53 protein-coding genes and 1 tRNA gene (1 of these 54 only partly in view) are annotated in these 55323 nt (G+C 65.3%); 29 read left to right on the top strand and 25 right to left on the bottom strand.

The features are described from left to right. From phbB to ABXS05_RS07630, 3 genes are all read left to right on the top strand, one after another. A protein-coding gene (phbB, locus tag ABXS05_RS07640; RefSeq protein WP_311933990.1) for an acetoacetyl-CoA reductase crosses the window boundary here: on the top strand, positions 1 to 334 show its final stretch. 392 nt of this gene lie to the left of the window's left edge; only the last 334 of its 726 coding nucleotides appear in the window; the start codon falls outside the window, past its left edge; the stop codon is at positions 332 to 334. Between the two features lie 156 nt (positions 335 to 490). After that, positions 491 to 1402: a polyprenyl synthetase family protein gene (locus ABXS05_RS07635; protein WP_311933989.1), complete on the top strand. Its 912-nt coding sequence runs from the start codon at positions 491 to 493 to the stop codon at positions 1400 to 1402. Positions 1403 to 1424: 22 nt separating this feature from the next. Next, positions 1425 to 2084, top strand: a complete 660-nt coding sequence (locus ABXS05_RS07630) for a DUF1345 domain-containing protein (protein ID WP_311933988.1) — start codon at positions 1425 to 1427, stop codon at positions 2082 to 2084. A 136-nt stretch (positions 2085 to 2220) separates the two neighbouring features. Here ABXS05_RS07630 and ABXS05_RS07625 read toward each other — a convergent pair whose 3' ends face one another. Next, entirely contained in the window at positions 2221 to 3219 is a 999-nt protein-coding gene (locus ABXS05_RS07625) for a GlxA family transcriptional regulator (protein WP_082979449.1), read from the bottom strand. 450 nt (positions 3220 to 3669) lie between these two features. On the opposite strand from ABXS05_RS07625, the gene ABXS05_RS07620 reads away from it, so the two are divergent. Genes ABXS05_RS07620 through ABXS05_RS07600 form a run of 5 tightly spaced genes read left to right on the top strand, consistent with a single transcriptional unit; the run spans position 3670 to position 9431 of the window. Further along, the gene (locus ABXS05_RS07620) at positions 3670 to 4920 is read left to right on the top strand and encodes a sarcosine oxidase subunit beta family protein (RefSeq protein WP_367623467.1); all 1251 of its coding nucleotides are present in this window, start codon (positions 3670 to 3672) and stop codon (positions 4918 to 4920) included. Between the two features lie 8 nt (positions 4921 to 4928). Continuing rightward, positions 4929 to 5264: a sarcosine oxidase subunit delta gene (locus ABXS05_RS07615; protein ID WP_311933986.1), complete on the top strand. Its 336-nt coding sequence runs from the start codon at positions 4929 to 4931 to the stop codon at positions 5262 to 5264. Next, positions 5261 to 8263, top strand: coding sequence for a sarcosine oxidase subunit alpha family protein (locus tag ABXS05_RS07610; protein ID WP_367623466.1), 3003 nt, complete (start codon positions 5261 to 5263; stop codon positions 8261 to 8263). The genes ABXS05_RS07615 and ABXS05_RS07610 overlap by 4 nt, the downstream gene beginning before the upstream one ends. After that, positions 8256 to 8819: a sarcosine oxidase subunit gamma gene (locus ABXS05_RS07605; RefSeq protein ID WP_367623465.1), complete on the top strand. Its 564-nt coding sequence runs from the start codon at positions 8256 to 8258 to the stop codon at positions 8817 to 8819. The genes ABXS05_RS07610 and ABXS05_RS07605 overlap by 8 nt, the downstream gene beginning before the upstream one ends. A 51-nt stretch (positions 8820 to 8870) precedes the next feature. Next, entirely contained in the window at positions 8871 to 9431 is a 561-nt protein-coding gene (locus tag ABXS05_RS07600) for a hypothetical protein (RefSeq protein WP_367623464.1), read from the top strand. Positions 9432 to 9543: 112 nt separating this feature from the next. Here the strand turns inward: ABXS05_RS07600 and argC are convergent, their stop codons facing one another. Further along, a complete protein-coding gene (gene argC / locus ABXS05_RS07595; protein ID WP_367623463.1) occupies positions 9544 to 10503 on the bottom strand; it encodes an N-acetyl-gamma-glutamyl-phosphate reductase in 960 nt (319 codons plus the stop codon). 378 nt (positions 10504 to 10881) lie between these two features. Here argC and ABXS05_RS07590 point away from each other — a divergent pair, with 378 nt between their 5' ends. From ABXS05_RS07590 to ABXS05_RS07575, 4 genes are all read left to right on the top strand, one after another. Beyond that, positions 10882 to 11163, top strand: coding sequence for a BufA1 family periplasmic bufferin-type metallophore (locus ABXS05_RS07590; protein ID WP_068283219.1), 282 nt, complete (start codon positions 10882 to 10884; stop codon positions 11161 to 11163). A 79-nt stretch (positions 11164 to 11242) separates the two neighbouring features. Next, positions 11243 to 12106: an MNIO family bufferin maturase gene (gene bufB / locus ABXS05_RS07585; protein WP_367623462.1), complete on the top strand. Its 864-nt coding sequence runs from the start codon at positions 11243 to 11245 to the stop codon at positions 12104 to 12106. Then, complete coding sequence (locus ABXS05_RS07580) at positions 12106 to 12861, top strand: HvfC/BufC family peptide modification chaperone (protein WP_367623461.1); 756 nt, start codon at positions 12106 to 12108, stop codon at positions 12859 to 12861. The genes bufB and ABXS05_RS07580 overlap by 1 nt, the downstream gene beginning before the upstream one ends. A 20-nt stretch (positions 12862 to 12881) precedes the next feature. Then, a complete protein-coding gene (locus ABXS05_RS07575; RefSeq protein WP_149252836.1) occupies positions 12882 to 13376 on the top strand; it encodes a DoxX family protein in 495 nt (164 codons plus the stop codon). Positions 13377 to 13664: 288 nt separating this feature from the next. Here ABXS05_RS07575 and ABXS05_RS07570 read toward each other — a convergent pair whose 3' ends face one another. After that, complete coding sequence (locus ABXS05_RS07570) at positions 13665 to 14273, bottom strand: CGNR zinc finger domain-containing protein (protein WP_367623460.1); 609 nt, start codon at positions 14271 to 14273, stop codon at positions 13665 to 13667. Positions 14274 to 14438: 165 nt separating this feature from the next. On the opposite strand from ABXS05_RS07570, the gene ABXS05_RS07565 reads away from it, so the two are divergent. The 3 genes from ABXS05_RS07565 (at position 14439) to ABXS05_RS07555 (ending at position 17239) form a co-directional block, all read left to right on the top strand. Then, positions 14439 to 15737 (top strand): MFS transporter, encoded by a 1299-nt coding sequence (locus ABXS05_RS07565; RefSeq protein WP_367623459.1) that lies wholly within the window; start codon positions 14439 to 14441, stop codon positions 15735 to 15737. A gap of 67 nt (positions 15738 to 15804) precedes the next feature. Beyond that, positions 15805 to 16866 carry a threonine aldolase family protein gene (locus ABXS05_RS07560; protein ID WP_367623458.1) on the top strand — a complete coding sequence of 354 codons (1062 nt, stop codon included), beginning with the start codon at positions 15805 to 15807 and terminating at the stop codon, positions 16864 to 16866. Positions 16867 to 16942: 76 nt separating this feature from the next. Beyond that, a complete protein-coding gene (locus tag ABXS05_RS07555) occupies positions 16943 to 17239 on the top strand; it encodes an endonuclease domain-containing protein (protein ID WP_367623890.1) in 297 nt (98 codons plus the stop codon). Between the two features lie 276 nt (positions 17240 to 17515). On the opposite strand, the gene ABXS05_RS07550 is transcribed toward ABXS05_RS07555, so the two are convergent. Further along, positions 17516 to 19087, bottom strand: a complete 1572-nt coding sequence (locus tag ABXS05_RS07550) for an acid phosphatase (RefSeq protein ID WP_367623889.1) — start codon at positions 19085 to 19087, stop codon at positions 17516 to 17518. A 185-nt stretch (positions 19088 to 19272) separates the two neighbouring features. On the opposite strand from ABXS05_RS07550, the gene ABXS05_RS07545 reads away from it, so the two are divergent. Next, the gene (locus tag ABXS05_RS07545; protein ID WP_367623888.1) at positions 19273 to 20457 is read left to right on the top strand and encodes a cytochrome-c peroxidase; all 1185 of its coding nucleotides are present in this window, start codon (positions 19273 to 19275) and stop codon (positions 20455 to 20457) included. A 42-nt stretch (positions 20458 to 20499) separates the two neighbouring features. Here ABXS05_RS07545 and ABXS05_RS07540 read toward each other — a convergent pair whose 3' ends face one another. Then, positions 20500 to 20712, bottom strand: coding sequence for a hypothetical protein (locus ABXS05_RS07540; RefSeq protein WP_311933973.1), 213 nt, complete (start codon positions 20710 to 20712; stop codon positions 20500 to 20502). A 245-nt stretch (positions 20713 to 20957) separates the two neighbouring features. Between ABXS05_RS07540 and ABXS05_RS07535 the strand changes: the two genes are divergently transcribed. After that, complete coding sequence (locus tag ABXS05_RS07535; protein WP_367623457.1) at positions 20958 to 21506, top strand: invasion associated locus B family protein; 549 nt, start codon at positions 20958 to 20960, stop codon at positions 21504 to 21506. A gap of 200 nt (positions 21507 to 21706) precedes the next feature. Here ABXS05_RS07535 and hemH read toward each other — a convergent pair whose 3' ends face one another. Further along, positions 21707 to 22750 (bottom strand): ferrochelatase, encoded by a 1044-nt coding sequence (gene hemH, locus ABXS05_RS07530; RefSeq protein WP_367623456.1) that lies wholly within the window; start codon positions 22748 to 22750, stop codon positions 21707 to 21709. A 245-nt stretch (positions 22751 to 22995) separates the two neighbouring features. Between hemH and ABXS05_RS07525 the strand changes: the two genes are divergently transcribed. From ABXS05_RS07525 to ppa, 5 genes are all read left to right on the top strand, one after another. Then, on the top strand, positions 22996 to 23505 hold the full coding sequence (locus tag ABXS05_RS07525; RefSeq protein WP_311934232.1) for a GNAT family N-acetyltransferase: 510 nt from the start codon (positions 22996 to 22998) through the stop codon (positions 23503 to 23505). 430 nt (positions 23506 to 23935) lie between these two features. After that, positions 23936 to 24961: an iron ABC transporter substrate-binding protein gene (locus ABXS05_RS07520; RefSeq protein ID WP_367623455.1), complete on the top strand. Its 1026-nt coding sequence runs from the start codon at positions 23936 to 23938 to the stop codon at positions 24959 to 24961. A gap of 205 nt (positions 24962 to 25166) precedes the next feature. Beyond that, positions 25167 to 26714, top strand: coding sequence for an ABC transporter permease (locus tag ABXS05_RS07515; RefSeq protein ID WP_376717629.1), 1548 nt, complete (start codon positions 25167 to 25169; stop codon positions 26712 to 26714). Then, positions 26711 to 27751: an ABC transporter ATP-binding protein gene (locus tag ABXS05_RS07510; RefSeq protein WP_367623454.1), complete on the top strand. Its 1041-nt coding sequence runs from the start codon at positions 26711 to 26713 to the stop codon at positions 27749 to 27751. Before ABXS05_RS07515 ends, ABXS05_RS07510 begins: the two co-directional genes overlap by 4 nt. 197 nt (positions 27752 to 27948) lie before the next feature. Continuing rightward, the gene (gene ppa, locus ABXS05_RS07505; protein ID WP_311933968.1) at positions 27949 to 28488 is read left to right on the top strand and encodes an inorganic diphosphatase; all 540 of its coding nucleotides are present in this window, start codon (positions 27949 to 27951) and stop codon (positions 28486 to 28488) included. 75 nt (positions 28489 to 28563) lie between these two features. Here ppa and ABXS05_RS07500 read toward each other — a convergent pair whose 3' ends face one another. Genes ABXS05_RS07500 through ABXS05_RS07490 form a run of 3 tightly spaced genes read right to left on the bottom strand, consistent with a single transcriptional unit; the run spans position 28564 to position 31710 of the window. Further along, complete coding sequence (locus tag ABXS05_RS07500; protein ID WP_367623453.1) at positions 28564 to 29394, bottom strand: carbohydrate ABC transporter permease; 831 nt, start codon at positions 29392 to 29394, stop codon at positions 28564 to 28566. Then, positions 29394 to 30308 carry a carbohydrate ABC transporter permease gene (locus ABXS05_RS07495; RefSeq protein ID WP_367623452.1) on the bottom strand — a complete coding sequence of 305 codons (915 nt, stop codon included), beginning with the start codon at positions 30306 to 30308 and terminating at the stop codon, positions 29394 to 29396. The genes ABXS05_RS07500 and ABXS05_RS07495 overlap by 1 nt, the downstream gene beginning before the upstream one ends. Before the next feature lie 40 nt (positions 30309 to 30348). After that, a complete protein-coding gene (locus tag ABXS05_RS07490) occupies positions 30349 to 31710 on the bottom strand; it encodes an ABC transporter substrate-binding protein (protein WP_367623451.1) in 1362 nt (453 codons plus the stop codon). A 152-nt stretch (positions 31711 to 31862) separates the two neighbouring features. On the opposite strand from ABXS05_RS07490, the gene ABXS05_RS07485 reads away from it, so the two are divergent. Next, positions 31863 to 32765, top strand: coding sequence for a LysR family transcriptional regulator (locus ABXS05_RS07485; RefSeq protein WP_311933964.1), 903 nt, complete (start codon positions 31863 to 31865; stop codon positions 32763 to 32765). A 257-nt stretch (positions 32766 to 33022) separates the two neighbouring features. Continuing rightward, on the top strand, positions 33023 to 34402 hold the full coding sequence (locus ABXS05_RS07480) for a sulfatase family protein (protein ID WP_367623450.1): 1380 nt from the start codon (positions 33023 to 33025) through the stop codon (positions 34400 to 34402). Here ABXS05_RS07480 and ABXS05_RS07475 read toward each other — a convergent pair. Further along, on the bottom strand, positions 34392 to 34907 hold the full coding sequence (locus tag ABXS05_RS07475) for a winged helix-turn-helix transcriptional regulator (RefSeq protein ID WP_311933962.1): 516 nt from the start codon (positions 34905 to 34907) through the stop codon (positions 34392 to 34394). The two genes, ABXS05_RS07480 and ABXS05_RS07475, sit on opposite strands and share 11 nt — an antisense overlap. Positions 34908 to 35211: 304 nt before the next feature. On the opposite strand from ABXS05_RS07475, the gene ABXS05_RS07470 reads away from it, so the two are divergent. Both ABXS05_RS07470 and ABXS05_RS07465 read left to right on the top strand, forming a co-directional pair. Then, positions 35212 to 35784 carry a dihydrofolate reductase family protein gene (locus tag ABXS05_RS07470; protein ID WP_367623449.1) on the top strand — a complete coding sequence of 191 codons (573 nt, stop codon included), beginning with the start codon at positions 35212 to 35214 and terminating at the stop codon, positions 35782 to 35784. A gap of 27 nt (positions 35785 to 35811) precedes the next feature. After that, positions 35812 to 36465 (top strand): glutathione S-transferase family protein, encoded by a 654-nt coding sequence (locus ABXS05_RS07465; protein ID WP_367623448.1) that lies wholly within the window; start codon positions 35812 to 35814, stop codon positions 36463 to 36465. Between the two features lie 5 nt (positions 36466 to 36470). Here ABXS05_RS07465 and ABXS05_RS07460 read toward each other — a convergent pair whose 3' ends face one another. Further along, positions 36471 to 37403 (bottom strand): threonine/serine dehydratase, encoded by a 933-nt coding sequence (locus ABXS05_RS07460; protein WP_311933959.1) that lies wholly within the window; start codon positions 37401 to 37403, stop codon positions 36471 to 36473. A gap of 181 nt (positions 37404 to 37584) precedes the next feature. Next, a complete protein-coding gene (locus tag ABXS05_RS07455) occupies positions 37585 to 38298 on the bottom strand; it encodes a DUF1223 domain-containing protein (RefSeq protein WP_311933958.1) in 714 nt (237 codons plus the stop codon). 321 nt (positions 38299 to 38619) lie between these two features. On the opposite strand from ABXS05_RS07455, the gene ABXS05_RS07450 reads away from it, so the two are divergent. Further along, positions 38620 to 39459, top strand: a complete 840-nt coding sequence (locus ABXS05_RS07450; protein ID WP_311933957.1) for a YihY/virulence factor BrkB family protein — start codon at positions 38620 to 38622, stop codon at positions 39457 to 39459. On the opposite strand, the gene ABXS05_RS07445 is transcribed toward ABXS05_RS07450, so the two are convergent. From ABXS05_RS07445 to ABXS05_RS07390, 12 genes are all read right to left on the bottom strand, one after another. After that, positions 39444 to 39803 carry a cupin domain-containing protein gene (locus ABXS05_RS07445; protein ID WP_311933955.1) on the bottom strand — a complete coding sequence of 120 codons (360 nt, stop codon included), beginning with the start codon at positions 39801 to 39803 and terminating at the stop codon, positions 39444 to 39446. The two genes, ABXS05_RS07450 and ABXS05_RS07445, sit on opposite strands and share 16 nt — an antisense overlap. 46 nt (positions 39804 to 39849) lie before the next feature. Continuing rightward, positions 39850 to 41235, bottom strand: a complete 1386-nt coding sequence (locus ABXS05_RS07440) for an NAD(P)/FAD-dependent oxidoreductase (RefSeq protein ID WP_367623447.1) — start codon at positions 41233 to 41235, stop codon at positions 39850 to 39852. 104 nt (positions 41236 to 41339) lie between these two features. Further along, positions 41340 to 42485 (bottom strand): ABC transporter ATP-binding protein, encoded by a 1146-nt coding sequence (locus ABXS05_RS07435; RefSeq protein ID WP_367623446.1) that lies wholly within the window; start codon positions 42483 to 42485, stop codon positions 41340 to 41342. Position 42486: 1 nt separating this feature from the next. Further along, the gene (locus ABXS05_RS07430) at positions 42487 to 43275 is read right to left on the bottom strand and encodes an ABC transporter permease (RefSeq protein ID WP_311934230.1); all 789 of its coding nucleotides are present in this window, start codon (positions 43273 to 43275) and stop codon (positions 42487 to 42489) included. After that, positions 43272 to 44126 carry an ABC transporter permease gene (locus ABXS05_RS07425; protein WP_367623887.1) on the bottom strand — a complete coding sequence of 285 codons (855 nt, stop codon included), beginning with the start codon at positions 44124 to 44126 and terminating at the stop codon, positions 43272 to 43274. Before ABXS05_RS07425 ends, ABXS05_RS07430 begins: the two co-directional genes overlap by 4 nt. 376 nt (positions 44127 to 44502) lie before the next feature. Then, positions 44503 to 45612 carry an extracellular solute-binding protein gene (locus tag ABXS05_RS07420; protein WP_367623445.1) on the bottom strand — a complete coding sequence of 370 codons (1110 nt, stop codon included), beginning with the start codon at positions 45610 to 45612 and terminating at the stop codon, positions 44503 to 44505. A 4-nt stretch (positions 45613 to 45616) separates the two neighbouring features. After that, positions 45617 to 46309 (bottom strand): helix-turn-helix domain-containing protein, encoded by a 693-nt coding sequence (locus ABXS05_RS07415; protein WP_367623444.1) that lies wholly within the window; start codon positions 46307 to 46309, stop codon positions 45617 to 45619. 314 nt (positions 46310 to 46623) lie between these two features. Further along, positions 46624 to 47808, bottom strand: coding sequence for an alpha/beta fold hydrolase (locus ABXS05_RS07410; RefSeq protein ID WP_367623443.1), 1185 nt, complete (start codon positions 47806 to 47808; stop codon positions 46624 to 46626). A 185-nt stretch (positions 47809 to 47993) separates the two neighbouring features. After that, positions 47994 to 48710, bottom strand: a complete 717-nt coding sequence (locus ABXS05_RS07405; RefSeq protein ID WP_367623442.1) for an SDR family NAD(P)-dependent oxidoreductase — start codon at positions 48708 to 48710, stop codon at positions 47994 to 47996. Between the two features lie 36 nt (positions 48711 to 48746). Continuing rightward, a complete protein-coding gene (locus ABXS05_RS07400) occupies positions 48747 to 49523 on the bottom strand; it encodes a DUF429 domain-containing protein (RefSeq protein WP_367623441.1) in 777 nt (258 codons plus the stop codon). Positions 49524 to 49663: 140 nt separating this feature from the next. Then, positions 49664 to 49748, bottom strand: a tRNA-Leu gene (locus tag ABXS05_RS07395). A gap of 164 nt (positions 49749 to 49912) precedes the next feature. Then, the gene (locus ABXS05_RS07390) at positions 49913 to 50290 is read right to left on the bottom strand and encodes a VOC family protein (RefSeq protein WP_367623440.1); all 378 of its coding nucleotides are present in this window, start codon (positions 50288 to 50290) and stop codon (positions 49913 to 49915) included. 478 nt (positions 50291 to 50768) lie between these two features. Between ABXS05_RS07390 and ABXS05_RS07385 the strand changes: the two genes are divergently transcribed. Both ABXS05_RS07385 and ABXS05_RS07380 read left to right on the top strand, forming a co-directional pair. Next, the gene (locus ABXS05_RS07385) at positions 50769 to 52649 is read left to right on the top strand and encodes an extracellular solute-binding protein (protein WP_437178644.1); all 1881 of its coding nucleotides are present in this window, start codon (positions 50769 to 50771) and stop codon (positions 52647 to 52649) included. A 161-nt stretch (positions 52650 to 52810) separates the two neighbouring features. Next, positions 52811 to 54643, top strand: a complete 1833-nt coding sequence (locus tag ABXS05_RS07380; protein ID WP_367623438.1) for an extracellular solute-binding protein — start codon at positions 52811 to 52813, stop codon at positions 54641 to 54643. 132 nt (positions 54644 to 54775) lie between these two features. Here the strand turns inward: ABXS05_RS07380 and rplS are convergent, their stop codons facing one another. Next, on the bottom strand, positions 54776 to 55144 hold the full coding sequence (gene rplS / locus ABXS05_RS07375) for a 50S ribosomal protein L19 (protein WP_068291206.1): 369 nt from the start codon (positions 55142 to 55144) through the stop codon (positions 54776 to 54778). Between the last annotated feature and the right edge of the window lie 179 nt (positions 55145 to 55323).

The raw sequence follows: 55323 nt of genomic DNA, 5'->3' as shown, positions 1-55323 counted from the left end.
GATCTCCTCGATCAACGGCCAGAAGGGACAGGCCGGACAGGTCAATTATTCCGCCGCCAAGGCAGGCGATATCGGCTTCGTCAAGGCTCTGGCCCTGGAAGGGGCGGCCAAGGGCATCACGGCCAATGTGATCGCTCCCGGCTATATCGGCACGGAGATGGTGCAGGCGATCGACCCCAAGGTGCTGGAAACCCGTATCCTGCCGCTGATCCCGACCGGCCGCCTGGGCCAGCCCGAGGAAATCGCTCGCGCCGTGGTGTTCCTGAGCTCCGACGATTCGGGCTATATCACCGGCTCGACGCTGAGCATCAATGGCGGGCAGTATCTGGCCTGAGCCGCGCTGCCCAGCCCGTCAGCGGGAGTTGAGACGATCGATGGAACACGGCGGCCCGTTCCGCGTTCCATCATCGCAGCCGGCATAGGCTGCTTCCCGACAATCTTGCGTCATCCTCTCCCGGCCCCGGGAGAGGAAAGTTTTTATGAGCAGTTCATGACCGTCGATTTCCATCACCGCCTCGCTTCCGTCGCCAGTGAGATCGAAGATGTGCTGGTGACGATCTTCGATGTCGCCACCACGCCCCCGGTGCCGGCGCGGCTGCTGGGCGCGATGCGCTATGCGGTGTTGGGCGGCGGCAAGCGGCTGCGCCCCTTCCTGGTGGTCGAGGCGGCGCGGCTCCTCAAGGGCGATCTGACCACGGCCCTGCGCGCCGGTGCGGCGATCGAACTGGTGCACGTCTACAGCCTCGCCCATGACGATCTGCCGGCGATGGATGACGACGAATTGCGGCGCGGCAAGCCGACGCTGCATCTGGCCTATGACGAGGCCACCGCCATCCTGGCGGGCGATGCCCTGCAGACCCTGGCCTTCGAGACCCTGGCGGATGCCGCCACCGGCACCGATGCAGCCATGCGGGCCGAATTGGTCCGCCTGCTGGCCAAGGCCGCCGGTGGCGCGGGCATGGCCGGCGGCCAGATGCTGGACTTGGAAGCGGAAGGGCGTTTCGAGGGAGCATCCGAGCTCTCGGCGCAGGCTATCGCCCAGCTCCAGGCGATGAAAACGGGCGCGATCCTGTCGTGCGCGGTGGAGATGGGTGCCGTAATCGGGCGCGCCGATGCGCCCACCTATCAAACCCTGCTGTCCTATGGACGCGCTCTGGGCGCCGCTTTCCAGATCGCCGACGACATTCTCGACATCGAGGCCTCCAGCGCTGAACTCGGCAAGGCCACCGGCAAGGATGCCGGCCGCGGCAAGGCGACCTTGGTCGGCCTATGGGGCGTGGAGAAGGCGCGGGCCGAGCTCGAGCGTCTTACCGGTGATGCCCTCGCCGCCCTTTCCGGTTTTGGTGCCGAGGCGGACGTTCTGCGCGCTGCCGCCCGCTTCACCGCGGACAGACGCAAATGAGACCTCAAGCAAGGCTTCCGGGGTGAGGCATTTCCTGCGTCCGCTGACCGCCAGGCCGGTCCTGCTCTGGAGCCTCGTCGCCGGCATGGCGCTCGGTCTCGTGATCCCGGGCCTGCCCTGGCTCGAACGCCTGCTGGCCGGGTGGTGCCTGACCATCGTATTCTTCGTCGTCATCGTCAGCTACAGCCTGTCGCGCCTGCCGCCGGGGCGCTTCGCCCATAAGGCCGATTCCCTCGACGAAGGGGCGGTGACCATCCTGGTCCTGTCGATGCTGGCCGCGGCCCTCAGCTTTGCCGGGGTAATCGTCGAGCTTCAGGCGACCAAGGACCAGGCCGGCGGCGACAGCCTGTCCCTGCCGTTGATGGTGGCGACCATCGTCTGTTCCTGGTTCTTCATCCACACCATCTTCGCCATCCACTATGCCCATATCTACTATAATGACGGCGGTCGCCCGGGTAAGCCGAGCCTGGATTTCGGTGGCGATCCCGAGCCGCCGGATTATTGGGATTTCGTCTATTTCTCAGTGGCGATCGGCGCTTCTTCGGCGACATCCGACACCAATCTGCGCTCGCGGCTGATGCGCCGCATCGTCGCCGCGCATGCGGTGTTCTCGTTCTTCTTCAACGCCACCATCCTGGCCCTGGCGATCAACATCGCCGCCGGGCTGCTGGGCGGGAATTGACGGGATCGGCAGGCAGCCGCATGCCAGGAACGGTCGGTCGCCGCCAATGCTGTGGGCAGCAGTCGACACAGCAACCGGCATCGCAGCGGTGGCCGCAAGGCCGGAGAGACCGACCGTCTGGCTGTGAAGCCGCGGCTCAGGCGATGGCTGTCGCCACGTTGCGCTCGACCCGCATGCCCTTGCGTTCCTCGGACGGCGTGCGGTCGAAATGCTCCGAATAGCATTTGGAGAAATGCGAGGCCGAGACGAAGCCGCAGGCCAGGCCCACCGACAGGATCGGCATCGAGGTCTGGCGCAGCAGCTGGCGGGCGCGGTTGAGGCGCATTTCGAGGTAGTAGCGGGTCGGCGTGGTGTCGAGATAGCGCTGGAACAGCCGCTCGAGCTGGCGCGGCGACAGGCGCACCGTGCGGGCGAGCTGGGCGCAGGAGACCGGACGTTCGAGGCGCTTGTCCATCTCGCCGATCACGGCGAGGAGCTTGGGATGGGAGACGCCGAGGCGCGCGCGCAGTTCCATGCGCTGGCGCTCATGGGAATCGCGCATGCGGTGGTGGATGAGTTCGTCGGTGACGAGAGCGGCGATCACCGCGCCCTTCTTGGCCGTGATCAGCGCCAGCATCATGTCGATCGAGGCGGTGCCGCCGGCGCAGGTGAAGCGGTTGCGGTCGATCTCGAACAGTTCCTGCGTGGCGTCGATCTCGGGGAATTCCTCGCGGAAGCTGTCGTAGTTTTCCCAGTGGATGGCGCAGCGATGGCCGTCGAGCAGGCCGGCCCGGGCCAGGATATAGGTGCCTGTGCACACCGCACCGATCGAGACGCCGTAGAAGGCGAGCTTGCGCAGCTTGGCGATCAGCGGGCCGTGATCGTATTTCTGCACGTCCATGCCGGAACACACGATGATCTCCGGCATCGGCCCGACATCGCCATAGGAACCGTCGACTGCCAATGCCACGCCGTTCGAGGCCTCGATCGGCTGGCCGTCCGGCGAATAGAGCCGCCAGGCGAAGGCCTTTGCGCCGGTGACGTAGTTCGTCAGGCGCAGAACCTCCACGGCCGCCGCGAAGGCGATCATCGAGAAATTCGGGGTGAGCAGAAAGCCGACGGTATGCGTGGCGCCGATATCCGGCCGGATATTCATACGCGATTCTCCCTAGAACCTCCGCCGGGGGGCCGGCGGTACGAAGCGTGACGGAGGCGGGAAAGCGCGCCGGATGGGGCGCTTGCCCTCGTGATGGCATCGGGCATCTGTGCGCCCATTATGGTCAAAAGCGACGGTTGCGGGGCGGTTTGTACCGCATTGTCCGAAACGACGAGGCAGGACGATATTGCGACATTTTTTGAAGAATTCTGATGTGGGCCCGACCATATGTCGCGTTTAATGTCGTAATTTGACAAATGTGAGATATTGGGATGCGACCCAATGGTCAAATACTATCCCAAATGCGTCCTATTGGGGACTTAGCGAACAGGGCCTTTTGTGCAATTTCTTCCAATGCGACAAAAGGCGCGTCGCTTCCGTGCTAGACTGGTCATCGGCGGGATGATGATAGTCGCGCCATTCAAGACTCCATCCAACGGGCGGCAACACGTGCGGTTTTCTGTCTTTTCCCTGGCGCGCAACGCGCTGCGTGGTCATCAGGACTGGCCCGAGCAATGGCGCTCGCCCGAACCGAAGGCCAGCTACGACGCCATCATCATCGGCGCCGGCGGGCATGGCCTCGCCACTGCCTATTACATGGCCGCCGAGCACGGCATGACCAACATCGCCGTGCTCGAAAAGGGCTGGCTGGGTGGTGGCAACACCGGCCGCAACACCACCATCATCCGCTCCAACTATCTGTGGGAGGAGAGCGGCAAGCTCTACGACCACGCGATGAAGCTGTGGCAGAACCTGTCCCAGGTGCTGAACTACAACGTGATGTATTCGGCCCGCGGCGTGATGATGCTGGCGCACAATGTGCACGACATCCAGGTCTTCAAGCGCCATATCCATGCCAACCGCCTGGCGGGCATCGACAATGAATGGCTGACGCCGGAAGAGGCGAAGGAATTCTGCCCGATCCTCAACATCTCCAAGGACATCCGCTACCCGATCATGGGCGCCGCCCTGCAGCGGCGCGGCGGTGTCGCCCGCCACGACGCGGTGGCCTGGGGCTATGCCCGCGCTGCCGACGCTCTGGGCGTCGACATCATCCAGAACTGCGAGGTCACCGGCATCTTGCGCGATCCCTCCGGCGCCATCGCCGGGGTGGAGACCTCCAGGGGTACGATCCGCACCAAGAAACTCGGCGTGGTCGCCGCCGGCCACACCTCGGTGGTGATGGACATGGCCGGCGTGCGCATGCCGCTGGAAAGCTATCCGCTGCAGGCGCTGGTGTCCGAACCGCTGAAGCCGATCATGCCCTGCGTGGTGATGTCCAACACCGTGCACGCCTATATGTCGCAATCGGACAAGGGCGACCTCGTCATCGGGGCCGGCACCGACCAGTATGTCTCCTATTCGCAGACGGGCGGCCTGCACATCGCGGCCCACACGCTCGATGCGATCTGCGAACTCTTCCCGGTGGTGCGCCGCACCCGCATGATGCGCAACTGGGGCGGCATCGTCGACGTCACGCCCGACCGCTCGCCCATCCTCTCCAAGACCCCGGTATCAGGCCTGTTCGTCAATTGCGGCTGGGGCACGGGCGGCTTCAAGGCGACGCCGGGCTCGGGCCACGTCTTCGCCCACACGGTGGCGACGGGCGAACCCCATCCGATCGCCGCTCCCTTCACCCTCGATCGCTTCCGCACCGGACGCCTGATCGACGAAGCGGCCGCTGCCGCCGTCGCGCACTGAGGACCGTCATGCTGCTCATCCGCTGCCCTTATTGCGAACAGGATCGCCCGGAACTGGAATTCCGCAACATGGGCGAGGCCCATATTGCCCGCCCGGCCTTCGCCGACAATCCGACGGACGAGGTCTGGGAAGGTTTCCTCTACACCCGCTCCAATCCCAAGGGGCTGATCGCCGAGCGCTGGCGCCATGTGCATGGCTGCGCGCGCTTCTTCAACGCCGTGCGCCATACCGTGACCGACAAGTTCGTGAAGACCTATAAGCAGGGCGAACCCAAGCCCGATCTGGCGGCCCTGGCCGCCGAACTTGCCGCCGCTACGCCCTCCAACACGGAGGCGCGCGCGTGACCGCCTCCCTCCGTACGGCGGCCGGCGGCCGCATCGATCGCGCCAAGCCGATCAACTTCACCTTCGACGGCATCGCCTATCAGGGCGTGCGCGGCGATACGCTGGCTTCCGCCCTGCTCGCCAACGGTGTGCACCTGATCGGGCGCTCGTTCAAATATCACCGGCCGCGCGGCATCATGTCCGCGGGCTCGGAAGAGGCGAACGCAATGGTGACGGTGGTCCGGGACGCCGGCCGCACCACGCCCAATCTGCGCGCCACGCAGGTCGAGCTCTATGAGGGCCTCGTCGCCACCAGCCAGAACCGCTGGCCTTCGCTGAAATTCGATGCCGGTGCCGTCAATGACGCGATGTCGCCCTTCCTGGCCTCGGGTTTCTACTACAAGACTTTCATGTGGCCGCAGAGCTTCTGGAAGAACGTCTACGAGCCCCGGATCCGTGCTGCCGCCGGCTTCGGCGAGGCACCCAAGGTGGCCGACCCCGATCGCTACCTCAACCGCTACGCCCATTGCGACGTGCTGGTGGTCGGCTCGGGGCCGGCAGGCCTGGCAGCCACCATCGCCGCGGCCGAGACCGGCGCCTCGGTGATCCTGGTCGACGAGCAGGCCGAGCTCGGCGGCTCGCTGCTGGCCGAGACCACGGCGACCGTCGAAGGCCGGGCCGCACGCGACTGGGCCACCGACATCATCATGTCGCTGGCCCTCAACGATCGCGTCCGGCTGATGCCGCGCACCACCGCCTTCGGCTGGTATTCCGACAATTTCGTCGCCTTGGCCGAAAGGCTGACCGACCATGTCGCCCAGCCCGAGGCCCGCACGCCCCGTGAGCGGCTCTGGCAGGTGCGCGCCAAGCAGGTCGTCATCGCCGCCGGCGCGATCGAGCGTCCGCTGGTGTTCCCGGAGAACGACCGGCCGGGCATCATGCTGGCCGACTCGGCCCGTACCTATGTCAACCGCTACGGCGTCAAGCCGGGCAACCGGGCGGTGGTGTTCACCGCCTGCGACAGCGCCTATCAGGCCGCGCTCGACCTCAAGGCCGCCGGCGTCGACATCGCCGTGATCGCCGACATCAGGCCCGATGGCGGCGCCCTGGTCGGCGCTGCCAGGGAGGCCGGCATTCGCGTCAGCCTCGGCGCGACGATGATGGGCACCAGCGGGCGGCTGCGCGTCAATGCCGTCAGGCTCGGCCGAGTCGGTACCGATGGCACCGTCAGGGACCGGGAGACGGTCTCCTGCGACCTCGTGCTGATGTCGGGCGGCTGGACGCCGACCGTGCATCTGTTCTCGCAATCGCGCGGCAAGCTGCGCTACGACGAGGCCAAGCAGATCTTCGTGCCGGGCTTTGCCCGCGACGAGGAGCGTTCCGCCGGCGCCTGCCGCGGCGTGTTCGATTTCGGCGCGGTGATCAATGACGGCTTTGCCGCCGGCCACGAGGCCGGGCGTGACGCCGGCTTCGACAAGGGCGCCCTCAAGACCTTCGACGTCGCTGGCGAGACCTCTCAGGACGGGTTCTACACCGGGGCGCTGCCGCATGACCGCAATGCCAGCCGGGTCAAGGCCTTCGTCGATTTCCAGCATGACGTCACCGCCAAGGACATCAAGCTGGCGACGCGCGAGGGCTTCCGCTCGATCGAGCACGTCAAGCGCTACACCACCACCGGCATGGCGACCGACCAGGGCAAGACCTCCAACATCAATGCGCTGGCCATCGCCGCCAAGGCTGTTGACAAGAAGGTGCCGCAGGTCGGCCTGACCACCTTCCGCCCGCCCTATACGCCGACCACCTTCGGCCTGTTCGCCGGCACGGCGCGCGGCGACCTGTTCGATCCCGTGCGCAAGACCGCGATGCACGAGGCCGAGGTCGAGATGGGCGCTGATTTCGAGGATGTCGGCCTGTGGAAGCGCGCCTGGTACTATCCGCGCGCCGGCGAGAGCATGCATGACGCGGTCAACCGCGAATGCAAGACGGTGCGCGACAAGGTCGGCATGTTCGACGCCTCCACCCTCGGCAAGATCGAGGTGGTCGGCCCGGATGCGGCCGAGTTCATGCACCGCATCTATGTCAACCCGTTCATGAAGCTGGAGCCGGGCCGCCTGCGCTACGGCATCATGACCCGCGACGACGGCTTCGTCTATGACGACGGCGTGGTCGGCCGCATGGCGCCAGACCGCTTCCACGTCACCACCACCACCGGCGGGGCGCCCCGCGTGCTCTCGCATATGGAGGACTACCTCCAGACCGAGTGGACCGACCTCAAGGTCTGGTTCACCTCCACCACCGAGCAATGGGCCGTCATCGCCGTGCAGGGCCCCCATGCCCGCGACGTGCTGGCGCCTCTGGTCGAGGGCATCGACATCTCCAAGGACGGCATGCCGCATATGTCGGTCAAGGAAGGCCGCATCTGCGGCGTTCCCACCCGCCTGTTCCGCATGAGCTTCACCGGCGAAGCCGGCTTCGAGGTGAACGTGCCGGCGGCCTATGGCCGGGCCGTCTGGCAAGCCATCCATGCCGAGGTCGTCAAATATGACGGCTGCGCCTATGGCACCGAGGCGATGCATGTGCTGCGCGCCGAGAAGGGCTACATCATCGTCGGCCAGGACACCGACGGTACGCTGACCCCGGACGAGGCGGGCGTCGGCTGGGCCGTGGGCAAGGCCAAGGCCGATTTCGTCGGCAAGCGTGGCCTGATGCGGCCGGACCTGCAGGATCCCAACCGCAAGCAGTTCGTCGGGCTCCTCACCGTCGATCCCGGCGTGGTGCTGGAAGAGGGCGCGCAGATCACCGAGGTGGCGCAGCCCGCCCTTGGCGAGCATGCTCTCGGCCACGTCACCTCGGCCTATTGGAGCGCCAATCTCGGCCGTTCCATCGCTTTGTGCAATCTGGAGCGTGGCCGCTCGCGCTATGGCGAGACGGTCTATGTGCCGATGCCCGGCGGCTCGATCGCCGTGAGGGTGGTCGATCCGATCTTCATCGACAAGGAAGGAACGCGGCTCAATGGCTGATATCGCAACCCGCCGCGATCCGCTCGACGGCATCGCGCCGATCACCGCCCGCAGCCGCCTCACCATCGAGGCGGCGCCGCGGGGCGCCCGCCTGGTGCTGCGCGGGCCTGACAGCGCTGCCGTCGCGGCCGGCCAGGCCTTCGGGCTGGCGCTGCCGACCGCTCTCAATACCGCCGCCACCGACGGCACCCGCACCGCCTTCAAGCTCGGCCCCGACGAGTGGCTGCTGCTCGCGCCGGAAAATACCGAGGCCGAGGCCTATGCCGCCATCGAGGCGGCCGTGCAGGAGCCGCATTCGCTGGTGGATGTCAGCCATCGCAATATCGGCATCCTGGTCTCGGGTTCGCTGGCTGCCGATGTGCTCAATGCCGGCGTCATGCTGGACCTCGACCCCAAGGCCTTTCCCGTCGGCACCGCCACCCGCACGCTCTACGCCAAGGCGGAAATCGTGCTGTGGCGCAAGGGCGCAAACGACTTCCACGTCGAGGTCTGGCGTTCCTTCACCGATTACCTGCATGGGCAGCTCGAGCAGGCCGCGCGGGAATATGTGAAATAGAGCGGCACAGGCATTGCCCCAACGCTCGCGGGCTGCATTGGGGAGAGAAGATTGACCCCCGGCAAGATCCATATCCACGAGGACGATTGGGGGATGCGCTCCCTTCATCCCTTGATGGCGCTTGCCCATTACCGGACCGACCTGGACAAGGCCGCCCAACACGCCGTCGATCATGCTGCGCCCGGCGGCACGGGCTGGACGGACGTGCATGTCATTGCCAATGCTCCCGAGGAGCAGGCGCAATTCGCCACCTTGACGCCGGAGGCTTTCGGCGCAGCTCTGGCTTTTCTTCCCCGGGTGATGCAGTTCAACGCCACCGCATCGGCCGGTTTCGAGAAACATGACGAATGGGGCTATTACAATTCGGAGGCCCTATGTTTCGGTCACGATGCGGATTTCTATCTGATATGTACCCATGATGCCGGCGTCATTCGGGAAATCTTCTTCGAACTGTCTTCGCCGGACGAGGTACGGCTCGGGTTTTTCCGCGAGGCTCTCTCACGGCTGAATGCCATTGAGCCGCTCTGTCTGGTCGACTATTGGACCGACACGGTGCTCGATGCCGCTGACGAGGAGGCGCTGGACGCCTATTGCCGGCTGCTCTCTGAGTAGCTGAGACCGGGTCAGGCGCTCGTTGCCGTCCCAGGGCACGAGATTGCCGTCTCCTGCCACGTCGCGATGCACGCCCACCGAGCGTAGAGAAGGAGCAGTCGCTACCGCCGGCTCAGACGCCCAGCATCAGCTGGATGTTCTGCACCGCGGCACCGGAGGCGCCCTTGCCGAGATTGTCCAGCCTTGCGACCAGCACGGCCTGGCGATGGGCTTCATGCGGGAACACGCGAAGCTCCAGCCGGTCGGTGTCGTTGAGCGCTTCCGCTTCGATCTTGGCGGCACCGTCCAGCGGCTCCACGCTGACCAGCCTGGCGCCGGCATAATAGTCGGCGAGGATGGCGTGGAGGTCATCAGCCTTCGGCTTGCCCGGCAGCGTGTCGAGATGCAACGGCACGGAGACCAGCATGCCCTGGCGGAAATTGCCGACGGACGGCACGAAGATCGGCCGGCGGGTCAGGCCGATATAAGCCTGCAGTTCCGGCACGTGCTTGTGCTCCAGCGTCAGGCCGTAAAGTTCGAAGGAGGGGGCGGTGCCGGCCTCGTAGGCCTCGATCATCGACTTGCCGCCGCCGGAATAGCCGCTGACCGCATTGACGGTGACGGGATAGTCCTGGGGGATCACGCCGGCATCGACCAGGGGACGCAGAAGGGCGATCGCGCCGGTGGGATAGCAGCCGGGATTGGCGACGTGGCTCGCCTTGGCAATGGCCTCGGCCTGGCCCGGCGCCAGTTCGGCAAAGCCGTAGACCCAGCCGGGCGCGACCCGATGGGCGGTCGAGGCGTCCAGAACCTTGGGCTTGCGGCCGTCGAGCTCGCCGATCAGCGCCACCGTTTCCTTGGCGGCGGCGTCGGGCAGGCAGAGCACCACGAGGTCGACCTCGGCCAGCAGCGCCTTCTTCGCCGCGACGTCCTTGCGCAGCTCGGGCGCGATGCTGCGCAGGGCAACGCCCGCCACCGACGCCAATCGCTCGCGGATGCCGAGGCCCGTGGTGCCGGCTTCGCCGTCGATGAAGACGGTACGCACGGCGCCGGCCTGGTGCGGCTTTTCGGCGAGATCGGAGAGGGCGGCCATGTCTGGTCCTCCTTGAGGAGAGGCGGGCTGTCGGGAACGCTGGCTATATCGGAGCAAGAGGTGTCACTGTCAATGCTGGAGCGCATTCCGGGTGCGCGGGGGTCTCGCCCGCTCTTGGAATCGCCGTGCTTCCCGGGAGGGAAGAACGGGCATCCCGAAATCGCGGCGCTGCCATCACTTTCAAATCCGGCGGGTAACAACCTACGCCGTGGTGACGAATATCGTTACAGCGGCTGGAATCACATGTTTTAGCGCAAAAAGTGTGGTTTTCGGCACGCTCACTTGATTTGGCTCCTATGCCGGAGCGGGTCATAGTCAAGGCCATGCGGAGCGGCAACCGGCCGTTTCCGCCATATCCTGCAACAGAAGGAAACTCCCATGTCCGTGTTCACCAAGGCCAGCACTGCTTTCGCTCTTGCCGGCGCCGTCGCCAGCGCCGCCGCTTTGCTGTCGGCTCCCGCCAAGGCCGACGACTCCAAGGAGAAATGCTACGGCGTCGCCCTCAAAGGCCAGAACGACTGTGCGGCCGGTGCCCATTCCTGTGCGGGTACCTCGACGATCGACTATGACGGCCAGTCCTTCAAGCTGGTGCCCAAGGGAAGCTGCGTCACCATGAAGACGCCGACGGGTATGGGCTCGCTGACGCCCGTCAAGAGCTGATAGCTCGCACGAGACATGCGAGGGCCGCCCGCTACGGCGCGGCGGCTCCCGCCTTACCTCTGCCCCTTCGGAGAACGCCATGACCGATCCCGCCAGCACGACCCTGCCATTGCGCGCCGGCGCCGGGCTCAAGCCGGAGCATGTCGAGACCATTCTCGCCACCCGGCCCGACATCGGCTTCTTCGAGGTCCACGCCGAGAATTATATGGGCGCCGGTGGCCCGCCGCATGCCCAGCTCCGGGCCATCTGCGAAAACTACGCGCTGTCGCTGCATGGCGTCGGCCTGTCGATCGGCGCGGCCCGGCCCCTCGACAAGGAGCATCTCGCCCGGCTGAAGGCGCTCGAACAGCGCTATCGCCCAGCTAGCTTTTCCGAGCATCTGGCCTGGTCGAGCCATGAGGAAGTCTTCCTCAACGATCTTCTGCCGGTGCCCTATACGCCCGAGACCCTGCGGCGCGTCTGCGACCATATCGACGAGGTGCAGGAGACGCTGGGCCGGCGCATGCTGCTGGAGAACCCCTCGACCTATCTCCTGTTCGAGGAGAGCACCATCGAGGAGACCGATTTCCTCGCCGAGATCGCCCGGCGTACCGGCTGCGGCCTGCTGCTCGACATCAACAATGTCTTCGTCTCCGCCACCAATCATGCGACTTCGCCCGAGACCTATCTCGACCGCTTCCCTCTCGGCCTCGTCGGCGAGATCCATCTCGCCGGCCATGCCGAGACAGTGGACGATGCCGGTGCGCCGCTGCTGATCGATGCCCATGACCGGCCGGTCGCCGATCCGGTCTGGGCCCTCTATGAACGCGTCATCGCCCAAGCCGGGCGGCTGCCGACCCTGATCGAATGGGACAATGACGTGCCGGACTGGCCGGTGCTGGCCCGCGAGGCGGCGCTTGCCGAGGCCGCGATGGCGCGGGTCATGCGAGCGAGGGCCGCCTGATGCTCGCGAACACGCAATCCGCGTTCCGGCAGGCGGTGCTCGACCCGGCCGCCGCGCTGCCGCAGGGGCTGGCCGCCCATAATGGCGTGACGCCCAACCGGCGCTTCGCCATCTATCGCGACAATGTCGCGCTCGGCCTCGCTGCGGCGCTGGAGAGCCGCTTTCCGGCTTCGATCGCCATCGTCGGTGCCGACTTCTTCCGGGCCCTCGCCATCCGCTTTGCGCGCGAGCATCCGCCGCGCTCGCCGCTGCTGCTCGATTATGGCGATCAACTGCCGGCCTTCACCGAAGCCTTCGAGCCGGCGCGGGAGGTCGCCTACCTGCCGGATGTGATGCGCCTGGAGATTGCCAGGGCGCAGGCCTATCACGCCGCCGATGCCGAGCCGGCCTCGCCGGCAGCGCTCAAGGGCCTCGATCCTGCTCGTCTGCACGAGGTGCGGGTCGAGATCCATCCGGCGGTGCGCCTCCTGCGCTCGGCCTTTCCGGTGGCGACGATCTGGCAGATGAATGCCGGCGGCGAGGCACGGGAGATCGTGGATTGGTCCGGCGAGGACGTGCTGGTGACCCGCCCCAGGCTCGATGTCGAGGTGCAGATCCTGCCGCCAGGCGGCCATGCCTTCCTGGCCACCCTGCTGACCGGGCACCCCTTGGAGGCGGCGGCAGAGGCCGCTTTCGCCGAAACCCCCGATTTCAATCTGGCCGCCGCCATTGCGGGGCTGGTTGCGGCCGGTATCGCCTGCCGCTTCGAGATCTGAACCTGCCGGAGAGTGTTGCCATGACCCGCACGACATTCGCATCTCCCGACCCGGCAGCGCCGGGATTGGCGGATCGGCTGATCCACCTCTTCACGCTGATCCCGCATTGGCTGATCGCCCTGATCGCCCGCATCGCCTTGTTCCGGGTGTTCTGGTGGTCGGCGCGCACCAAGGTGGCCGACGGCACGCTGTTTTCCCTGTCGGACAGCGCCGTCTATCTCTTCCAGGAGGAATACAAGCTGCCGCTGCTGCCGCCGGAGCTCGCCGCCCATCTGGCCCTGCTGGGCGAAAGCGTGTTCTCCATCCTGGTCATCCTCGGGTTGGCGACGCGGCTCGGCGGCCTCGGCCTGTTCGGCATGGCGCTGGTGATCCAGCTCTTCGTCTATCCCGACCACTACAACGAACACCTGCCCTGGATGGTCTGCGCCCTCTATCTCGCCAAATTCGGTGGCGGCTTCTTCTCCCTCGACGCCCTGATCGCCCGCTGGACCGGCCGCAAGGTTGCGTTCGCCTGAGGCGGGGGGTGCGATGGCTGTGGGGGGGCCGTGGTCTTGTTGGTGCCGCGCTGCCCCTCACCTCTATCCTCTCCCCGCAAGAGCAGGGCGAGGGGACGCAGGCGTTGCGATCGATGCTCAGACTATGCATCTCGCCCGACGGTTGGGCGAGACAGCACGTTTTCGGTGAGGCGTGACCGGCCGAGGTCTCCTCGCGCGTCCTTACGGGGAGAGGATAGAGGTGAGGGGCTGCGCAACCGTCGTGGGCGGGCATGAGCAATCACCGGTCAGCTGTCAGAGACACTCTGCTCAGCCTGCATCCTGCCTGACCTTGGCATAGTGCCGGCTGGCCTTGGCGCGATTGCCGCAGGTGGCCATGTCGCACCAGCGCCGGGTCCCGCTCTTGCTCTCGTCGAGAAAGAGGAAGCGGCATTCGGGATTGGCACAGCGCCGGATGCGGTATCGCGCGGCGGCGGGAATGAGATCGCCGGCCGACCACAGCACCGGGGCGAGCAGATGTGCCGGCGAAGCTGCGAAAGGCCCGACATGCCAGGCATAGCCGTCCGTCGTGCGCACCAGGCGGCTGCGGGTGGGAGCCTGGGCGATGGCCTGGGCGAGAGCGGCGAAGTCGCGCTCCTCGACGGCTTGTTTCTCGGCGATTGCGGCCAGTGCACGATAAAGGGCTTCGCGCAGCCGGATCGCCTCGTCGAAGAGGCGGTCGGCATCATCAGGATGTTCACCGGCCCAGCGGCCGGCCTGTTCGATGCGTTCGCCCGCCTCTCCACCGGTCCGCTTCGTCCAGGCGAGCAGATCCGCCACGCCGTGCAGCCGCTCGACCGGCGTCTCCCGTCCTCGCCAGGAACGGGTATTCGCGAAGGCGATGCACAGGTCATCGCGTACCGGTGAAATCAACGTCATGGCATCCCTGCGAGCCCAGGCCGGTTCCGGCTGGCCGGAACACGGGAACGGCAAGCCTGGAGGAATTCTAACCGCCTTGGGGGTTGACAGTCAACGCGGCTGGTTCGACAATACTAACCATCATGACGGTTATATAGACACCGAACCCACCGCGAGGAGGGCGCCATGGACCGCGACACCAGCGCCGCACTGACAGGAAACGGCCGCGCTTTGGGGGGGACGCCTCCCCGGCAGGCGCAGACCGCGAGTGCCGGGGCTGGCGTCCCGCTCTGGGCGATGCTGGCGGCCCTCTCGGCGGTGGCGGCCATGAGCCAGGCGTTCCGCACCGTCGCAACTCTGTTCGCCGGCGAACTCAAGCTGGAATTTGGGGCCTCCACCCAGGAGATTGGCCTGTTCGCCGGTGCCTTTCATTTGTCCTTCGCGCTGGCGCAGATCCCCATCGGCGTGGCCCTCGACCTGTTCGGACCGCGCCGTACCGTCTGTGCCGCCTTCCTGCTCGCCTGCCTCGGTGCGCTGGTCTCCGCCCTCGCGCCCAATCTGCCCGTACTGATTGCCAGCCAGGTTCTGATCGGCGTCGGTTGCGCGCCGGCCTTCCTCGGTGCCATCGTCTTCGTCACCAACCGCTATCCGGCCAGGCAATTTGCGCGGCTCTCCGGTCTGGTGCTGAGCTTCAGCGGCATCGGCATGTTGATGACCGGCACGCCGCTCGCCTTGGTGGTGGAAACCTGGTCGTGGCGGGCCGGCTTCCTGGCGCTGGCCGCGCTTTCGATCCTCGTTCTCGTCGCCAATGTCCTGCTCGTCCGCGACGAAGCGCCTGCGCCGGGACGTGGCCGCCCAAACCTGTCCGTCGCCTTCGCTGAGATCGGGCCGCTTCTCGCGCAGAGGCATACGCTTGGCATCCTGCTGCTCGGCGGTGTCTCCTATGCGGCCTTCCTCACCTTGCGCGGCCTGTGGGCCGTGCCGATGCTGATGGACCGGCACGGCTTCGGCCTCGTCGTCAGTGGCCACATCATGCTGGCGACCTCGCTCGCAGCCCTGCTCGGCCCGCCCGTTTTCGGCCTGCTCAAGCCCGGCAATCGCGGTCGGCGCTGTTGGATCGTCGCTAGCGCGGCCCTTTACATGGCCGCCTTTGCGGCCCTGGCGGGACAGTCGTCGAGCCTCGTCGATATCGCCGCGGTGGTCCTGCTCGGCTTCATGACCGGCTATTTCATCCTGCAATATGCCGATGTCCGCGCCGCCTATGCCGATGCGGTCGCCGGCCGGGCCTTCGCCGTGTTCAACACCGCCATTTTCCTCGGCGTCGCCGTGATGCAATGGCTGACGGGGCTGGTGGGATCCTTCGCTGCGGCCCGGGATGCCGATCCCTACCTGCCCGTGTTTGCGGTGATCATCGTGCTGTTGGCCGCCGGCATCGCCAGCTTCGTCCTGCTGCCCTGGCCGCGCGGCAAGGGCTGGGAGCGCTGACGCGTCGCACCGGAGCGCTTGCCTCTTCCCCCTTGCGCATCAGGGTCGGAGCGCTCTACTTCAAGGCATGAATTTTGCCAGCGACAATTGGGCTGGAGCCAGCCCCAGGATCATCGAGGCGCTTGCCCGCGGCGCCGATGGTATCGCCCCTGCCTATGGGCAGGATGATCTCACCCGTGAATTGAAGGCACGCCTGGCCGATCTGTTCGGTCGCGAGGTCGGCGTGCTCTTCGCCGCCACCGGCAGTGCCGCCAATTCCCTGGCCCTGAGCGCCCTCAGCCCGCCTTATGGCGCTGTCTATGCCTATGAGGAGGCGCATATCGTCGGCGACGAGGCCGGCGCGCCGGAGTTCTTCACCCAGGGTGCGCGCTTGGTGCCGATCGCCGGCGCCGGGGGCAAGCTGACGCCGGCCGGGCTGGAGGCTACGCTGGCGCGTGGCTCCGGTTCGGGCTCTGCCATTCCAAGGCCTGCCGTGCTGTCGATCACCCAGGCGACGGAAAGCGGCACCGTCTATCGCCGCGGCGAGATCACGGCCCTGACCGAGATCGCCCGGGCACGCGGCCTCAAGGTGCATATGGATGGCGCGCGCTTCGCCAATGCCTTCGCCTTCCTCGCAAAGGCCGATGGCATCAGCCCGGCCGACATCACCTGGAAGGCCGGCGTCGATGCCCTCGCCTTCGGCCTCACCAAGAACGGTGCCCTGATGGCCGAGGCCGTCCTGCTGTTCGAGCCGGAGAAGGCCGCCGAGCTCGAATGGCTGCGCAAGCGCAGCGGCCACGTCGTTTCCAAGGCCTGGCCGATCGCCGCCCAGTTCCTGGCCATGCTGGAGAACGACCACTGGCTCGATCTTGCCCGCCACGCCAATGCGATGGCGACGGCTTTGTCGCAGGGCCTCGTCGCGGCGGGCCACCGGCTCGGCTATGAGACGCAGGCCAACGAAGTCTTCGCCGTCCTGCCGAAAGCGATGATCGCCCAGTTGAGGCAGGCCGGCGCCCGCCTCTATGAATGGCCCGTTCACGGCCTGCCCGCCGACCGCCTGCCCGCCGACGATGCGGACCTGGTACGCCTGGTCACTTCCTTCGCGACGAAAGGGGAAGAGGTGGAGAGGTTCCTGGCGCTAGCGGGGTAGGGAAGCGGCGAGGTGGCATGTCGATCGCAACGGCGAGGCCGTTGCGCAAAAAGCTGACCTTGCAGGAAGTCAAGCTCTGGCAGCAGCTCCGTGCGTTGCGACCCCAGGGGTCCACATCCGCCGCCAGGTTCCGATCGGTCGCTATGTCGCGGATTTTGCCTGTCTGCGTAGACGCCTGGTCGTCGAAGTCGACGGCAACCAGCTTGCAATGCCTGAAGGGCTTGCCCGGGATGGTATCCGCGATGCCTTCCTGGCAGAACGCGGGTTCAAGGTACTGCGCTTTTCGAACCATGACGTCGATCATGCGCTTGCCTCTGTGATCGATACGATCTTCGAGGCATTGCGCGGCCGGTGGGAGGAAGAGGAAGGGTGATCCCGCCCGACCTGATAAGGAGGGTCACCGACACAGCCCTATCGGAGTAAAGCGCCACTATCCTTCCCAGGCTTCGGGGAAGGTGTCGCCGCGGAGCGGTGACGGAAGGGGGAGAGTGGTGCTTCGAAAGCCATGGAATCCCAAGGCCGCGCCACTCTCCCCCACCCGGCCCGGCTGTGCCGGTCCCAGCGCACACAAACTGTGTGCGCGACCTCCCCGAAGTCGGGGAGGGATAGTCGCGCTTTATTTTGTGTGGTCCGCGATAGGCCGCCGCCCTCATTTGTCCTTCAACACCAGCGCGCTGGTCAGGTCGCCGAGGGGCTTCTGCTTGCGGGCGGCCATCGCCGTGTCGCGCACGGTGATGCCGTGCAGGGTCGGCAGCTCGAAGCGGCGCGTGATGAAGCGCAGGATCGAGGTGGTGTCCATCGGCGCATGGTCGACGAAGCCGCGGCGGGCATAGGGCGAGACGATGATCGCCGGGATACGCGAGCCGGGGCCCCAGCGGTCGCCCTTGGGCGGGGCGACGTGGTCCCACAGGCCGCCATTCTCGTCATAGGTGACGACGACGAGCATATGCGGCCATTGCGGGCTCTTCTCGAGATGGGCGATCACATCGGCGATATGGGCATCGCCCGCCTGGATGTCGGCATAGCCCGAATGCTCGTTGAGGTCGCCCTGCGGTTTGTAGAAGGAGACCTGCGGCAGCTTGCCGGCGTCGATCGCCTTGATGAATTCGACGCCCGCCAGGCCGCCGTCGCGCAGATGCTCGGCCCGGGCCGGCGTACCCGGTGCGAAGCTGGCATAATAGTTCAGCGGCTGGTGGTGATATTGGAAGTTCGGGATCGGTGTCTTGTTGCCATGGTCGAGCACGTCCTGCCAGGCACCGCCATACCAGGCCCAGGTCACATGCTTGAGGCTGAGCAGGTCGCCGATGGTCGGCTCGGTCTGCGGCGGCAGCGTCGTCGGCTTGGAAGGATCGGCGAATGCCTTGTCGCCGTCCTTCGCCGGCTCGTTGCCGCTCGGCTGATAGGGCGGCTGCATGGTGTTCACGGCATAGAAATCAGGCGTTAGGTTGCCGTCGCCGGCAAATTTCGGGATGCCGTCCATCGCCGATTTCGGTGAATTGGCGGCCGGTTTGAGCGTCACCCCGTCGGGCTCGACCACGGCGATCGACGGCTTGGCCGGATTGGTGTCGGCATTGGGGTAGTAGGGGGCGCAGGCGCACACCAGCCACTGATGGTTGAAGAAGGAACCGCCGAAGCCGCCCATGAAGAAATTGTCGGCCAGGACATATTTCTGGGCCACCTTCCACATGGCGGTTTTCGAGCCGTCCCACAGGCTGACCGACAGCGCCCCTGAATCGGCATAGGCAACGAATTTGTCGTTGCGCCCGCCATTGATCTGCATCTGATTCTGGTAATAGCGATGCCAGAGGTCACGCGTGATGGTGCCGTAGCCGAGGTTGAAGCCCTTGGGATCGTCGGCGTGGAAGGGGTGGTTGGGCAAATGCTCGGTCTCGGCCTGGGTCACCGGCGGCGTCACGCCCTTGGCGGTCAGGCCCTCCCAGATCGGCGGCAATTCGCGGAAGGGCTTGCCGTCGCGGTCACGCTGGATGCGCGCGGTCGCCGGTGCCTTCGCCACACCATTGGCACCCGGGAAGCTGCCATAGAGATTGTCGAAGCTGCGGTTCTCGGCATAAATCACCACCACGGTGTCGATCAGCTTCAGGTCCTCGGACGCTCCGGGCGTAGGCTTGGCCTTCTGGCCCGAAGTGCTTTCGGCAGCCAGCGCCGATCCGAAGGCACCGATGGAAAGGCTCAACGCATACACGACCGCCGCCGATTTCATGCGCATCTGGGTCTCCTGCCTCGATTTGCTTGTTGCTATCGTCCCCCACAGCCCCTCATCTTAGCCGGGCCGGCTGAAGACGCCACCCCCGATCGCAATGAAGGAATGCAGCCATAAGCTTTCTTTGCAACAGACGTGTGAGGCAATGGGGCGTCGTCGTGGGGCTCGCTTTGCCGGTGCTGGCGATGACCTCGGTCCAGGCCGGCCAGGACGGGTCCCGCGCGATGTCGCGGGTACAGGTGCGCCAGCAGGCGCAGGCGCTCGGTGCTCTCGGCCGCACCCTCTTCTTCGACCCGTCCCTGTCGGGCTCGGGCAAGTTGGCCTGTTCCTCCTGCCACGATCCCGCCCATGCCTTCGGGCCGGTGAACGACCACGCGGTACAACTCGGCGGCGGCGACATGCATCAGCCGGGCATGCGCGCCGTACCTTCGCTGAAATATCTGCAGGTGGTGCCGCCCTTCACCGAGCATTTCTACGATTCCGAGGACGAGGCCGACGAAAGTATCGACAATGGTCCCACGGGCGGCTTGACCTGGGATGGGCGGGTCGATCGCGGTGCGGATCAGGCCAGGATTCCGCTGCTTTCGGATTTCGAGATGGGCAATCGGGATGGGGCGGAAGTGGCCCGCCGCGTGCTCGCCGCCGGTCATGGCAAGGCCGTCGCCGCCATTGCCGGGCCGAAGGCGGCCGGCGACCCGGACCTCGTCTACAAGACGGCCCTGAAGGCGCTCGAGGTGTTCCAGCAGGACTACCGGACCTTCTATCCCTATTCGAGCAAATATGACGCGGTTCTGGCCGGCAAGGCGGAGCTCTCTCCCCAGGAAGCGCGGGGGCTCGACCTGTTCAATGCGGCGGACAAGGGCAACTGCGCTTCCTGCCACATCAGCCAGCGCGGCAATGACGGCACGCCGCCGCAATTCACCGACTACGGCCAGATCGCGCTCGCGGTGCCGCGCAACCCCGACATTCCCGCCAACAAGGATCCCAGCTATCACGACCTGGGGCTGTGCGGCCCGCTGCGCACCGACTTCCTGAAGCGCGAGGATTATTGCGGCCTGTTCCGCACCCCGACCCTGCGCAACGTCGCTTTGCGCAAGACCTTCTTCCACAATGGCGCCATGCATTCCCTGCGCGACGCTGTGCGTTTCTACGTCGAGCGCGAGACCCATCCGGAGCGCTGGTACCCGCGCAAGGCCGATGGCAGTATCGACAAATATGACGATCTGCCCGAGGCAGCGAAGGCGAACATCAACACCGATCCGCCCTTCGACCGCAAGGCCGGCGACGAGCCGGCCCTGACGCCGGCCGAGATCGACGATGTCGTGGTCTTTCTCGGTACGCTGACCGACGGCTACGAGCCGGCAAAATGAAGGCTTGAGCCGAACTGGCAGCCCGGTTCCCGTTTGTTTGCGTCAGCTACCGGCCGACTTTGCCGGCAGCCCGAGCAGGCTCGCGACGGCCTCGGCGCCCTTGCCCGTGGCGGAAACCTCGCCATTGTCCCGGACCTCCAGTCCCGCGCCGTTGGAGAAGCTGAGGGACCAGCCGTCATCGCTGCCGTTGCGGCGTCGATCGGTGAGTTCGATACCGGCCGCGGAAACCAGTGCAATGGCCTTGTCGACGTCCATGGTCGTCACCTCGTGCAAGCTGCCCCGGATCTTTCCCCTAGCCAGTTGGATCGCGAAGGCGAGGCAAGTCAAGGAGAAAGGGCCGGCTCTGGGAGGCTGGGGCGTGCCATGCTACCGCGGCGGCATATCGAGTGTCGAAAGCGTCGGGATTTTCGGCAGGGGCCTATCGCCAGACGCCGATATTCGTGTCATGGCTGCGGCCGTTGCCCCTATCGGGCATGAGGCCTTTCTGCCGTGAGGAATCGATGCTGAAGACCAGCCTTAGTCTCGCTTTTGCCCTTCTGGTGAGCGCCGCCCAGGCCCAGACTCAGGCCCAGGACCCCGCGCCTGCCAAATCGCCGCTGCCCGGCGGGGCTTCCTCCATCCAGGAGAGCTATGAGGACTGGCGGGTGCTCTGCAATGTCGTCAACAATGCCAAGCAATGTGCGGTCCAGCAGGTGCAGAGCGACACCAAGACCGGCCAGCGCGTGCTGGCGGTCGAGCTGAACCCCACGGCCGATGGCGGAACCAGCGGCAATCTCGTGATGCCGTTCGGCCTGCAATTCGATGCTGGCGTGTCCCTCGCCTTGGATGCCGGGACCAGTGGCAAGCCGCTGAACTACAAGACCTGCATCCCGGCCGGCTGCCTGGTGCCGCTGGCGCTCGATGCCAACACCATCACGGCGCTCAAGGCCGGCAAGCAGCTCAAGCTCACGGCCAAGTCGGTCGACGACAGTGTGAAGCCGCTCGTTTTCATGGTCTCGCTCAAGGGCTTCGGCCCGGCCCTCGACCGGGCGGCCGCCATCCTGAAGTGAGATAATATCGACGGCCGCGATGTTTGACCCCCGCGTCATTGCGAGCTCTGCCAATCCGCAGGATTGGCATGGCGAAGCAATCCAGGAGGCATGACCGCCACGGTTTCCAGCTCTGGCTTGCTTCGCTACGCTCGCAATGACGGTACTTGGGCGGTCAAGCGTCAATACCGTTGGTATGACACCAAGTCGCGAGCCGCCCGTCAGACCCAGCCCTGCAATTCGCGCCCGACCACGTGCTCGAGCACGCGCTGGCCCTCGGGGCTGTCGTTCAGGCAGGGCAGATAGGCGAAACGCTCGCCGCCATTGTGCTGGAAGATCTCCTTGTTCTCCTCGCCGAGTTCTTCCAGCGTTTCCAGGCAGTCGGCCACGAAGCCGGGCGCCACGATGGCGAGGCGCTTCACGCCCGATTTGGCCAACCCTTCTACGGTTTCGTCCGTATAGGGCTTGAGCCATTCCTCCTTGCCGAAACGGGACTGGAAGGTGATCTTGAAGCGGTCCTCGCTGAAGCCGAGCGCCTCGCGCAGGAGCCGTCCCGTCTTCATGGCAAAACAGTAATAGGGGTCGCCCTGGATCAGGTAGTTCTTGGGCACGCCGTGGAAGGAGGCGAGCAGCACCTCCGGCTCGAAGTCGAGCTTGGCGAGGGATTGGCGCACGGAGCTGGCAAGGGCTTCGATATAGACGGGGTCGTCATGCCATTGCGGCGCGATGCGCACGGCCGGCTGCCAGCGCAGGGTCATCAGGTGCTCGAAGGCCTTGTCGCAGACCGTGGCGCTGGTCGCCGCCGCATATTGGGGATAGAGCGGCACGATCAGGATACGGTCGCAGCCCTTGGCGCGCAGGGCGTCGATGCGCGAGGCGATGGAGGGATTGCCGTAGCGCATGGCAAAATCCACCGTGAGGCGCGAATCGGCGGCGAAGGTCTCGGCCAGCTTTTCGGTCTGGAGCCGGGTGATGACGAGGAGAGGCGAGGCGTTCTCGGCCTTGTCCCAGATCGAGGCATATTTGGCGCCGCTCTTGCCGGGGCGCGTCGTCAGGATGATGCCGTTGAGCAGCGGCCACCACAACAGGCGCGAGACTTCGATGACCCGCCGGTCGGACAGGAATTCCTTGAGATAGCGCCGCATCGGCCAGTAGGTCGGCGCGTCCGGTGTGCCCAAATTGACCAGGAGAACGCCGATTCTTCCGCTGGCCGCCACGGGATGATCCGCCGGAACGGGAAGGGCGCTTGCGAGGTGAGAAGTCATGCCGGGTCCTTTCCAGGCCTTTCAACAGGCTGGGCGTCCGGCTTGCAACAGATTTGTGCGCCGCGGCGGGCCGGCGCGACGCCATGGCGCTTTTCGATCGGGGAATCGTCAAAATCGCAAAGGCGTGTCTAAACAAGGCCCTGAAGGAAAACAGTAGAGCCGCTGCGATGCGCACTGCTTCGGGAAGCGCATTCCTACGAGCAATTCACTTGCAGGAACCGGCCAGCCCCGCTTATCCTCCCACCATGAGCACCGACGCCATCGAAATCCGTTTGGCTCGCCCGGACGACGCCCACGCCATCGCCGATGTGCATGACGCCGCTTGGCGTTATGCCTATCGTGGCGTGATTCCCGGCCGGGAGCTCGAACGCCTGGTCGAGCGGCGCGGCGCCAAATGGTGGCGCTATGCCATCGACCGCAAGACCCGCATCGTGGTGATGTCCTTTGGCGGCGTGATCGCCGGCTATGCCACCTATGGCCGCAACCGGGCCGTCGGCCTGCCTTATCAAGGCGAGATCTTCGAGCTTTATCTGCGTCCGGAATATCAGGGCATCGGCCTGGGCAAGCGGCTGTTCAACGCGGTGCGCCGCGATCTCAACGGTCACGATGTCAAGGGCATGGTGGTGTGGGCGCTGGCCGACAATGTGCGGGCGTGTGATTTCTACCGGCGCCTCGGCGGCGAATCCGTGGACAGCATGGTGGAGCGCTTCGGCGAGGTGAAGCTGCAGAAGATCGCTTTCGCCTGGGGCGCCTGAACCAGGCCTGGACTTTTCCGCCTCGCTATCTCGTCCTGCCCGCGGTCCGTCGATTTCCGTCATGAGAGTCCGGCGGCCATCGATGAATGGCGCCTTGGTGGTCCTTCCGCTGGCAAGCAGGCCGGCGCGCCAAAGCCTGGCGCGAGCGGCGCATCGGGTCCCCCGCCGCCCGTTACGCATTTGTAATCCTGGTTCTGGCTGCGCTGGCCAATAGAAAATCCAATGTCTAATTCGATGCCTGCCGGGAAGACGAAAGTTCTCGTCTCGTCATTCCGGAGAGGCCAGAGGTCATTCTCGAAATAAACAGATTCGATTTATAGTTTTTAATAATTCTAATTCTAATCTAAAGAGTTTGACGGGAACTTCTCGGTGAGCCTAGAGATCGGGTGTTCAATCATCCCTTGGCTGAAGCCAACCGATAGAGGTTCTGATGAAAGTTTTCCTGCCGCATCGCCGTGCAGCGCTGGCCGGGGCCGTTGCCCTTGCCACCGCCCTGATCGCTGCTCCCCTGGCCGCCCAGGCCGAGGATGCGGGTATCACGGTCTATAATGCGCAGCATGAAAGCCTGACCAAGGCCTGGGCCGAGGCTTTCACCAAGGAGACCGGCATCAAGGTGACGCTGCGCAATGGCGGCGACACCGAGCTCGGCAACCAGCTGGTGCAGGAGGGTGACAAGTCGCCCGCCGACGTCTTCCTCACCGAGAATTCGCCGGCGATGGTGCTGGTCGACAATGCCAAGCTGTTCGCGCCGCTCTCGACCGAGACGCTGGCCGAGGTGCCCGAGGCCTTCAAGCCCTCGCATGGCCGCTGGATCGGCATCGCCGCCCGCACCACCGTGTTCGCCTACAACAAGACCAAGCTGACCGAGGACAAGCTGCCGAAGTCCCTGCTCGACCTGGCTGATCCGGCCTGGAAGGGGCACTGGGGCGCAGCGCCGGCCGGCGCCGATTTCCAGGCCATCGTCAGCGCCTTGCTGGCCCTGAAGGGCGAGGAAGCCACGGCGACCTGGCTCAAGGGCATGAAGGCCAACGTCAAGCCGTTCAAGAAGAATGGCATCGCCATGAAGGGCGTGAATGACGGCGAGGTCGAAGGTGCGATCATCTACCAGTATTACTGGTTCGGCGACCAGGCCAAGACCGGCGAGAATTCCAAGAACGTCGCGCTGCATTATTTCCGCAACCAGGATCCGGGCGCTTTCGTCAGCATCTCGGGCGGTGGCGTGCTCGCTTCCAGCAAGCACAAGAAGGAAGCCGAGGCCTTCGTGAAGTGGATCGCCGGCAAGGGCGGCCAGGAGATCCTCAAGACCGGCACGTCCTTCGAATACGCCGTCGGCAAGGATGCCGCTTCCAACCCCAAGCTGGTGCCCCTGGCCGACCTCAATGCGCCCAAGCTCGATCCGGCCCAGCTCAACTCCAAGAAGGTCTCCGACCTGATGACGGCGGCCGGCCTGCTTTGATAGACTCCGGGTGCGCGGGCGTCTCGCCCGCCTCCTCCTTTCTCGTGGGGCGCAGTGGTTTCAAGAACGGACGGGACGTCCGTGCACCCGGGGAACCCGCTATGGCGCCACCGTCGCAAACCTGACATCATCGCGCCTCCGGCTCTGCGCCGGAGGCCTTCGCATTTCAGGACACCTCGTGTCATCGTCGTCATCCCAGCCCGAAATCGGCAGTCTGCGCGTATCATCCCCCGGCTTCACCGGGCGTGACGCCGTTGCCTTGGCTGCGGTGCTGGTGTCCCTGGTCGCCCTGCTGCCGCTCGGTTTCGTGGTCTTCATCACCGCCCAGACGGGATGGCAGACCGTCTATGAACTGGTGGTGCGCCCGCGGGTCGGCGAATTGCTGGTCAATACCGTCCTGCTCGAGGCCGTCACCATTCCCATCGCCATCGTGCTGGCGGTGGCGCTGGCCTGGCTCACCGAGCGCAGCGACCTGCCGGGCGCACGCCTCTGGTCGTGGCTGGCGGTGGCGCCGCTCGGCGTACCGGCCTTCGTGCATTCCTATGCCTGGATCAGCCTCGTTCCGGGCATGCGCGGCCTGTGGAGCGGTGTGCTCGTCTCGATCATGGCCTATCTGCCCTTCCTCTATCTGCCCGTGGCGGCCCAGATGCGGCGGCTCGACCCGGCGCTCGAGGACGTGGCGGCAAGCCTGGGCCAGTCGCCCTCGCGCGTGTTCTTCCGGGTGATCCTGCCGCAATTGCGGCTGGCGATCTGCGGTGGCTCGCTGCTGGTCGGCCTGCACCTGCTCGCCGAATACGGCCTCTATGCCATGATCGAGTTCGACACTTTCTCGACGGCGATCGTCGACCAGTTCCAGTCGGCCTATAACGGCCCGGCCGCCAACATGTTGGCCGGCGTGCTGGTACTCGCCTGCCTCGTGCTGCTGGGGCTCGAGAACCGGCTGCGCGGCCAGGAGCGCTATGCCCGCGTCGGTTCCGGCGCCGCGCGTCCGGCGGCCCGCGCCCGGCTCGGCCGTGGCACCCTGGTCTGGCTGGCACTGCCGCTCGGCCTCGCGCTCCTGTCGCTCGGCGTGCCGCTGCTGACGCTGGCGCGCTGGCTCTATCTCGGTGGCGCGGCCGCCTGGTCCTCCGATGACATCGGCTCCGCGCTCGGCCAGACGCTCGGCTTGGCCTTGCTCGGCGGAGCCGCCACCACATTGGCCGCCCTGCCGATGGCCTGGCTGTCGGTGCGCGCGCCGGGCCGCCTGCAGAAGGTGCTGGAAGCCTGCCATTATTATGTCGGCTCGCTGCCGGGCGTGGTGGTGGCGCTGGCGCTGGTGACGATCACGGTGCGCGTCGCCCTGCCGCTCTACCAGACCATGACGACCTTGCTGCTCGCCTATGGCCTGATGTTCCTGCCGCGGGCGGTGGTCGGGCTGCGGGCCAGCCTGGCGCAGGCTCCCGTCGAGCTCGAACGGGCCGCGATGGCGCTGGGGCGCCCGCCGCTGAAGGCGATCTGGCAGGTGACCATGCGCCTGTCGGCCCCCGGCGTCGCGGCGAGCATGGCGCTGGTCGCCCTCGGCATTACCACGGAGCTGACCGCGACCCTGATGCTGGCGCCCAACGGCACGGTCACCTTGTCGACGCGGTTCTGGTCACTGACCAACGACATCGACTATGTGGCGGCGGCGCCCTTCGCACTCCTGATGGTGCTGCTGTCGCTGCCTCTCACCCTCCTGCTCCACTACCAGTCCAGGCGATCGATCGGCCAATGAGTTTCCTGAGCATAGACAAGGCCGGCAAGCGCTATGGCGCCATGGTGGCGCTCGATGATGTCAGCCTGGAGGTCGCCTCGGGCAGCCGCACCGCCATCGTCGGCCCCTCCGGATCCGGCAAGACCACGCTGCTCCGGCTGATCGCCGGTTTCGAGGGACCGGATGCTGGCCGCATCGCCCTGAACGGCACCGTCCTGGCGGATGGTCCCGCCATCGTGCCCGCCCATCGGCGCGGCATCGGCTTCGTCACACAGGACGGAGCGCTCTTTCCCCACCTCACCATCGCCGACAATATCGGCTTCGGCCTGGAGCGGGGTGCGACGGGCCGGGACGACCGCATTCGCGCACTGATGCGTACCGTCGATCTCGATCCGCGCTTGCTGGAGCGCCGGCCGCACCAACTTTCCGGTGGGCAGCAGCAACGCGTGGCGCTGGCGCGGGCGCTGGCACGCCAGCCCAAGCTCATGCTGCTGGACGAGCCTTTCTCGGCCCTCGATACCGGCCTGCGCGAGGCAACCCGCAAGGCGGTGGCGGCGCTGCTGCAGGAAGCCGGCGTCACCACCATCCTGGTCACCCACGATCAGACCGAAGCGCTGTCCTTTGCCGACCAGGTCGCCGTGTTGCGCGAGGGCCGGCTGGTACAGGCCGGCGCACCGCACGATCTCTACCGCCGGCCGCGGGACCGCGAGACGGCGCTCTTCCTGGGCGAGGCCATCCTGCTCAAGGGGCAGGCCGGGGTCGGCTGGGTCGATTGCGTGCTCGGGCGCCTCGCGGCCGGGACGCATGGCCAGCGGGGAGACATCGAACTGATGCTGCGCCCCGAGCAGGTCAAGTTCACCCCGAGTGCGGACGAGACCGCGCAGGGCTGCTTTGCCAGCGTGGTGGACGTCGAATTCGGTGGTGCCCTGCGGGCCGTGACGGTGCAGCTGGCCGATGGCAATCGGCTCCGCATCAGCGGAACCGGCCTCGATCTGCCGCCGACCGGCACGCGCGTACGTTTGAGCGTGGCCGGACCGGCCCATGTCTTCGAAGCATAGATCGGTGTTGCCGCGCCGGCTTCCGTTGTGACGCTGCCGTGACGGGATGAGCCGTTTACGGTGTTTCTCGTGAAACCAGCATCATATTCTTGTGATCTTCGGGTTGAAACCCATGCGTGTTCCGCCTAAGGCTGCAGTCTGATCGGGGTCTGGAGGCATCCTGCGCCAGAGCCGGCCCAACCAGGATGTGATCTACGATGCGTATCGAAGCGATCTCGACCGGACGCAATCCGCCGCACGAGGTGAATGTCATTGTCGAAGTTCCCGTCGGTGGCGAGCCCATCAAATATGAGATGGACAAGGATTCCGGCGCGCTCGTGGTCGATCGCTTCCTCTACACGCCGATGCGCTACCCCGGCAATTACGGCTTCGTACCCCACACGCTGTCGGATGACGGCGATCCCATCGACGTCTTGATCGCCAATCAGCGCGGCATCATTCCCGGTGCCGTGATCGCCGTGCGCCCGGTCGGTGTCCTGAAGATGCGTGATGAGTCCGGCGGCGACGAGAAGATCATCGCTGTGCCCGTGCCGCGCCTGACCCGCCGCTACGAGAAGGTGCACAACTACACCGACCTGCCCGAGATCACCCTCAAGCAGATCGAGCACTTCTTCGAGCATTACAAGGACCTCGAGAAGAACAAGTGGGTCAAGGTCGAGGGGTGGGGCGACGCCAAGGAAGCCGAGGCGATGATCCTCGAGGCGATCGAGCGCTACAAGGCCAACAACAAGGGCTGAGCCCAGCCTTTGCATGAAGCGGACGGCGATCGGGCCGTCTTCTCTCCAGCACCTGTCAGTCTTCGGCAGGTGCCGTCACTTCACCGCGCCCATGGTCAGCCCCTGTACCACGAAGCGCTGGCCGAAGAACATCAGCACCAAAGCGGGGATGGTGGAGAGCACCGAGGCGGCAGCCATCTGGCCATATTGCACCTCGAACTGCTGGGCAAAGCGGGCGACGGCCACCGGCACCGTTGCGGTCGCGCGGTCCGTCAATGTCAGCGCGACCGAGAATTCGTTCCACGAGAACACGAAGGCCAGCACGCCCGCTGCAATCAGGCCGGGCGTGGTCAAGGGCAGCAGGATCCTCCAGAAGGCATCGATCTGGCGGCAGCCATCCACGCGGGCCGCATCCTCGAGCTCCTGCGGCAGCTCGCGGAAATAGGCCATCATCATCCAGATCGTCATCGGCAGGTTGAGGGCGATATGGGTCAGCACCAGGGCCGTCAGCGAGCTTGCCAGGCCGATCTGGCGGAAGATCAGGTACCAGGGGCCGACCAGGGTCAGGGTCGGCAGCATGTTGAAGATCAGCGTCCAGCCCAGGAACAGCCGGGAGACCCAGGGCTTCACCTGCAACCGGCTCAGCGCATAGGCGGCAAGCGTGCCGATCACCAGCACCGAGATCGTGGAGCTTGAGGCGACGATGAGGCTGTTGAGGATATTGACAGGAAAGTCCGAGCGCCTGGAATAGAGCACGTCGGCATAGTTGAAGCCGTTCGGCGCGAACAGCCAGCTTCCGCGCAGGATATCGATCTCGTTCTTCAGCGATTGCAGGCCGATCCACAGGAAGGGGGCAATGGTGATGAAAACGCCGAGGGCGATCAGGCCGTAGCCGATGGCGCGGGAATGGCCGCGAAGCTCCAGCATCAGCGTGGCTCCATGGCTTTGCCGGCACGCCGGCTGATCCAGATGAAGCAGAGCAGCGCCAGGATGATCGCCAGCGACAGCATCGAGCCGTAGCCGAGCTGGTTCTCCTGGAAATAGACCTTGTAGAGATGAAGGCTGACGACCTCGGTGGCATTGCCGGGGCCGCCGGAGGTGAGCAGGAACACCTGGTCGAACACCTTGAAGGCCATGATGATGCGAAACAGCGCGGCCACCAGCAGCGGCGGCCAGATCAAGGGCACGATGATACGGGTGACGATGCCCCAATTGCCTGCGCCATCCAGCCTGGCGGCATCGACGATCTCCTTCGAGATGCCCTCGACCGAGGCGAACAGGATGAGGAAGACGAAGGGCGTCCAATGCCAGACGTCGACGATGATCACCGATATCAAGGCGAGGGAGCTCGAACCGAGCCAGTTGATCGGCTGCAGGCCAAGGGCGGTCACGGCCTGATTCAGCACGCCGAAATCGAGATTGTACATCAGCTTCCACATCGAGCCGATGGCCACGGGGGGCATCAGGACGGGCAGGATGAGGGTGGTCCGCACCAGTCCCTTCAGGCCGCTCAATGAAGAGACCAGAATGGCCAATGCCAGCCCGATCAGCATTTCCAGGCAGACGGCCGCCACGGCAAAGACGATGGTGTTGAGCAAGGCTCGCCGGAAGACCTCGTCTCCAGCGAGCTGGCGCAGATTATCCAGGGGCCGGAAGGTCCAGATTTCCCGCGCCTGTTCGAAGCGAATGTCGGCGAACGCCATCGCTATCAGGTTGAGCACGGGATAGATCGTCAAGGCGAGCAGGACCAGCATGGCCGGTCCCAGCATGAACCAGGCGAGGTGGCGGTCGACGAAATCGGGCACGCTTTCCCCTTTCCAGAATGGCGGCGCCTTTCTCATGGCAAGCCGCCTCCTCCCGTCCCCTGTGCGATTGCCGGCGTCATTCCGGCAAGGGTGGCAGCATGCCGGTCTTGCGGCCGTTCTTCTCGAAGAGGGCCTTCATGTCCCGGGCGATCTGGTTGAGGGCGGCGGCCGAACTCATCTCCCCGACCAGGGCCTGGTTGATGCGCAGGCCGACATTGTTGCTGATGGTGGTGCCTTCCGCATAGAAGAAGACTTGGCGGCCATGTTTCAGCGAGTCCTGATAGGCTGCCATCCAGCGAAACTCGGGCCGGTTCCTAAGGTCGGAGGAGAGCACGTCGCCGCGCACCGGAATGCCGCCGGCCTCGGCATAGGCATATTGCGCGCCATAGGTCAGGAACCATTTGGCGAAGGCCACCGCCCCTTTCTTGCCGGCTTCCGAGGCATTGGCGGGCACCGCCAGGATCAGGTTGCCGATGGCGATGCCGGGTTCCGCCTCGGCGCTCGCCTTGGGCAGGATGGCCGCATCGATCTGACCGACCACGGCGGATTTTCGGGGATCGTCGAAATTCGGGAAGGCCGCGACCACGGCATGCCCCTGCATGCCCTTGCCGGTCTGCATGAGCTGGATGACGTCGCCCTGGCCCAGGCTCGCGTAATTGGCGGGGCCGCAATTCCGGCTCACCTCGATGAACTTGTCGAGCGCCGCCTTGGCCTGCGGGCTGTTGATCGTCACGGTGTAGTCGCCATGGGCAGGATCGGCCTCGGCCTTGGCGCCATAGCTGAGCATATAGGCCATCCAGTCATAGAAGATGCCGTTGCCCTTCTCGCCGCGCTGCAGATAGCCATAGGTGGCCGGTGGATTGTGCAGCAGCTTGCAGTCGGCGAGCACCTCATCGAAGGTCGCCGGCGGCTTGAGGCCCTTCTCCTTGAAGATGTCGCTACGATAATAATAGAGCTGGACGTTGCCGTTGGGTGAAAAGCCCATCACCTTGCCCGTGCTGCAATCGGGATATCGCTTCCCTGCGTCCCAGCAATTGCTGTCGCCATAGGTATAGACTTCCTTCGGCCATTTGAAATCGGGGTCTATATCCGTGAATGGCGTCAGGAAGCCGCCTTCATAGAATTCTACCGCCGACAGGCCGTTCATGTTCACCAGGTCGAGCGGGCTGGTGCCGCCATTGCGCACGGCCGATCGGGCTTTTTCGAGCATGCCGTCAAAGGGCGTCACCTCGAGATTGACCACGTTGCCGGTCTGGTCCTCATAGAGCTCGACGACCTTTTCAAAGCCCTTGTACCAGGGCGAGGCATTGATCAGGACCGTGATCGGCGCCTGCTTGCCGACGTCCACGAAGGGGGCCTCGGCCTTTGCCGCGCTTGTGGCTGACATCGACAGGCACAGCACGGCGAGGATGGCGTGTTTGGCATGCCGATGGCTCATTGGAGTTCTCCCTTGTCAGCGCTCCGCCGGGAGCCTGCCGCAAGGCTCTGCCCGTGATCGGAACCGGCCCCGCTTCGGACTGCACGATAGGTACTGCCGTTGAGCTTGGAAAATGATATTGAGTGCACCTATCCATAACTTTCGGGAATGGCATGGACCGCAATCTCAAGGCTTTCCTGGCGGTGGCGCGGGAGGGCAATCTCACGGCGGCAGCCGAAAAGATCGGCCTGTCGCAGCCCGCGCTCACCAAGACCATTCGCCGGCTGGAACTCGAATTCGGCAGCCAGATCTTCCATCGCACCACGCGCGGCATGGAGCTCACGGTTGCCGGCCGGAAATTGCTCGAACGCGCGCGGGCGATCGAAACCCATCATCGGCACGCCCGCGAGGAGATCCGGGCGCTCGGCAAGGGCAGCGTCGAGATGTTCACCATCGCGGCGGGCATGTCCTACCAGATGGCGATCGCCCCGGACCTCGTAAAAAGGCTGAGTCTCGAATTCCCGCAGACGCGCTTCACCCTCGACTACAACTTGGCCGATACGACCTTTCCGCAACTGCTGGAGGGACGGGTGGACCTGCTGCTCGGCATCCTGCGCGGCGAACCGCCGGAGGGCATAGAGACCCGACAATTGTTCAATGTCGAGATGTGCGTCTATTGCTGCAGCGACGATCCGCTGGCGCAATCGGACAGCATCGCCGCCCGCGACCTCAGCGATCGCCGCTGGATCGTCTACAAGCGCGACGGCACCGTGGTCGAACGCCTGAAGACCTATTTCCGCGACAGGCGGCTGCGCTCGCCCGAGATCGTCATGGAAGTGGAGACGCTGGCGGCAAGCTTCCGGATCATCAGCGGGACCTCCTATTTCACCCTGGCGCCGGTGCAGGTCGAGGCTATGGCCAAGGCCGCCGGCCTGAAGAAGCTCCTGTTCGAAGACCCGTTCTGGCGTTTTCCCTCGGGTGCCTGCTTTCGCCGCTCGACCAGCGAGTTTCCGATCCTCGCCCGCTCGCTCGACCTGCTTTCGCAGTTGGTGGACGAGCAGGGAACGCCGGTATGAGTCAGACCAAAGCGCGCTTAAACGGAAACGCTGCTTTGCTCTGGCTCATGAGTTCGGCGCGTCTTTGCGATCCTTGGCGATTCCGCCAAACCGCAGACGCTCCCGGCTTTCGGGCCGTTGCGATATTCCATCAAGTTATGGTGGGGGTAAGTTAATATCATTTTTCGGGCCTGAACCGAGCCGCTAAACCATCCCTACGGCCTTCGCCTCCTGCCAGGACGGCGAGCCAAAAAGTGGGCGGATGGGAGCGAGACCTGATGAGAAAGCCGAATGTCGTGGTCTTCTTCACGGACCAGCAGCGCCACGACACCACGGGTGTGCATGGCAATCCGATGGGTCTGACCCCCCATTTCGACCGGCTCGCCCGGGCAGGGACGCATCTCTACAATTCCTTCACCAGCCAGCCTCTTTGCGGGCCGGCGCGCTCCTCGATGCAGACAGGGCGCTTTGCCACGCAGACCGGCGTATTCCGGAACGGAATTCCCTTGCCCGATGACGCCGTCACCATCGCCAGGGAATTCGCCCGCAACGGCTATGACACCGGCTATATCGGCAAATGGCATCTGGGCGATACCGATCCCGTGCCCAAGCATGAGCGCGGCGGCTATCAGAACTGGCTTGCGGCCAACCTGCTGGAATTCGTGTCCGACGCCTATGATGCGGTGCTGTTCGATACCGAAGACAAGCGCCGCAAACTGCCGGGATACCGGATCGACGCGCTGACCGATGCCGCCATCCGCTATTGCGACGAGCACCAGGACAAGCCCTTCTTCCTGTTCGTTTCCTTCCTGGAGCCGCATCACCAGAACCACGTCGACGACTATCCCCCGCCCGACGGCTACCGGGAGGCCATGGCCGCCAGCCAGTGGACGCCGCCGGATCTCGTCGGCCTGCAAGGGAGCAGTGCCTGGCACCTGAGCGGCTATTACGGCATGGTGAAACGTCTCGACGAGGCCTTCGGCCGGCTCGTCGATGCCCTGAAGAGCCTGGACCTGCTCGATGATACCATCGTGATGTTCACCTCCGACCATGCCTGCCATTTCAAGACGCGCAACAGCGAATATAAGCGCTCCTGCCATGAGAGCGCGATCCGCGTGCCGAGCATGATCACCGGGCCGGGTTTCATGTCGGGCGGCCAGGTACGGGCCCTGTTCAGCACCATCGACGTCGCCCCCACCCTGCTCGATGCCGCCGGCCTCGACATACCCGCCACGATGGAGGGGCGCTCGATCATGCCGGTCATCCGCGACGCCCGGCAGCCCTGGCGGCAGGACGTCCTCATCCAGATCAGCGAGACGGAGACCGGGCGGGCGCTGCGCACGCATCGCTGGAAATATGGCGTGACCTCCGAATACGACCAGGAAGCCCCCCGCTCGGATGTCTACCGCGAAAGCTATCTCTACGACCTCGAGAACGACCCCTACGAGATGGTGAACCTCGTCGGCATGACGGCTTTCCGCGCCATATCGGACGATTTGAAAGCCCGCCTGCTTGCCTGGATCGCCGAGGTCGAGGAGGGGCATGCGCCCGAAATCCTCGACGCGCCCGCCCGGTATTCCCGCCAGTACAGGCTGAAGCCGCAGGATCTGATCGGCTTTGCCGATCCCGAGCGGGACGTCGATCCGATCAAGCCTTGAGGGTGCCGGCTGCGCCTTCCTCCTGCGCCATCACGGCCAGATAGGCTGCCTGCAATTCGGCCAGGACCGAGCGAGCGGGCGCAGGCGTGCCCAGATGCAAGGCCCGCAATTCTTCCATGAAAGCCTCCCACAGCGGCGGGCCGCCCTCCTCCAGCAATTGCGCGCGGATAGACAAGGGGCGCGAGACCGGCGTGTATCGGCGGCCCCAGGCACCCATATGCGCCAGCAGCGGCACCAGCTGGATGGATGGCTCCGTCAGGCTGTAGATCGCCTTCTGCTTATGGCTGGGATCGTCGCGCCGGCTGAGCAGGCCGACCTCGACCAGCCGCTTCAGCCGGTCGGCCAGGATGTTGGAAGCGATCTTCTCCTCCGAATGGGTCAGGAGTTCGCGATAGTGCCGGCGGTTGCCGAACATCACGTCACGGATGACGATCAGGCTCCAGCGGTCGCCCAGCATTTCCAGGGTCAGGTTGATCGGACAGCCCGACCGATAGGCCATGTTCATCGTCGCACTCCCAGGCAGATCCCTCTTGATCGGCCGGCGGGGCGCGATCGAGAAAGGCCTGCAAGATATCAAACAGGGGCAACCCATCTCGATGAGGCCCGCGAATGACCCTCGTCGAGATGGGCAGCCTGGAGCAAGGCTCGTCCGCTCCGGCTCGTGGTTTCCAAGCCAATGCCACGCATGGGCCGGAGTATCCTTGCGCCGCCTCAAAATCACAAACGCTATACCGCTTGCAAAATAGGATCAGTTGAGCTAGAAGGCAACTGCTTGCTTATTGCAACTGGTATGCATGGGAGGAATGACGATGGCCAAGCTGGTCCTGGCGATGTTCACGAGTCTGGATGGTTATATCGAGGGTCCGAACGGCTTCGTCCCGCCGGCGTGGTCGGGCGACCTGGAAACCCACTGGTCCGGCTATGCCCTGGAGCGCGCCGGCCATCTCGTCTATGGCCGCACCAATTTCCTGTTCAACAAGGACTTCTGGAGCCCGGCCGAAACCGATCCCGCCAGTCCTGCCGCCGGCATTCCCCATGCCGCGGTGATGAATCGCCTGCCCAAGACGGTCGTCTCCTCCACTTTGTCGGGTGACCCCGGCTGGAACGCCGCCCTGGCTGGGCCGGATCTCGCCGCCACGATCGGGGCGTTGAAGTCGAGCCTCGAGGGCAAGGACATCTACTGCTTCGGCGGTGCCGGCGTGGCCAACAGCCTCGTCAGCCTCGATCTCGTCGACGAATATCGCCTGATGGTGACGCCGACGATATTCGGGGACGGCAAGCGCCTGTTCGAGCCGGGCCTGCCCCAGCTCGGGCTGGAACTGATCGAGAACCGCCCGCTCGACACCGGCGCCGTGATCCTGCATTACCGCCGCACGCGCTGACGCCCCATGCCATCGAAGGAGACGACAATGTCCCTGGTCCTGCACGCGCATCCCTTTTCCTCCAACTGCCAGAAGGTGCTGATCGCGCTCTATGAGAACGACCTGTCCTTCGAGTTCCGCATGCTGGCCGATCCCGCCAGCATGGCAGCCCTCGAGAGGCTCTGGCCCCTGAAGAAGTTTCCCTTGCTGGAGGATGATGGACATGTGGTGCTGGAGACCAGCATCATCATCGAATATCTGCAGCTCCATCATCCGGGGCCGGTGCGGCTGTTGCCGGATGATCCCGACGCGGCACTCGAAGTCAGGCTGATGGACCGCTTCTTCGACAATTATGTTTCGACCCCCCAGAGCCGGGTGGTCTACAACGCGCTGCGTCCGCCGGAACATCGCGATCCCTATGGCGTGGAGGAGGCCAAGCGCCTGCTCGAAACCGCCTATGGCTGGCTCGAGACCCGGCTGCGAGGCCGGCACTGGGCGGCCGGCGAGGCCTTTTCGATGGCCGATTGCGCGGCGGCACCGTTCCTGTTCTATGCCGACTGGACGCATCCCATCGGCCAGGCCTTCCCGACCGTGAGGGCCTATCGCTCGCGCCTGCTTGCGCGTGCCTCGGTCAAGCGCGCCGTCGACGAGGCCCGCCCCTATCGCAAGCTCTTTCCGCTCGGCGCGCCCGACAGGGATTGAACCGCTTAACCCGCGATCGTCGTCAGATCCACATTGGCGCCGCAGGCCAGCACGCCGACGCGCTCGCCCGGCTTGGGACGGTAGACGCCGCCGACCAGGGCCGCCAGGGCGGTGGCACCGCCAGGCTCGAGGGCGAGGCGGGCATCGGCCCAGGCGCGCTTCTGCGCCTCCACGATGGCGCTGTCGGGCACGGTGACGGCCTCGCCGACATGGCGGCTGGCGACGGCATAGACCTTGGCGCCGCAATTGCGGGCGCCGAGCGAATCCGCCGCCACGCTCTCCACGCCGACATCGACGGGGCCGCCGGCGTCCAGCGCCGCCTTGAGGCATTGCGAGCCTTCCGGCTCCACCGAGACGACCTTGACCCTGCCGGCGAACCAGGCCGCGATGCCGGCGATCAGGCCGCCGCCGCCGGTGGCGACCAGCACGGTGTCGAGCGCGCCGCCGGCCTGCTCCTCCCATTCCAGCCCGAGCGTGCCCTGGCCGGCAATGGTCTCCCAGGCGTCGAAGGCATGCACGGAGAGCGCACCGGTCTGCGCAATATAGCGCTCGCAGGCGGCCAGGGCATCGGCATAGCGTTCGCCGCCGATGTCGAGGTCGGCCCCGCGGGCGCGGATCGCTGCGATCTTGGCCGGGCTGGAGATCACGGGCACGAAGATGCGGGCCTTGTGACCGAGCGCGCGGGCGGCATGGGCAACCGCGATGCCGTGATTGCCGCCCGAGGCAGCGGCGACCCCGGCCGCCGGCACGTCGCGCGACAGCAGGTTGTTGAAGGCGCCGCGCGGCTTGAAGGAGCCGGCATGCTGCAGGAATTCGAGCTTGAGCTGCACGCCATGGTCGAGGCCGAAGGTGCCGGCCTGGGTGTCGAGAAGTGGGGTGCGGCGAATATGGGAGGCGACGCGCTGATAGGCGGCACGAATATCGTTCTGGTCAATCATGATGGATTCCGGCGGAAAAGAAGGCCTGGCTGGCAGGCTGCCTATCTCTCCTTCCTAACCGCAAGTCGTGCCGGTTCCAAGATCGGGTTGCGCTGGAGCGTCGACCTCCGGGCCGACATTCTTGAAACGTCGCGTGTGCAGGAGAGGGATGTCGATCAGGAGGTCGACGCTCCCACGGTCCTCACGGCTTGCGCAGGGCGGCGCCGAGAATGGCACCCGGCCGGCCTGCGGCATTGGCCTGTACCAGGACGGCGAAGCTGTCGGCGCCCGGGGCATTGGTGACGTCCGGTTTCAGCGCCAGCGTGGCGGCATTACCGTCATAGTCGGCGATCTTGCGGAAGCAGCGCACCACGTTGGAATAGGTCACCGTCTTGCCGGTATTCTCGCCGCGCTCGATCTTGACTTCCGCGCTCGTCTCGATGGGAACCACCCAGACTTCGCCCTTGTGGGCGCTCTTGCCCAGCGAAATGCTGTAGGCGCCGTTCTTGCCGGAAATGGCGACGGGAACGCTGAGGACGCTGGGATGGGTGGCGGCCATCTCGATGGCCCGTCGGACTTCTTCCCCATTGGAGCCGACGGCATGCTGCACGCCGTCCACCACGATCTGCGGGGTATAGACGGCCCTGTCGCCGCGCACCTCCGAATAGGCGCGCTGGCGGCGCGTGAAGGTGTTGTCGGCCAGCGTGTCCTTCCAGCCGACATAGTCCCAGTAGTCGACCGGCAGGGACAAGGCGATGACGCTGGGATCGCGGGCGAGCTCGCCCATCATCTTGTCCGCCGGCGGGCAGGACGAGCAGCCCTGGCTGGTGAACAGCTCCACCACGGCACGCGGCTGCGCCATCGCCGGGCCGCTCGCGGCCAGCAACAACAGAGCTGCAACCAGGTTTTGCCGCATCGATCTCGTCCGGGCCTAAAGCGCCTTGCGACCCGGCCGAACCACCGGCAATCGCAAGGGCAAGTTGAAACAGGGCAGGCGAGCAAGGCATATTCTGGTTGAAAGCTGCCTTGCTCCAGTGGGAAACACCCGCAAGCCATAGCCCATCGAAGATGAACGGGCGAGTAACACAGTGGTGAGAAAGCGGCACCTCCGCGATTCGTGAAAGGGTGTGATATCGAGAGATTGCCGTGGCCTCGCCCGGCGTTGCATCCACCGTTTCCGCGGGATGCCGGCCCGCCCTTTCTGGCAAATCCCGCGATGCAATGGCATGGTTGCCGCATGCGGGCGTACAAATTCATTTCCGATCTTACCCAACGGGTCACCGAGCATGACGATTACGCGTTGGCGAGCCATATGGCGTTGTCCCTGCTCACGGCGATGTTTCCCTTCCTGATCTTCGTGGCGTCCCTGGCCGGCGTGCTCGGCACCGCCGACCTCCAGAACGAGATCGTGCGCCTGCTGTTCGAAACCTGGCCGCACGAAGTTTCCGAGCCGATCGCCCGCGAGGTCACCCGCGTGCTGGGCACGGCGCGGCCCGGCCTGCTCACCGTCAGCGCCATCGTGGCGGTGGTGCTGGCCAGCAATGGCGTCGAGGCTATCCGCGTCGGCATCAACCGGGCCTATGGCCTGGTCGAGACGCGGTCCTTCTGGTGGTGCCGGCTGCAGAGCCTGTTCTTCGTGCTGCTGGCCTCGCTCGCTCTGGTTACGCTCGCTCTTTTGGTGGTGCTGTGGCCGGTGATATGGCAGGCAGCCATCAGCTTCACGCCGGTGCTGGCACCGTTGCAGCCGCTGATCGAGATCGCGCGCTACGGCATCACCACCGCGGTGCTCGGCGGCGCCATCATCCTGGTACACCTGTTCCTGGTGGCGAGTCGCCCCTCGCTCGGCGTGATCTGGCCCGGTGTGCTGATCACCATGGGGCTTTGGCTCGCCGGCGGCTACGCCTTCAGCATCTATATCAGCGACTTTGCCGCCTACTCCAAGCTCTATGCAGGCCTGGGCAGCGTCTTCGCGGCGCTGTTCTTCCTGTGGCTGGTGGCGCTGGCCTTCCTGCTCGGGGCAGAGATCAACGCCATCCTGGCCGAGCGGCGCCACAAACGCATTCAGGCCGCATCGTAGTGCATGATGTAGAGCTTACGGGTGGTCTCGTGGATGGTCCACTCGCCCTTCCAGCCCTTCGGCAGGACCAGCGCCTCGCCGGCCCGTACCTCGCGGGTCTGGCCACTGGCGTCATGCAGCGACACCCGCCCCGACACGATATGGCAGGTTTCCGAATTGCGCTCGCGCGAGGCGGTGAAGCGGCCCGGCGTGCATTCCCATACGCCGACTTCCATCAGCCCGTCCTCCGACTTCCACAGGGTTTTGGCCGCCTCGACCTGGCCTTCGCTGAGGGTGGTCGGCTTGGGGCCGAAGGGGCCGAGATCGAGGGTGGTGAGATCGGCGAACGTCTTGCTGTCGATCATGGTCATTCCAATGCAGACACGTTGAAAGAGCTGGAACCGGGGCTTCTCAGCGCCCGGTGATCTTGTTGGCGAAGGTGGCGAGGCGCGAGGTCTGCTGCAGGCCAGCCGCCTCGCGCCGGTCGGCCATGTGATAGAGCTGGTACATCGAATGGATGCCGAGCCAGCGGAAGGGCTCCGGCTCCCATTCCCGCACCGAGCGGTTGACCCAGGGTAGGCGGGTCAGCGGGGTGTCGCGCTCCAGGATCAGGTCGGCGAGGGTACGGCCGGATAGATTGGACGTCGAGACGCCCAGGCCGACATAACCGCCGGCCCAGCCGATGCCGTTCTTGCGATCCAGGCCGACGGTGGTGCACCAGTCGCGCGGTACGCCGAGCACGCCGCACCAGGCATGCTCCATCTTCAGGCCCTTGGTCTGGGGCAGATGGCGCATCAGGATGGCATAGAGCTGCGCGATGGTCTGGTCCTGCGTCTGCCCGCGCACGTCGGTGGCCGAGCCGTAGCGATAGGGCACGCCGCGCCCGCCCATGGCGATGCGGCCCTCGCGGGTGCGCTGGGCATAGCAATAGCCGTGGGTGGCGTCGCCCAACAGCTCATAGCCGTTCCAGCCGATCCGGCTCCACTGCTCCTCGCTGAGCGGCTCGGTCATCAGGATGGCGCTGTTCATCGGGATCCACAGGCGCTCGAAGCCGGGAACGCCGGCGGTGAAGCCCTCCGTCGCCCTGATGATGATCGGCGCGCGCACGGTGCCGCGTTTGGTGGTCACCGCGCCCTTCTCGATCCTGACAACTTCGGTCTGCTCGTAGATGGAAACGCCGAGGCGCTCGACCACGGCGGCGAGGCCCCGCACCAGCTTGGCCGGCTGCACGCGGGCGGTGTCGTGGTGAACCAGGGCGCCCTCGGCATTGTGGATCTCGATGCGCTTGCGCATCTCCTCGCGGCCGATCAGGCTGATGCGCGCATCGGGCACGCTCCAGCCCTTCTCATACTCGTAGGATTGGCGGATGCGGCCGAGCTGGGCCTGGTTGACTGCCACCGTCAGCGTGTCGTTGCGGCGGACATCGGCGTCGATGCCCTCGCGCTCGGTGACGGCGATCACCTCGTTCACCGAACCGTGCATCGCCGCTTCCATGTCGACGACCGCACCGCGCGAGGAGGTCTTCAGATATTTCTCGCGCGACCAGCCAAAGCCCCCCGAGAGCCAGCCGCCATTGCGCCCGGAAGCGCCGAAGCCGGCGAATTCCTTCTCGACCACGACGATGTTGAGGCCGGGATTGGCCTGCTTCAGATAATAGGACGTCCACAGCCCGGTGAAGCCGCCGCCGACGATGCAGACATCGGCGCTGCGGTCGCCCGGCAGCGCCGGGCGATAGCCGGGCACGCCGCCAATATCGGCGTACCAGAACGAGATGTTGCCGTTGACTTTGACGTCCATGATGGGTCTCGCATGAGGAATGGTATGGGGGGCTGGTCTTCAGACCAGCCTGGATGCGCGGCGCTAGATAGAAAAGCGGCGGGTCTGAAGACCCGCCCCCCGATTCAGGTCAGGGTCAGGTCGGCACGCTCGTCGTCGGCCAGCAGCTTGGCATCGCCGCTCGCCCAGGTGAGATCGACCGCTTCGCCGATGGCGAAGGGCCGGCTTTCCAGCGGGGCGCGCACGATGGCGACCGAGCCGTCGGCCAGCACCACCTGGTATTTCGAGCTGGAGCCGAGATAGATCGCCTCGCTCACCTGGCCGGACAGGCTGTTGTGGCCGTCGCGCACACCGGTGTCCGCCGGCGCCAGCCAGAGTTTCTCAGGCCGCAGCAGCATGACCGGCTGCCGGCCGTCGGCGAGCCTGTCCCGCGAAACCACTTTCTGCCCGGCGATGGTGAGGCAGGTCTCGCTGCCGGAGGTCTCCACGGCCCCGCGCAAGGTGGTGGATTCGCCGATGAACTTGCCGACGAACAAGGTGGCCGGCTCGTCATAGAGCTCGCGGCCGGTGCCGACCTGCTCGATGCGGCCGTGGTTGAACACGGCGATGCGGTCCGACAGCACCAGGGCCTCTTCCTGGTCGTGGGTGACGTAGACGAAGGTGGTGCCGAGCTCGCGATGGATGCGCTTGATCTCGAGCTGCAGCCATTCGCGCAGCTTCTTGTCGAGCGCGCCGAGCGGCTCGTCCATCAGGAGGAGCGGCGGGTCGAACACGATGGCGCGGGCCAGCGCCACGCGCTGCTGCTGGCCGCCGGAAAGTTCGCTCGGATAGCGATGGGCGAAATCGGCCATCTTGACCATGTCGAGGGCGCGGCGGACGCGCGCCTCGCGTTCGCCCTTGGGAACGCCGCGCAAGGCGAGGGGGTAGGCGACGTTCTTGCCGACCGTCATGTGCGGGAACAGGGCATAGTGCTGGAAGACCACGCCGATATTGCGCTTGTGCGCCGGCAGGCCGCCAATGTCCTCCCCCCCGACGGCAAGTGCACCGCTGGAGAGCTCTGTAAACCCGGCCACCACGTTGAGCGTGGTCGTCTTGCCCGAACCGCTGGGGCCGAGCAGCGTCATGAACTCACCCGGCTCGATATGGAGGCTGACATCGTCGAGCGCAGTGAAAGAGCCGTAATGCTTGCTGGCATTGCGGATGTCGATGGCGGCGCCGGCCGCGCCCGAGGCGGATGCGGCAGGGGTGGAGATGGCGGCTGCGTTGGACATCTCAGCTCCTCTTCGAACGCGCGCCGAGGAGGAGGCCGGCGGCGATCAGCAATGTCGTGGCAAGGAAGACGATGGTTCCCACCGCGGCGACCGTGGGATCGGCGTCGCGGGTGATGGAGGTGAAGATCTGCACCGGCAGCGTCTTCAGGTAGGGATTGGTGATGAACAGCGCGACGATGATCTCGTCGAACGAGGTCACGAAGGCAAAGAGCAGGCCCGACAGGATGCCGGGGGCGATCAGCGGCAGCGTGATGGTGCGGAAGGTGGTGAAACGGTTGGCACCAAGGCTGGCCGCCGCCTTTTCGAGCCTGACGTCGAACATTTCGAGACTGGCGGAGACGGCGATCAGCACGAAGGGGATCGCCAGCATGGTGTGGGCGATGACGAAGCCGAGATCCGTGCCGACCAGCTTGTAGGTGAGGTAGACCGAATAGATCCCGACCGCCAGCACCACGCCCGGCACCACCATCGGCGTGATCAGCAGGGCGCGCAGGATGCCGCCGCCGGCATGCTTCATGCGGCTGAGGCCGAGGGCGGCGAGCGTGCCGATCAGCGTGGCGATCAGGGCGACGATGGTGGCGATGCGCAGCGAATTGATGAAGCTCGACGACCAGTCCGGATTGGTGAGGAAGTTCTCGTACCACTGCCAGGAAAAGCCCGATGGCGGGAAGGCCAGCGACTTGTTCTGGTTGAACGACATCGGGATGATCACCAGGGTCGGCAGCACCAGCCAGATCGCGACCAGGAGGCAGAAGAGGGCGAGGAAGAGACGCAGCGGTTTCATCGTCAGTTCCTCGAGGCCTGCTTGTGGCGCTGGCGCATCAGGGGCGCGGCAATGGCGAGCAGCAGGAAGGTCGCCACCAGCAGGATCACGCCCATGGCACCGCCGCGGCCCCAGGCCAGCAGGCTCAGCACCTGGTTCTGCACCAGGGTGGAGAGCATGGTGCTGCGCGGTCCGCCGAGCAGAGCCGGGGTGATGTAGAAGCCGAGCGACAGGATGAAGACGATGATGGCGCCGGCGAAGACGCCGGGCAGCGACAGGGGCAGGTAGATCTGCCAGAAGGCCCTGACAGGGTTGGCGCCGAGGCTGCGTGCCGCCTGGATCAGGCGCAAATCGATGCTGCGCATCACCGAATAGAGCGGCAGGATCATGAAGGGCAGCAGCACCTGCGCCATGCCGATGACGACGCCGAGCGGGGTACGGATCAGCTTGATGCCATCGAGGCCGAGCGCCTGGAGGGCCGTGTTGATCACGCCGGAATCCTGCAGCAGCACCACCCAGGCGAGCGTGCGCACCACGCCGCTGACCCAGAAGGGCACCAGCACGCACAGGATCAGCACCAGGCGCCATTTCGGGCCGACCGCCGTCATCAGATAGGCATAGGGATAGGCCGCGATCACGCAGACCAGCGTGACCCAGGCGGCGATGGAGAAGGTGCGCGCCAGCACGGTGAGGTTCGCCGGGGTGGAGAAGAACCAGACATAGTTCTGCAGGCCGAAGCTCGGCTCGGCAAAGCTGCGCACCACCACCGTCAGCAGGGGGTAGCCCATGGCGAGGATCAGCAGCAGCACGGCCGGGACCGTCAGCAGCGACGGATAGGCCGAAAGCGGCCTCAGCCTGCGTTGCCGTGCAATGGCCATGGAGGATTGCATGGTGTCAGTCACGCGCAAAAGCTCCGTTTTGGCGAGGTGGCGGTTGGGACAGACGGGAACCGGAAGTAAGTCTTGCCTCCGAAGCACAGCGACTCACGCTGTACTTCGAGGTCGCGCTGCCCGTCACCCTTACCCTCTCCCCGTAAGAACGGGGCGAGGGAGCACAGGCGTGGCGGTTGATCCTCGGACCTCCCATCTCACCCCGGCGGTCGGGCGAGGTGGCGCGCTATCGGCATAGGATGCTTGTTCGAAGTCCCCCTCGCCCCGTTCTTACGGGGAGAGGGTAAGGGTGAGGGGCGTCGCCGCCCCCGTGGAACCTTCGAACTGCCTACCGGTGCCCGTGGCGCGAGCCGAACTTTCCGCCTCAATTGCCCGCCAGCAGGGAGCCCCATTTCTCGTTCAGGGCCTCGAAGTTCTCGGTCCAGAAGGCCGTGTTGAAGCCATAGCCCTGCTTGACACGCTCGGGGGTGTTGGTGAGGAAGGCCTGCACCTGGGCGTCGACCTGCGGCTTGGACTCGTTGTTGACCGGAGAGTAGGAGGTCTTCTGGGTCAGGGCCTCCTGCGCGCTCTTGCCGAGATAGGCGTTGATCAGCGCATGGGCGGCGGCGGGATCCTTGACGCCGACCGGAATGGTGAGCTGGTCCTTGACCACCAGCCAGTCCTGCCAGACGGGCGTGTATTTGGCACCGTTCTTGACGGCGGTCATGGCGCGGCCGGTCCACATCAGCAGCATGTCGATCTCGCCGGATTCGGCGAGCTGTTGGGATTCGGCGCCGGTCTTCCAGAACACGGTGTCGGGGCCGAGGGCCTTGATCCTGGCGATGGCCGTGTCGATGTCCGCCGGCGTCATCTTGTCCACCGGATGGCCGTCGGCCAGCAGCGCCTGTTCGAGCAGGCCGACCGGCGGGTCACCGCTGCCGTCGATGCCGCGCGTACCCGGGAAGTTCTTGGTGTCGAAGAAGTCCTTCCAGTTCTTGGGCGGATGGTCCTTGAACTTGTCGGTCTTGTACATCAGCACGATGCCGTAATTCATGGCCGGCACGCTGCAGGGGCCGACCTGGCCGGGCGGAATGTGCGAGATGTCGATCTTGGTGAAGTCGAGCTTCTGGAAATATTTGCCGCAATAGGCGAAGGGCGCGAGGTCGCCGGTATCGACGACGTCCCAGGTGACATTGCCCGATTCGATCTGGGCCTGGAGCTTGGCGAGTTCGGTCGGGCCGTCGTTCAGGAGCTTGACGCCGGACTTGTCGGCGAATTCCTTCAGCGCGGCGTTCTGGCCGTCCTGATAGATACCGCCATAGGAGACGAAGGTCAGCGTCTTGTCCTTCAGCGAGCCCTCGGTGATGGTGCCGGCGGGCGGTGCGTTCTGGGCCAGGGCCGACGAGGCCGCCAGCAGGGCGAAGGCAGCGCCGGCCAGGCCGGCACAAAATGCTTTTGCGCAAGATCTTTTGGCAAATGCCGTTGCAGTTGTCATCCCGTTATCCCTCTGAAGACTCGCTTGTTTGTTCGGGCGATCCGGATGCGAGCGAATTCCGGATCACATATTGGTCGAGATCGGCGGCGCCGCTGGTCGGGGGGGAAATGATCCACACCACCTCGGCCGGGGTGTCGCCGATGTTCACCGTCTTGTGCGGCGTCGAGGACGAATATTCGATGCTGTCACCCGCCTCGAGGATGAAGCTCTCCTGGCCGAGCGTCAGCTGCAGGCGTCCGCGCAGCACCAGGAACATTTCGTGGGAATTGCCATGGGTATAGGGCTGGTCGCCCGTGGAGCCGCCGACGTCGAACTCGCCGGAATAGACTTCGAGGTCGCGAAGCGGGCGCCGGGACAGCAAGGTCTTGTGGCAGCCGCCGCTGGCCGGCAAGGCCGGGCGCTCGGAGCGGGAGACGACCTTGTGCGGCAGGGCCTCGCCCTCGTCGAAGAGGTCGGCGACATTGATGCCGAGGGCGTTGGCGATCCCCATCAGCGTGGAGGTGTTGGCGCCGGAAAGCCCGCGTTCGAGCTGGGAGAGGAAGCTGGCCGTGGTGCCGGTGAGATCGCCGAGCTCGCGCAGGGTCAGCCGGCGCGCGGTGCGGAAGGCCTTGACGCGCTGGCCCAAAATGCTGGAACGCCGCGCCTCCAGATTGGGTGCGGCGCCGCTGTCGGCAGTGTGATCGTCGGCACGCTTCATCAGGGCCTCGGCAAGTTCACTTAACAAGTCATAAAGTGAATTGCCGTACTTAACAAGCCATAAAGTGAACTTGGATCCGCGACCCCGGTGGCCCGGTGTGGCCGAAAATCGTTGGGACTCGACTTTTGTCATTGCCGGGCTTGTCCCGGCAATCCAGGGCCGCAGCCTCAACGAACAGCGGTAGCTGGATGCCCGGGACAGGCCCGGGCATGACAAAATTGAGCTTTTCCCGGCCTCTTTGCGATTATTGCGTCAGTCTCTCCAGACCGGCCCGGACCCGTTACCCTTGTCGCCGAACCTGGCGGTCTCTGCCCTCAATTCGCCGTGGCCGGCTGGCCGAGCTTGATAACTTCCGCCTTACCGGGCTCGGTGACGATGTGGTCGAGCGCCGGCGGCTTGTCGCTGTGCAGGAGATCGCTGGTGGGCGCGCCGGTCTTGATGAAGGCCTCGATGTCGGCGGCGACGGCGTCCGGCGCACCCCATTGCACGTTATGGCCGATATCGCTGACCTGCGCCCCGGAAGCCGGCAGGGGAATCACGCCGTAGCGCTTCCAGAAGGCAGGGATGCCCTTGGTCTTGGCTGCCTCGGAGAGGGACTGCTTCAGCCAGGTCTGGTCGGCCTCCAGGAAGATGCTGTCCTGCGTCGCCCAGAGCACCAGCACGGGTACGGAAAGGCTCTTCAGCCGCTCGGTGTTGTCGGTGGCGAGCAGCGCCTTGCTGGCGCCGATCCAGGTGCCGAGCCGCACATTGGCGGTCTCCGGCACATAGGGCTTGAGGAAGGCGGGATCGGCAGCCGGGTCGACCACCCAGTTCTTGGCGATCCAGTCCTCGGCCTTGGGATCGGCCTTCAGCGGGGTGAGCATGTAGAAGCCGGCGGGATATTTCCAGCCCTTGGCCTCCAGCGCCTTCTTCCAGGAGCCTTCCACCGGCTCCTTCAGCACGTAGTCGCGCAGGGCGACATTGTCGACGCCCTTGGTGGAGCTCGCCACCAGCACGGCGCGCTCGACCAGTTCGGGGTGCTCCAGGGCGACTTCCTGGGTGACGAAACTGCCGAGCGAATGGCCGGCCAGCGTCGCCTTGGCGATCTTCTTGGCCTTCATGAAGGCGACGATGTCGCCAGCGAAATCGCTGGTCCGGAAGCATTTTTCCGGTGCGGGCGAACAGGCCGCCCGGGGCGGCATCGAGGTCTGGCCGTGGCCGCGCAGATCCATGGCGAGGATATGCAGGCCGGGGTCGCGCTTGTGCAGCGCCGCCATCGTCGTCGACCAGGAGCGGATATTGTCGGTGAGGCCATGGATGAGCAGTACCGCCGGCCCGTCCTTCGGCCCGGTCTCGACATAGGCCATGGTGATGCCGCCGGGCAGCTTCACCTTGCAGCGCCCGGCCGCCAGGTCCTCGCAGCCCTTTGCTGTCGCCGGCGTGGCCCCCGCAGCGAGGCCGAGGGCCAAGGGTAGCGCGAGCAGGGCTGTCTTGGCGAGACGGATGAAAGGGGTCGGCATGCGCTTCTTCCTCCGGCAGGATTTTGCGCAACTATAGCGCCGGAAGATTGCCGGGCAATTGCCCTGAGGCGACATCCGGCGGCTCCTGGGAGCGCGGACATCCTGTCCGCTCTTCCTTTCCGTACGCTGGGCGTTTCCAAGAGCGGCCGGAGACGTGCTCGCTCCCAGGCAGCAGATCTACGGCCTCACGCCGAAACCGCCGGCACGCCCGTGGCCGGAATCGCCCCGCCCGTCACTACGCCACCTTCTGCCGAAAGCAGGAAGGCGATCAACCGCGCGATCGCTTCCGGCGCTACCCAGGTGCTGGTATCGGCCTTGGGCATGGCGGCGCGGTTCGGCGGCGTGTCGATCACGCCGGGCAGCACGCAATTGGCGGTGATGCCGTCCTTGCGATATTCCTCAGCGATCGCCTCGGTGAGCCGCAGCAGCGCCGCCTTGGAGGCGGCATAGGCGGCCATCCCAGCCGAGGCTTTCTGCCCGGCCAGCGCCGCCACATGCACGATGCGGCCCTGGCGCGCGGCCTGCATCGCCGGCAGCACTGCGGCGCTGATGGCGAGCGCCGTGCGGGCATTGCCGGTAAGCATGGCATCCCATTGCGCAAGCGCCTTGGCGACCGGCGCCATCGCGAAACCGCCCACCGTGTTGGCCAGCCCGCCGACCGCCCCGAACTTAGCGATTGCCCGCGCGACCGCCGCCTCGCAGGCCTCCTGCGAGGTCATGTCCGTCCCGGCGATCGACAGCACCTCGACCCCCGCCGGCAGCGAGGCGACCAGCGCCTCGAGCTTCTCGGCCGAGCGCTCCATCAGGACCAGCGGAGCGCTGCCTCTGGCAAGCTCGCGCACCACCGCGGCCCCGAGATTGCCGGCGGCGCCGGTGACGATGATGGCGGGGGACGAGGACATGGCGAGAACTCCCTGGTTGGCTGGACCGGGAGAGTGTCACGGGTGGGAGCGGGAGGGAAGGGCAATGCGATTTTGTTCGAGTGCCTCGCGCGCCCAGGGAGCCCAGACCTGCGCAGGCGGCAACCATATCCATCCGCTCGTCCCGTCACCGACGATTTCAGCCTCTCCGGTCGTGGCACAGGCTGCCGTCATCAAGCAGATATAGGCGGCGCGTTTCTCATGGTCTCGCTCGGCTTCAACGCGTTGCAACAGATCGGGCGTGCCCCAACCGATTGCACTCATCAACCTGATAAAAGCCCGAGTCTCGATGGCCTTCTCATACATCCAATCGAATTTCTTGCCGCGCGGAATCTGGTTTGCAGCAAAGATCTGATCCGACAGGAGCACGCCCAGGAAGGCATTGGGAAAGGCTTCTACAATCGCCACATCAGGAAACACGGCATTCGCAAACAAGGGGGCGGCGGCCAGATGCCGGATCTGATTTGCAGTTTCATGGGCTGCGCGCTTGAGTTGGAGACCCGTGCCGAAATGGCTTGCGCCGGGTTTGCAGCGCTTCTGGAACAAGCCGCGCGCTAACAGCCGCTCGCAAGTGCGGACAAGTGATTCCGGCGATCCCATAGGCGCCAATGGCCCATCGATTGCAATGACGGAAAAGCCCGCGGCCGGTGGCAGATGCTGTTTGCGCCGTTCCCACTCGGTATGGGTTTTTGTCGCGCCAATCGAGCCCTCTACACTCCAGGCAATGCCCGTCGTGGGGCGGGACTTGGAAAACCCGACGTCGATCCCGAGCAGGTTCACATCGCCGGCGTTCATCAATCAAGCCGCCGCATTAGGGTTGGGACCCGTGACGGATTTGGCGTTCAATTCGCCGGTGAGCATGTCGCCTCCATTCCGCTCGCGAAACTAGCGAGGGGAAGGCGCTTCGGGAAGCCGCAATGGCAGGAAAAACGAGTTGGTGCCCCTAGCCGGAATCGAACCAGCACTCCTTGCGGAATCCGATTTTGAGTCGGACGCGTCTACCAGTTCCGCCATAGGGGCAACGCGGCCGGCACTATAGCGAGGGATGAGGCGGCGTCAATCCGCGATTGCGGGCGTGTTGGAGAGAAGAGACTTTCTTCGGGTGCACGGGCGTCCCGCCCGTTCTTGGGAGCGCCGCGCGTGCTGGCAGAGAAGAACGGGCGAGACGCCCGCGCACCCGGGGTTCACCCGCTCGCCAGGCCGTGGATGTTGCCGTCAGGGTCGCGGAACCAGGCGAGTTCGAGGTCGCCGGTGCGGTGGATGTCGCCGTCCAGCGTGGTGCCGGGGATCTCGTAATGCTCGAAGGCGACGCCCTTGGCCTTGAGTGTTTCGACCAGGCTGATCATGTCGTCGCCTACCACCCAGGTCACGGCGGTGGCGTGGTTGGTGCCGGCATTGGCGGAGGCGTAGACGAGCACGATCGAGGGGCCGGCCTTGTAGGCGATGGCGCTGCCGGCGTGCTCGAAGGCGATCTCCAGCCCCACCAGGTCCTCGTAGAAGCGTCGGGCCGTGGCGAGGTCGCGCACAGGCAAAGTGGCGACGGCGAGCTTTGCTCCCAGCATGGCGGTGCCTCCGGATCGCGCCTCTTGCAGTCCCGCTGCATCGGCCCGCGCCGAGGGCGCCGCCATGCCATGCCATGCGAGATGCGGTCACAAGGATAAGCCCGGCCGAGCGTGTTGGCACGTGCTTTCCTGGCAGATTGTTGCGGGGGCAAGGCATGTTCAGCCACGAGCGTGGCTAGTCTCGCTCCGTGAGCTCGGTGCATCCTTGCGATGGCGGGCGTGGATCAAAGCGGCGAATGCCCTGCAAGGTGAACACGATGTCATCTTGCCGAATCAGCTGCATTTCCGCCGCATTGGCTCCTATCCTCGATGGTTTGCCGCCGCTGCCCGCCAGCGGCGCCTGCAGGCCGTGCCCGCAAGTCCCGGCCGCCCCAGGCCCGCCTCCCTGCCGATGGCAAGGGAAACCAACGGAGATCCCATGCGCCTCGTCCGTTCCCCGCTCGCTTCGGCTGCCTTCGCCGCTTTCGTGACACTGGCGATGTTCGCCTCGCAGCAGGTCCTGGCGGAGGAGGCGGCCAAGCCGGCCGAAGCCTCCGCCGGCGCGGCGGCGGGCGCGACACCACCCTGGCGGATCGGCATCTCCCTGCTGGGCGAGCCCAAACACAAGGAGGCGTTCGACCATTTCGACTACGTCAATCCGGATGCGCCCAAGGGCGGCCAGGTGCGGCTGGCGATCAGTGGCACCTTCGACAATTTCAACATCGCGCTGATGGCGATCAACGGTGTCTCGGTGAAGGGCAACATCGAGGCCGGTGTCACCAATGTCTATCAGAACCTGATGACCTCGGCGCAGGACGAGGCTTCCACCGAATATGGCGAGATCGCCGATGCCGTGCGCTTTCCCTACGATATCTCCTCGGTGACCTTCCGCATCAATCCCAAGGCGCGCTGGAACGACGGCACCAAGCTGACGCCGGAAGACGTGGTGTGGTCCTTCGAGGTGCAGAAGGCCAACAATCTGCAGACCGCGCAATATTATCACGACGTCACCAAGGCCGAGGTCAGCGCGCCCGATCAGGTGACCTTCACCTTCTCCACCAAGGGCAATCGCGAGCTGCCGCAGATCCTCGGCCAGCTCTATGTCATGCCCAAGCATTGGTGGCTGGCCAATGGGCCCGACGGCAAGCCGCGCAACGTCGCCAACACCACGCTCGAGCCGCCGCTCGGTTCCGGCCCCTATCGCCTCAAGAGCTTCGAGGCCGGGCGCGGGGCCGTCTATGAGCGAGTCAAGGACTGGTGGGGCGCCGACCTGCCCACCGCCAAGGGCCACTATAATTTCGACGAGATCCGCTACGACTACTACACCAACACCCAGCAGCTTCCGGAACTGTTCAAGAGCGATTCCTACGACTTCCGCCTGGAGAATATCATTGCCAACTGGATGACGCTCTACAACATCCCGGCGGTGACGGAAGGGCGTATCGTCAAGCAGGACTTCCCGTCCAACACCGTCGGCCGCATGCAGGCCTTCGCCTTCAATCTCAGGCGGCCGAAATTCCAGGATGTCAGGGTGCGCAAGGCCTTCAACCTGGTCTTCGATTTCGAGACGTTGAACCGCACGATCTTCTTCAACCAATACAAGCGCATCGGCTCCTATTTCGCCGGGCTCGACGAACTCTCCTCCAGCGGGCTGCCTGAGGGCCAGGAGCGCGACATCCTCGAAACGGTCAAGGACAAGGTGCCGCCGGAGGTGTTCACCATGCCCTATGCCAATCCGGTCAATGGCAGCGACGAGGTCCAGCGCGCCAATATCCGCGCAGCCATCGGCCTCCTGAAGGAGGCCGGGTGGGAGTTCAAGGACCGCAAGCTCACCAATGTGAAGACTGGCGAGGTGATGAAGGTGGAGATCCTGCTCTCCAGCGATACCTTCACCAGGGTCGCCTTGCCCTATGTCGAAAATCTCAAGCGTATCGGCATCGAGGCCTCGGTGCGGGTGGTCGACGACACGCAGTTCAACCAGCGCGAGAACAATCGCGATTTCGACATGATCCTGTTCGGCGTGGGCCAGACCCAGTCGCCCGGCAATGAGCAACGGGATTATTGGGGCTCTGTCGCCGCCGACAAGCCGACCTCGCGCAACATCATCGGCATCAAGGATCCCGCCGTGGATGCGCTGGCCGAACGCATCGTCTATGCCAAGGATCGGGCCGAACTGGTCGCCGCCACCAAGGCGCTGGACCGGGTGCTGCTCGCCGGAAACTATGTGGTGCCGATGTGGTACAACGATGTATGGCACACTTTGCGCTGGAACCGCTTCGGCCAGCCGGCCGTGCTGCCCACGCAGAGCCCGACCGGCGGTTTCCCCACCGTCTGGTGGTATGACCCGGCCCTGGCCGCCAAGACCGGGGCGGCCAAATAGCCTAGTCATCCCGCGCGCGATGCAGCATGCAATGCTGCTTCGCTGACGCGGGACCGCGCTCCGGGTAAAGGAGCGCTTTTCGTCTTGCGATCCCGGATCTGCGCCGCACCACTGTGTGCTGCAGCGCGTCCGGGATGACGACACCCATAAGGATCCCGCCCATGGCCGAACTCGACCGCCGCACGCTTCTGAAGACCGGCTTCTTCGGCGCAGCCTGTGCGCTGCTGCCGGCGGGCGCCTGGGGGCAGGAGGTCGAGAGCCATGGCCTGTCGACCTTCGGCGACCTGAAATATGGGCCCGACTTCAAGAAATTCGACTATGTGCGCGCCGACGCGCCCAAGGGCGGCGCCTTCTCGCAGCTGGTCTACCAGACCGGCTACAACCAGTCCTTCAACTCTTTCGACAGCCTGCACATCTACGTCCTCAAGGGCACGGGCGCGGTGGGGATGGACGCCACCTTCGCCACGCTGATGGCGCGGGCCGTGGACGAGCCGGATGCGGTGTATGGCTACGCCGCCCAATCGGTGGCCGTCTCAGCCGACAGGCAGACCTATCGCTTCCGCCTGCGCCCCGGCCTCAGCTTCCATGACGGCTCGGCGCTGACGGCGGAGGACTGCGCCTGGTCGTTCAACACATTGAAGGAGAAGGGGCATCCCTTCATCACCGAGCCGCTGCGCTTCTTCAAGGAGGCGGTGGCGGAGGCCCCCGACCTGGTGCGCGTCACGCTGCTGCCCGGGCGCGGGCGCTCGCTGCCCCTGATCGTCGCCGGCCTGCCGATCTTCTCGAAGGCCTGGTGGTCGAGCCGCGATTTCACCAAATCGACGTTGGAAGCCCCGCTCGGCAGCGGGCCCTACAAGGTGGGCAAGGTCGATGTGGGCGAAGCGATCAGCTATGAGCGCGTGGCGAATTGGTGGGGAGAGAGCTTGCCCGCCCAGGTCGGCACCAACAATTTCGACCGCCTGACCTGGTACTATTACCGCGATCCCTCAGTGTCCTTCATCGCCTTCGGCGCCGGCAATTATCGCTTCCGCGAGGAGACGAGCTCCGAGAACTGGGCCAAGGGCTACGACATCCCGCCCGTGCGCGACGGCCGCATCAAGCGCGAGACGGTGCCCGACCACACGCCTTCGGGCGCCCAGGGTTGGTATTTCAACACGCGTCGCGCCAAGTTTTCCGATCCCCGCGTGCGCCAGGCCCTCGGTTTCGTCTTCGATTTCGAATGGGTGAACCGGAATGTGATGTACTCGTCCTACCAGCGCACGGCCTCGATCTTCGAGAATTCGCCGCTGAAGGCCGAGGGCAGGCCCGGGCCGGACGAACTCGCTCTGCTGGAGCCCTATCGCGGCAAGGTGCCCGATGCCGTCTTCGGCGAAGCCCTGCTGCCGCCGGTCTCGGATGGCAGCGGCTTCGACCGCGCCAATCTGCGCATGGCGCTGGGGCTCCTCAAGGAGGCCGGCTGGAGCCTCGACAACCGCGTCCTCAAGAATGCCAAGGGCGAGGCCTTCACCATCGAATTCCTGGAGGAGAGCGATTTCCTCTACAAGATCACGGCCCCGTTCATCCAGAGCCTGGGGCGGCTCGGCATCGCGGCGAGTTTCCGCGCCGTCGACTCCTCGCAATATCAGCGCCGCACCGATGCGTTCGACTATGACATCATCTCTCGCCGTGCCACTTACGGCCTGACCCCGGGCGAAGACATGCGCGGGCCTTTTTCCAGCCGGACGGCCGCCGTGCCGGGCTCGAGCAATATCTCCGGCATCGTCGATCCAGTGCTCGATGCCCTGATCGACGCCATCGCCGCCGCCGACAGCCGGGTCGCGCTCGTCGCGGCGTGCCGCGCCTTCGACCGCGTGCTGCGCGCGGGCTATTACTGGGTGCCGATGTACAACCGCCCGAACCACTGGCTGGCCTATTGGGACGAGTTCGAGCATGGCGACCCGGGCGTGATCTACGACCGCGGCATTCCCGATCTGTGGTGGGCCAAGAAGACGTAGTTTCCAGGGACCGCCGGCTTCCAGCCGGCTCTTCTTGATTCCCAGAGCCGGCTGGAAGCCGGCGGTCCCGGGGAAACGCAAAACGCCGGCCCGTTGCCGGGCCGGCGTCGAAATCCGTCAGAAGCGTCGGACTTACTTCTTGTAGTCGACGCGCTCGGCGATGCGGGCAGACTTGCCGCGGCGATCGCGCAGGTAATAGAGCTTGGCGCGACGGACCTTGCCGCGGCGGACCAGCTTGATGGAATCGATCATCGGCGAGTAGAGCGGGAACACGCGCTCGACACCTTCGCCGTAGGAAATCTTGCGGACGGTGAAGCTCTCCTGCAGGCCGCCGCCGTCGCGGGCGATGCAGACGCCTTCATAGGCCTGAACGCGGGTGCGCTCGCCTTCCTTCACCTTGACGTTCACGATGACCGTGTCGCCGGGCTGAAATTCGGGAATGTCCTTGCCGGCCGAAAGGCGGGCAATTTCTTCCTGCTCGATAGTCTGAATCAGGTTCATGTTCGATCTCCGCGCGTACCCGAAGGACGCATCTTGCTCTTACTTGAAGTGGAGGCGTGCCAATACGCCATTACGGAAGGCGAGTCCACCGAATTCGCACGCTCCGGCAACTGTAGTTGAGCGAGTGTCATGCCTTGAAGGGGGTCTGATCTCGCACGATGGCATTGAGAGTGACGAGG

The sequence above is a fragment of the Labrys neptuniae genome, assembly GCF_040797145.1.
Lineage (GTDB): Bacteria > Pseudomonadota > Alphaproteobacteria > Rhizobiales > Labraceae > Labrys > Labrys neptuniae.
Note: the sequence above shows the minus strand (reverse complement) of the source record. Positions and strands in the feature narration are given on the sequence as shown.

What these genes read in the sequence shown, in the direction of transcription:
- ABXS05_RS07635 (WP_311933989.1), top strand. Translation starts at nt 491, where the DNA reads ATGACCGTCGATTTCCATCACCGCCTCGCTTCCGTCGCCAGTGAGATC.
- ABXS05_RS07625 (WP_082979449.1), bottom strand. Translation starts at nt 3,219, where the DNA reads ATGAATATCCGGCCGGATATCGGCGCCACGCATACCGTCGGCTTTCTG.
- ABXS05_RS07615 (WP_311933986.1), top strand. Translation starts at nt 4,929, where the DNA reads ATGCTGCTCATCCGCTGCCCTTATTGCGAACAGGATCGCCCGGAACTG.
- ABXS05_RS07605 (WP_367623465.1), top strand. Translation starts at nt 8,256, where the DNA reads ATGGCTGATATCGCAACCCGCCGCGATCCGCTCGACGGCATCGCGCCG.
- argC (WP_367623463.1), bottom strand. Translation starts at nt 10,503, where the DNA reads ATGGCCGCCCTCTCCGATCTCGCCGAAAAGCCGCACCAGGCCGGCGCC.
- ABXS05_RS07590 (WP_068283219.1), top strand. Translation starts at nt 10,882, where the DNA reads ATGTCCGTGTTCACCAAGGCCAGCACTGCTTTCGCTCTTGCCGGCGCC.
- bufB (WP_367623462.1), top strand. Translation starts at nt 11,243, where the DNA reads ATGACCGATCCCGCCAGCACGACCCTGCCATTGCGCGCCGGCGCCGGG.
- ABXS05_RS07580 (WP_367623461.1), top strand. Translation starts at nt 12,106, where the DNA reads ATGCTCGCGAACACGCAATCCGCGTTCCGGCAGGCGGTGCTCGACCCG.
- ABXS05_RS07575 (WP_149252836.1), top strand. Translation starts at nt 12,882, where the DNA reads ATGACCCGCACGACATTCGCATCTCCCGACCCGGCAGCGCCGGGATTG.
- ABXS05_RS07570 (WP_367623460.1), bottom strand. Translation starts at nt 14,273, where the DNA reads ATGACGTTGATTTCACCGGTACGCGATGACCTGTGCATCGCCTTCGCG.
- ABXS05_RS07565 (WP_367623459.1), top strand. Translation starts at nt 14,439, where the DNA reads ATGGACCGCGACACCAGCGCCGCACTGACAGGAAACGGCCGCGCTTTG.
- ABXS05_RS07560 (WP_367623458.1), top strand. Translation starts at nt 15,805, where the DNA reads ATGAATTTTGCCAGCGACAATTGGGCTGGAGCCAGCCCCAGGATCATC.
- ABXS05_RS07550 (WP_367623889.1), bottom strand. Translation starts at nt 19,087, where the DNA reads ATGAAATCGGCGGCGGTCGTGTATGCGTTGAGCCTTTCCATCGGTGCC.
- ABXS05_RS07545 (WP_367623888.1), top strand. Translation starts at nt 19,273, where the DNA reads ATGACCTCGGTCCAGGCCGGCCAGGACGGGTCCCGCGCGATGTCGCGG.
- ABXS05_RS07540 (WP_311933973.1), bottom strand. Translation starts at nt 20,712, where the DNA reads ATGGACGTCGACAAGGCCATTGCACTGGTTTCCGCGGCCGGTATCGAA.
- ABXS05_RS07535 (WP_367623457.1), top strand. Translation starts at nt 20,958, where the DNA reads ATGCTGAAGACCAGCCTTAGTCTCGCTTTTGCCCTTCTGGTGAGCGCC.
- hemH (WP_367623456.1), bottom strand. Translation starts at nt 22,750, where the DNA reads ATGACTTCTCACCTCGCAAGCGCCCTTCCCGTTCCGGCGGATCATCCC.
- ABXS05_RS07525 (WP_311934232.1), top strand. Translation starts at nt 22,996, where the DNA reads ATGAGCACCGACGCCATCGAAATCCGTTTGGCTCGCCCGGACGACGCC.
- ABXS05_RS07520 (WP_367623455.1), top strand. Translation starts at nt 23,936, where the DNA reads ATGAAAGTTTTCCTGCCGCATCGCCGTGCAGCGCTGGCCGGGGCCGTT.
- ABXS05_RS07510 (WP_367623454.1), top strand. Translation starts at nt 26,711, where the DNA reads ATGAGTTTCCTGAGCATAGACAAGGCCGGCAAGCGCTATGGCGCCATG.
- ppa (WP_311933968.1), top strand. Translation starts at nt 27,949, where the DNA reads ATGCGTATCGAAGCGATCTCGACCGGACGCAATCCGCCGCACGAGGTG.
- ABXS05_RS07500 (WP_367623453.1), bottom strand. Translation starts at nt 29,394, where the DNA reads ATGCTGGAGCTTCGCGGCCATTCCCGCGCCATCGGCTACGGCCTGATC.
- ABXS05_RS07495 (WP_367623452.1), bottom strand. Translation starts at nt 30,308, where the DNA reads ATGAGAAAGGCGCCGCCATTCTGGAAAGGGGAAAGCGTGCCCGATTTC.
- ABXS05_RS07490 (WP_367623451.1), bottom strand. Translation starts at nt 31,710, where the DNA reads ATGAGCCATCGGCATGCCAAACACGCCATCCTCGCCGTGCTGTGCCTG.
- ABXS05_RS07485 (WP_311933964.1), top strand. Translation starts at nt 31,863, where the DNA reads ATGGACCGCAATCTCAAGGCTTTCCTGGCGGTGGCGCGGGAGGGCAAT.
- ABXS05_RS07480 (WP_367623450.1), top strand. Translation starts at nt 33,023, where the DNA reads ATGAGAAAGCCGAATGTCGTGGTCTTCTTCACGGACCAGCAGCGCCAC.
- ABXS05_RS07475 (WP_311933962.1), bottom strand. Translation starts at nt 34,907, where the DNA reads ATGAACATGGCCTATCGGTCGGGCTGTCCGATCAACCTGACCCTGGAA.
- ABXS05_RS07470 (WP_367623449.1), top strand. Translation starts at nt 35,212, where the DNA reads ATGGCCAAGCTGGTCCTGGCGATGTTCACGAGTCTGGATGGTTATATC.
- ABXS05_RS07465 (WP_367623448.1), top strand. Translation starts at nt 35,812, where the DNA reads ATGTCCCTGGTCCTGCACGCGCATCCCTTTTCCTCCAACTGCCAGAAG.
- ABXS05_RS07460 (WP_311933959.1), bottom strand. Translation starts at nt 37,403, where the DNA reads ATGATTGACCAGAACGATATTCGTGCCGCCTATCAGCGCGTCGCCTCC.
- ABXS05_RS07455 (WP_311933958.1), bottom strand. Translation starts at nt 38,298, where the DNA reads ATGCGGCAAAACCTGGTTGCAGCTCTGTTGTTGCTGGCCGCGAGCGGC.
- ABXS05_RS07450 (WP_311933957.1), top strand. Translation starts at nt 38,620, where the DNA reads ATGCGGGCGTACAAATTCATTTCCGATCTTACCCAACGGGTCACCGAG.
- ABXS05_RS07445 (WP_311933955.1), bottom strand. Translation starts at nt 39,803, where the DNA reads ATGATCGACAGCAAGACGTTCGCCGATCTCACCACCCTCGATCTCGGC.
- ABXS05_RS07440 (WP_367623447.1), bottom strand. Translation starts at nt 41,235, where the DNA reads ATGGACGTCAAAGTCAACGGCAACATCTCGTTCTGGTACGCCGATATT.
- ABXS05_RS07435 (WP_367623446.1), bottom strand. Translation starts at nt 42,485, where the DNA reads ATGTCCAACGCAGCCGCCATCTCCACCCCTGCCGCATCCGCCTCGGGC.
- ABXS05_RS07425 (WP_367623887.1), bottom strand. Translation starts at nt 44,126, where the DNA reads ATGGCCATTGCACGGCAACGCAGGCTGAGGCCGCTTTCGGCCTATCCG.
- ABXS05_RS07420 (WP_367623445.1), bottom strand. Translation starts at nt 45,612, where the DNA reads ATGACAACTGCAACGGCATTTGCCAAAAGATCTTGCGCAAAAGCATTT.
- ABXS05_RS07415 (WP_367623444.1), bottom strand. Translation starts at nt 46,309, where the DNA reads ATGAAGCGTGCCGACGATCACACTGCCGACAGCGGCGCCGCACCCAAT.
- ABXS05_RS07410 (WP_367623443.1), bottom strand. Translation starts at nt 47,808, where the DNA reads ATGCCGACCCCTTTCATCCGTCTCGCCAAGACAGCCCTGCTCGCGCTA.
- ABXS05_RS07405 (WP_367623442.1), bottom strand. Translation starts at nt 48,710, where the DNA reads ATGTCCTCGTCCCCCGCCATCATCGTCACCGGCGCCGCCGGCAATCTC.
- ABXS05_RS07400 (WP_367623441.1), bottom strand. Translation starts at nt 49,523, where the DNA reads ATGAACGCCGGCGATGTGAACCTGCTCGGGATCGACGTCGGGTTTTCC.
- ABXS05_RS07390 (WP_367623440.1), bottom strand. Translation starts at nt 50,290, where the DNA reads ATGCTGGGAGCAAAGCTCGCCGTCGCCACTTTGCCTGTGCGCGACCTC.
- ABXS05_RS07385 (WP_437178644.1), top strand. Translation starts at nt 50,769, where the DNA reads ATGTTCGCCTCGCAGCAGGTCCTGGCGGAGGAGGCGGCCAAGCCGGCC.
- ABXS05_RS07380 (WP_367623438.1), top strand. Translation starts at nt 52,811, where the DNA reads ATGGCCGAACTCGACCGCCGCACGCTTCTGAAGACCGGCTTCTTCGGC.
- rplS (WP_068291206.1), bottom strand. Translation starts at nt 55,144, where the DNA reads ATGAACCTGATTCAGACTATCGAGCAGGAAGAAATTGCCCGCCTTTCG.